The organism is Mycolicibacter sinensis (genome assembly GCF_001667945.1).
Taxonomy (GTDB): domain Bacteria; phylum Actinomycetota; class Actinomycetes; order Mycobacteriales; family Mycobacteriaceae; genus Mycobacterium; species Mycobacterium sinense_B.
The window spans coordinates 1-40,714 of sequence record NZ_LZJK01000060.1; the positions used below are offsets into that span (position 1 = coordinate 1).

At 69.9% G+C, this 40,714-nt stretch carries 36 protein-coding genes and 1 pseudogene; 6 read left to right on the forward strand and 31 right to left on the reverse strand.

Translation table 11 applies throughout. The features are described from left to right. The 4 genes from A5694_RS08005 to A5694_RS24005 form a co-directional block, all read right to left on the reverse strand. A partial coding sequence (locus A5694_RS08005; RefSeq protein ID WP_064921307.1) for a dihydroorotase occupies positions 1–1,270 on the reverse strand: 1,270 nt, incomplete at its 3' end. After that, entirely contained in the window at positions 1,267–2,238 is a 972-nt protein-coding gene (locus tag A5694_RS08010; RefSeq protein WP_064921308.1) for an aspartate carbamoyltransferase catalytic subunit, read from the reverse strand. The genes A5694_RS08005 and A5694_RS08010, both read right to left, overlap by 4 nt. Then, on the reverse strand, positions 2,235–2,807 hold the full coding sequence (gene pyrR, locus A5694_RS08015) for a bifunctional pyr operon transcriptional regulator/uracil phosphoribosyltransferase PyrR (RefSeq protein WP_064921309.1): 573 nt from the start codon (positions 2,805–2,807) through the stop codon (positions 2,235–2,237). The genes A5694_RS08010 and pyrR overlap by 4 nt, the downstream gene beginning before the upstream one ends. Before the next feature lie 245 nt (positions 2,808–3,052). Continuing rightward, entirely contained in the window at positions 3,053–5,197 is a 2,145-nt protein-coding gene (locus A5694_RS24005; RefSeq protein ID WP_064921310.1) for a PGRS repeat-containing protein, read from the reverse strand. A gap of 136 nt (positions 5,198–5,333) precedes the next feature. On the opposite strand from A5694_RS24005, the gene A5694_RS08025 reads away from it, so the two are divergent. Continuing rightward, the gene (locus A5694_RS08025) at positions 5,334–6,536 is read left to right on the forward strand and encodes a serine hydrolase domain-containing protein (RefSeq protein ID WP_064921311.1); all 1,203 of its coding nucleotides are present in this window, start codon (positions 5,334–5,336) and stop codon (positions 6,534–6,536) included. 10 nt (positions 6,537–6,546) lie between these two features. Here the strand turns inward: A5694_RS08025 and A5694_RS08030 are convergent, their stop codons facing one another. The 12 genes from A5694_RS08030 to A5694_RS08085 form a co-directional block, all read right to left on the reverse strand. Continuing rightward, on the reverse strand, positions 6,547–7,704 hold the full coding sequence (locus A5694_RS08030) for an acyl-CoA dehydrogenase family protein (protein ID WP_064921312.1): 1,158 nt from the start codon (positions 7,702–7,704) through the stop codon (positions 6,547–6,549). A gap of 34 nt (positions 7,705–7,738) precedes the next feature. Beyond that, positions 7,739–8,299, reverse strand: coding sequence for a TetR/AcrR family transcriptional regulator (locus tag A5694_RS08035; protein WP_064921313.1), 561 nt, complete (start codon positions 8,297–8,299; stop codon positions 7,739–7,741). A gap of 58 nt (positions 8,300–8,357) precedes the next feature. Continuing rightward, the gene (locus A5694_RS08040) at positions 8,358–11,060 is read right to left on the reverse strand and encodes a fumarate reductase/succinate dehydrogenase flavoprotein subunit (protein WP_064921314.1); all 2,703 of its coding nucleotides are present in this window, start codon (positions 11,058–11,060) and stop codon (positions 8,358–8,360) included. Next, a complete protein-coding gene (locus A5694_RS08045) occupies positions 11,057–11,788 on the reverse strand; it encodes an ABC transporter ATP-binding protein (RefSeq protein WP_064921315.1) in 732 nt (243 codons plus the stop codon). Before A5694_RS08045 ends, A5694_RS08040 begins: the two co-directional genes overlap by 4 nt. Beyond that, on the reverse strand, positions 11,785–12,633 hold the full coding sequence (locus A5694_RS08050; RefSeq protein WP_064921316.1) for an ABC transporter permease: 849 nt from the start codon (positions 12,631–12,633) through the stop codon (positions 11,785–11,787). The genes A5694_RS08045 and A5694_RS08050 overlap by 4 nt, the downstream gene beginning before the upstream one ends. Further along, positions 12,630–13,982: an ABC transporter substrate-binding protein gene (locus tag A5694_RS08055; RefSeq protein ID WP_064921317.1), complete on the reverse strand. Its 1,353-nt coding sequence runs from the start codon at positions 13,980–13,982 to the stop codon at positions 12,630–12,632. The genes A5694_RS08050 and A5694_RS08055 overlap by 4 nt, the downstream gene beginning before the upstream one ends. Positions 13,983–14,006: 24 nt before the next feature. Then, entirely contained in the window at positions 14,007–14,234 is a 228-nt protein-coding gene (locus tag A5694_RS08060) for a 4Fe-4S dicluster domain-containing protein (RefSeq protein ID WP_064921318.1), read from the reverse strand. Next, a complete protein-coding gene (locus A5694_RS08065) occupies positions 14,231–14,971 on the reverse strand; it encodes a GntR family transcriptional regulator (protein ID WP_064921319.1) in 741 nt (246 codons plus the stop codon). Before A5694_RS08065 ends, A5694_RS08060 begins: the two co-directional genes overlap by 4 nt. 171 nt (positions 14,972–15,142) lie before the next feature. Then, positions 15,143–17,881: an aminotransferase class I/II-fold pyridoxal phosphate-dependent enzyme gene (locus A5694_RS08070; protein WP_064921320.1), complete on the reverse strand. Its 2,739-nt coding sequence runs from the start codon at positions 17,879–17,881 to the stop codon at positions 15,143–15,145. 185 nt (positions 17,882–18,066) lie between these two features. Continuing rightward, positions 18,067–18,594 carry a transcription antitermination factor NusB gene (nusB, locus tag A5694_RS08075; protein WP_064921321.1) on the reverse strand — a complete coding sequence of 176 codons (528 nt, stop codon included), beginning with the start codon at positions 18,592–18,594 and terminating at the stop codon, positions 18,067–18,069. A 2-nt stretch (positions 18,595–18,596) separates the two neighbouring features. After that, positions 18,597–19,160, reverse strand: coding sequence for an elongation factor P (efp, locus tag A5694_RS08080; protein ID WP_064921322.1), 564 nt, complete (start codon positions 19,158–19,160; stop codon positions 18,597–18,599). Between the two features lie 14 nt (positions 19,161–19,174). Then, positions 19,175–20,266, reverse strand: a complete 1,092-nt coding sequence (locus A5694_RS08085) for a M24 family metallopeptidase (RefSeq protein WP_064921323.1) — start codon at positions 20,264–20,266, stop codon at positions 19,175–19,177. A 33-nt stretch (positions 20,267–20,299) separates the two neighbouring features. Between A5694_RS08085 and A5694_RS08090 the strand changes: the two genes are divergently transcribed. Next, positions 20,300–20,995, forward strand: coding sequence for a B-4DMT family transporter (locus A5694_RS08090; protein WP_064921324.1), 696 nt, complete (start codon positions 20,300–20,302; stop codon positions 20,993–20,995). Here A5694_RS08090 and aroQ read toward each other — a convergent pair. The 11 genes from aroQ to A5694_RS08145 form a co-directional block, all read right to left on the reverse strand. After that, complete coding sequence (aroQ, locus tag A5694_RS08095) at positions 20,971–21,405, reverse strand: type II 3-dehydroquinate dehydratase (protein ID WP_064921325.1); 435 nt, start codon at positions 21,403–21,405, stop codon at positions 20,971–20,973. The genes A5694_RS08090 and aroQ overlap by 25 nt on opposite strands. Beyond that, positions 21,402–22,499, reverse strand: coding sequence for a 3-dehydroquinate synthase (gene aroB / locus A5694_RS08100; protein ID WP_064921338.1), 1,098 nt, complete (start codon positions 22,497–22,499; stop codon positions 21,402–21,404). Before aroB ends, aroQ begins: the two co-directional genes overlap by 4 nt. A gap of 5 nt (positions 22,500–22,504) precedes the next feature. Further along, positions 22,505–23,122, reverse strand: coding sequence for a shikimate kinase (locus tag A5694_RS08105; protein WP_064921326.1), 618 nt, complete (start codon positions 23,120–23,122; stop codon positions 22,505–22,507). Positions 23,123–23,125: 3 nt separating this feature from the next. Further along, the gene (gene aroC, locus A5694_RS08110) at positions 23,126–24,343 is read right to left on the reverse strand and encodes a chorismate synthase (RefSeq protein WP_064921339.1); all 1,218 of its coding nucleotides are present in this window, start codon (positions 24,341–24,343) and stop codon (positions 23,126–23,128) included. Positions 24,344–24,455: 112 nt separating this feature from the next. Beyond that, positions 24,456–24,860, reverse strand: a complete 405-nt coding sequence (locus tag A5694_RS08115; RefSeq protein ID WP_234786343.1) for a hypothetical protein — start codon at positions 24,858–24,860, stop codon at positions 24,456–24,458. A gap of 170 nt (positions 24,861–25,030) precedes the next feature. Next, positions 25,031–25,459: a prepilin peptidase gene (locus tag A5694_RS08120; protein ID WP_064921328.1), complete on the reverse strand. Its 429-nt coding sequence runs from the start codon at positions 25,457–25,459 to the stop codon at positions 25,031–25,033. A gap of 10 nt (positions 25,460–25,469) precedes the next feature. Further along, positions 25,470–26,306: a shikimate dehydrogenase gene (locus tag A5694_RS08125; RefSeq protein ID WP_064921329.1), complete on the reverse strand. Its 837-nt coding sequence runs from the start codon at positions 26,304–26,306 to the stop codon at positions 25,470–25,472. After that, positions 26,284–27,537, reverse strand: a complete 1,254-nt coding sequence (locus A5694_RS08130; RefSeq protein ID WP_064921330.1) for an endolytic transglycosylase MltG — start codon at positions 27,535–27,537, stop codon at positions 26,284–26,286. Before A5694_RS08130 ends, A5694_RS08125 begins: the two co-directional genes overlap by 23 nt. Next, entirely contained in the window at positions 27,530–28,057 is a 528-nt protein-coding gene (ruvX, locus tag A5694_RS08135) for a Holliday junction resolvase RuvX (RefSeq protein ID WP_064921331.1), read from the reverse strand. The genes A5694_RS08130 and ruvX overlap by 8 nt, the downstream gene beginning before the upstream one ends. Then, positions 28,054–30,750, reverse strand: coding sequence for an alanine--tRNA ligase (gene alaS, locus A5694_RS08140; RefSeq protein WP_064921332.1), 2,697 nt, complete (start codon positions 30,748–30,750; stop codon positions 28,054–28,056). The genes ruvX and alaS overlap by 4 nt, the downstream gene beginning before the upstream one ends. A 90-nt stretch (positions 30,751–30,840) precedes the next feature. Then, positions 30,841–31,233 carry a secondary thiamine-phosphate synthase enzyme YjbQ gene (locus A5694_RS08145; protein WP_109535636.1) on the reverse strand — a complete coding sequence of 131 codons (393 nt, stop codon included), beginning with the start codon at positions 31,231–31,233 and terminating at the stop codon, positions 30,841–30,843. Here A5694_RS08145 and A5694_RS08150 point away from each other — a divergent pair. Beyond that, positions 31,159–32,133, forward strand: a complete 975-nt coding sequence (locus A5694_RS08150; protein ID WP_064921334.1) for a hypothetical protein — start codon at positions 31,159–31,161, stop codon at positions 32,131–32,133. The two genes, A5694_RS08145 and A5694_RS08150, sit on opposite strands and share 75 nt — an antisense overlap. A gap of 87 nt (positions 32,134–32,220) precedes the next feature. Here A5694_RS08150 and A5694_RS08155 read toward each other — a convergent pair whose 3' ends face one another. Further along, a complete protein-coding gene (locus tag A5694_RS08155) occupies positions 32,221–33,612 on the reverse strand; it encodes a replication-associated recombination protein A (RefSeq protein WP_428844265.1) in 1,392 nt (463 codons plus the stop codon). A 39-nt stretch (positions 33,613–33,651) separates the two neighbouring features. After that, positions 33,652–34,512, reverse strand: a complete 861-nt coding sequence (locus tag A5694_RS08160; RefSeq protein ID WP_064921335.1) for a helix-turn-helix transcriptional regulator — start codon at positions 34,510–34,512, stop codon at positions 33,652–33,654. 490 nt (positions 34,513–35,002) lie between these two features. Here A5694_RS08160 and gjpA point away from each other — a divergent pair, with 490 nt between their 5' ends. Together gjpA and A5694_RS24010 are read left to right on the forward strand one after the other, a co-directional pair. Beyond that, positions 35,003–36,097 carry an outer membrane porin GjpA gene (gene gjpA, locus A5694_RS08165; protein WP_064921336.1) on the forward strand — a complete coding sequence of 365 codons (1,095 nt, stop codon included), beginning with the start codon at positions 35,003–35,005 and terminating at the stop codon, positions 36,095–36,097. Between the two features lie 53 nt (positions 36,098–36,150). Beyond that, complete coding sequence (locus tag A5694_RS24010) at positions 36,151–38,655, forward strand: PGRS repeat-containing protein (RefSeq protein ID WP_165604290.1); 2,505 nt, start codon at positions 36,151–36,153, stop codon at positions 38,653–38,655. Between the two features lie 172 nt (positions 38,656–38,827). Here the strand turns inward: A5694_RS24010 and A5694_RS08175 are convergent, their stop codons facing one another. Together A5694_RS08175 and A5694_RS23165 are read right to left on the reverse strand one after the other, a co-directional pair. Continuing rightward, a complete protein-coding gene (locus tag A5694_RS08175; RefSeq protein WP_064921341.1) occupies positions 38,828–39,937 on the reverse strand; it encodes an NDMA-dependent alcohol dehydrogenase in 1,110 nt (369 codons plus the stop codon). A gap of 224 nt (positions 39,938–40,161) precedes the next feature. After that, positions 40,162–40,563: pseudogene (locus A5694_RS23165) on the reverse strand (DUF3097 family protein); the annotation flags it as partial. On the opposite strand from A5694_RS23165, the gene A5694_RS24510 reads away from it, so the two are divergent. Continuing rightward, on the forward strand, positions 40,495–40,714 hold a 220-nt coding region (locus A5694_RS24510; RefSeq protein WP_234786344.1), incomplete at its 3' end, for a DUF3097 family protein. The pseudogene A5694_RS23165 and the gene A5694_RS24510 sit on opposite strands and share 69 nt — an antisense overlap.

Below are 40,714 nucleotides of genomic sequence, written 5' to 3' on the forward strand. Positions count from 1 at the left end.
GGGCGGTGATCCGGCCGCGCAGCAGCGTCGCGGTGACGGTCGCCGGAAGGGTCATCTCCTCATACGGGGTGTTGGCCGACCGGCTGGCCAACTGTTCGCCGGTCACCACCCAGCTCGCCTCCGGGTCCACCACGGCCAGATTGGCCGGTTCGCCCACTTGCAGCGGACGGCCCTGATCGGGCAGCCCGACGATCTCCGCGGGCCGCTCGCTCATCACCCGGGCCACGTCCCGCCAGGTCAACAGGCCGGGCTGCACCATGGTGGCCACCACCACCGACAGGGCGGTCTGCAGACCGAGCATCCCGGGCCGGGCGGAGGCGAACTCACAGGTCTTCTCGTGCTCGGCGTGCGGGGCGTGGTCGGTGGCCACGCAGTCGATGATTCCCTCGGCCAGGGCCCGGCGCAGCGCGGCCGCATCGGCGGCCTCACGCAGCGGCGGGTTGACCCGGTTGCGGCCGTCGTAGTCGGCCAGCCGGGTGTCGTCGAGCATCAGGTGATGCGGCGTGACCTCGGCGGTGACGGAGATGCCTTGTGCCTTCGCCCATTTGAGGAGCTCGACGGTTCCGGCGGTGGACGCGTGGCAGATGTGCAGGCGGGCACCGGCATCGCGGGCCAGCAGGACATCGCGGGCCACGATCGACTCCTCGGCGGCCCGGGGCCAGCCGGCCAGCCCAAGCCGGGCGGCGTTGGGCCCCTCGTGGGCGACCGAGCCGACGGTCAGCCGGGGTTCCTCGGCGTGCTGGGCGATCAGCACCCCCAGGCCGGTGGCGTACTCCAGGGCGCGGCGCATCACCAACGGGTCGGCCACGCAGACCCCGTCGTCGGAGAACATCCGGACCCCGGCAGTGCCGGCGGCCATCATGCCCATCTCGGTCAGCTGGGTTCCGCCGAGTCCGACGGTGACGGCGCCGACCGGGTGCACGTCGACCAGGCCGACCTGCTGGCCGCGCGCCCAGACGTGGTCGGTGACCACCGGGGAGTCGGCGACGGGTTCGGTGTTGGCCATCGCGAACACCGCGGTGTAGCCACCGAGAGCCGCTGCCGCCGAACCGGTTTCGATGTCCTCGGCGTACTCGCGACCCGGTTCCCGCAGATGGGTGTGCAGGTCCACGAAGCCCGGCAGCAGCACTTGACCGGGTGCGTCGACAATGTCGCATCCGGCCGGGGCAGCCAGTCCGGTAGCGATCTCGGCGATCTGGCCGTCGTGCACCAGCACGTCGACCTGATCGCCCTCGCCGTAGCACCGCACCCCGCGGATCAGCACGCTCATGACGCTGCGTCCTCTCCGGCCGACCCGGCGGACTCACTGCCCACCAGTAGATGGAACAGCACCGCCATCCGCACATGTACGCCGTTGGAAACCTGTTGCAGCACTGCGGATTGTGACGAGTCCGCGACCGACGAGGCGATCTCCATGCCGCGCAGCATCGGGCCGGGGTGCAGCACCACCGCGTCGTCGCCCAGCATCGCCCGGCGCTTCTCGCTCAGCCCGTAACGCACCGAGTATTCGCGCGCCGACGGGAAGAAGCCCCCGGTCATCCGCTCGGCCTGCACCCGCAGCATCAGCACCGCGTCGGCCGCGGGCAGCTCGGCGTCGAAGTCATAGCTCACCGTCACCGGCCAGTCGGCCACCCCGACCGGCAGCAGGGTCGGCGGGGCCACCAGCACCACCTCGGCGCCGAGCGTGGCCAGCAGCTGCACATTGGAACGGGCCACCCGGCTGTGCACGATGTCGCCGACGATCACCACCCGGCGGCCCTCAATGCCGCCGAGCCGCTGACGCAGGGTCAGCGCGTCCAGCAGAGCCTGGGTGGGGTGTTCGTGGGTGCCGTCACCGGCGTTGATCACCGCCGGGCCGCCGTCGTCGGCGTTGCGCGTCCACTCGGCCAGCAGGTGCGCCGCACCCGAGGCCGGGTGGCGGATGATCAGCGCGTCGGCGCCGGCGGCCCGCAAGGTGAACGCGGTGTCGCGCAGCGACTCCCCTTTGTTCACCGAGGATCCCGACGCCGACACGTTGATCACGTCGGCGCTCATCCACTTGCCGGCCACCTCGAAGGAGACCCGGGTGCGGGTGGAGTTCTCGTAGAACATGGTGATCACCGTGCGTCCGCGCAGGGTGGGCAGCTTCTTGACCTCGCGCCCGACCAGGGCCTGGGCGAACCGGTCGGCGTCATCGAGGATGGCGGTGGCCTGGTCAAGGCTCAGATCGCCGGCCGCGAGCAGATGCCTGGCGGTCATCGGGTGATCACCACCGCGTCGCGGCCGTCGTGTTCGGCCAGCAGCACGTGCACGCTCTCACCGCGCGCGGTCGGCACGTTCTTGCCGACGTAGTCGGCGCGCACCGGCAGTTCCCGGTGGCCGCGGTCGACCAGCACCGCCAGCTGCACGATCCGGGGCCGGCCCTGATCGCGCAGCGCATCCAGCGCGGCCCGCACCGACCGGCCGGCGTAGAGCACATCGTCGACCAGGATCACCAGCGCGTCGTCGATGCCGCCGGCCGGGATGGAGGTCGATTCCAGCGGCCGCGGCGGCTGGCGCATCAAGTCGTCGCGGTACAAGGTGATGTCGAGGGCACCGTGGCCGACCTCAACCCCGCAGAATTCGCTGATCTTGGCGGCCAGGCGATCGGCCAGGGTGACACCGCGGGTCGGAATGCCCAGCAGCACCACCCGCGGGGCACCCGGGGTGTCCGGGTCGTCTAAAGCGGTCTTCTCGATGATCTGGTGCGCGATACGAGAGATCGTGCGACCCACGTCCGACGAGGACATCAATTCCCGGTCGGTGCTGGAATTACCGGCAGCGCCCATGCGAAACCGCAGGACCTCCTTCTCCGCCTCGCGGGACGGATCGTTAAAGGATGTCGAACTGCCGGGTAGCCTAGCATCCGCTCGGCTCCCACCGGTCTGCCGCCGCCCCCGGAACGCCGTACCGCTCCGTCAGCTTCCGATTGGGACGAATCCGCTGCCTGGCCGTCGCCGGCGTTGACGTCATCGCGGATCGCGCTGAACTTCGTCAGGTACGTAAGTCCTCTCGGAGGCGCGAACTTGGTGCCTCAGTCGGGCGGGTTGGGAACGGATGCGCCATCAGCGCCCGGTGTTCCCGGCGTTCCGTCGGCCCCGCCGTTGCCTCCCGTGCCGCCGGGGTTCTGAGTTGTGCTTCCGCCATTACCGCCGTTACCGCCGGCACCGTTGCCGTTGGGGCCGACCTGGCCTCCGTTGCCGCCGTTACCGCCGACGCCGCCGGGCGCACCCGCCGGGCTGGAGCCACCATTGCCACCGTTGCCTCCGACGCCTCCGATACCACCGTCGGCGCTTCCGCCGGTCCCGCCGGTTCCGCCGGTCCCGCCCAGGTCAGTGGTCTCAGATAGACCAGCGGATCCAACGCCGCCGTTGCCGCCGTTTCCGCCGTCACCACCCTGGCCGCCGGTACCGGCACCCCCGCCGCCGCCACCTCCCCCGCCGGCATGCATCGAGCCGCCGGTGTTGTTGCCTTCTCCGCCCCGGCCGCCGGTGCCCCCGACGCCGCCGTCGCTGGCGCCGCCATTTCCACCGGCACCACCGTTGCCGCCATGTCCACTGGAGCCCAGGCCGGCGCCGCCGCCGATACCGCCCGCGCCGCCGTGGCTGGCAACCCCGCCATCAGCGCCATCACCACCGTTGCCACCGTTACCGCCAACTCCACCATTGCGGCCACCGGTCAGCGGGCTGGTCATGCCGCCAGCCCCGCCATTGCCACCGGCCCCAGCGCTACTTCCGGCACCGCTGGCCGCACCACCATCGCCACCGTTGCCCCCCGCACCGCCGTCACGGGCGCTGCCAACGGCGCTGCCGGGGCCGCCGCTACCACCGTCACCACCCTTGCCGGCGGTGCTGTCGACGCCGCTGGCCGAGCCGCCGCTACCGCCGTTGCCGCCAACACCGCCGTCGCGGCCGCTGCCGAGGGCACTGCCGGGGCCGCCACTACCGCCGTCACCACCGTTACCGGCCGCGCTGCCGACACCCTCGGCCGAGCCGCCATTGCCGCCCGCGCCACCGACCCCACCATCGCGGCCGCCACCCATGGCGCTTCCGGCACCGCCTTGACCGCCGTCACCACCGTTGCCGGCGGTGCTGTTGTCGCCGATGGCTGCACCGCCGTTGCCACCGTTGCCGCCCGGGCCTCCGTCGATGTCTCCCAGTCCGACGGCGAAGACGCCGCCCCTACCGCCATTGCCGCCGTTACCAGCGATGCTGTCGGCGCCGGTGGCGGCACCGCCGTTGCCGCCATTGCCGCCGGCGCCGGCGTCTCTACTCAGCCAATAGCCTGACTGGTTGCTCATGCCGCCGTCACCGCCGGCACCACCGGTGCTGCCGACACCGTCAGCGCTGCCGCCGTCACCGCCGTTGCCGCCCGCGCCACCGGCGCTACCGATGGCAAAGATGCCCGGGGCGCGACCGCTGACACCACCGCTACCGCCGGCACCACCGCTTCCGCCGTCGCCAACCGAGTTTCCGCCGTTGCCGCCGTTGCCACCATCGCCGTTGGTGCTGAACAACATTCCGCTACGGCCACCGGCGCCGCCATTGCCGCCGTCGCCCGCGTGCAGGCCATCCAGCCCAGCCCCGCCGTCGCCGCCGGTACCACCGTTGCCGATCCAGCCACCCGCGCCACCGGCACCGCCATCGGCCCCGGCGCCACCGCCACCGCCGGCACCACCGTTGCCCAGCCAGCCGCCGGCACCGCCGGCGCCGCCGGCCACACCGGCTTCGTCGCTGCTCCAACCGGTGCCGCCGTCACCGAAGATCCAGCCGCCATTACCGCCGTCAACATGGGTCTCGGTCCCGTCGACGCCGTTGCAGATCAGGCCGCAGGCGCCGCCGAAAGCGAAGAGCGGGTTGATGAAGTCGTTGAACTGCACACCGGACGGGCTCTCGATCCACTCCTGCATCGCGGTGTGCAGCGGCAGATAGACGTCGTTCTGGAACCAGTCGGCGAAATCGGTGCCGACAGCCGCGCCGGGCAGGTCATCACCGTTGAACAACGACGCGAGGTCGACTGTCGACGCCGACTCCAGCCCGCTCCAGTAGCCGGGGTCGAACACCACTCCCCATACAGCGGGATCCAACAGGTCGGTCAGGAAGTCATCGAAGTCAGCCTGGGCTACCGGCGCCAATCCGAATGCCGCCAACGCCCCGACGGACGCTCCGGCAGCAGCCACTCGCCGCGCCGACGCAGATCCATTTTCCTTAAGCCAACCTGAGATTTTCACCCTGTGTTCCTATCACGGAAGCGGGAGCACCGCATTTCGAGTGTGAGCCCAGGCCAACCACCGCCGCGCCGCTAATCTGGGCCGGGTGAATCTCGATCCGAATCAGGCGTCCCTCCGGGAGGCCTGCGACGCCGGCCTGCTGGCCGGCGTGGTGACCGTCGTCTGGCAGCGCGGCCAGGTGCTCCAGGTGAACGAGATCGGCTATCGCGACGTCGGGGCCGGCCTTCCGATGACCCGCGACACCGTGTTCCGGATCGCCTCGATGACCAAACCGATCACGGTCGCCGCGGCCATGTCCCTGGTCGATGAGGGCCGGCTGCGGCTGAGTGACCCGATCGCCACCTGGCTGCCGGAGTTCGCCGCGCCGAGCGTGCTGGTCGACCCGGCCGGACCGCTGGACAAGACCACGCCGGCCCGGCGGGCGCTCACCATCGAGGACCTGATGACGCACCGCTGCGGGATCGGCTACGGGTTCTCGGTGCCCGGCCCGATCGCGCGGGAGTATCAGCGGCTGCCGTTCGGGCGCGGCCCGGAGGCCTGGCTGAGCGCGCTGGCCGCGCTGCCGCTGGTCGATCAGCCCGGCGACCGGGTGACCTACGGGCACGGCATCGACGTGCTGGGCGTGGTGCTGTCCCGGATCGAGGGCAAGCCGCTGCCGCAGGTGCTCGACGAGCGGATCCTGGGGCCGCTGGGGATGGCCGACACCGGGTTCTGCGTCTCCCCCGAGCTCCGCGGGCGCAGCGCCACCATGTACCGGCTCGACGGCGACATGTTGCGCGACGACGCGATGGGACCGATGCCGATCACCATGCCGGCGTTCCCGAACGCGGGCGGCGGGCTGATGTCGACCGCGGATGATTACCTGGCGTTCGCGCGAATGTTGCTGGCCGACGGCGTGTTCGACGGCACCCGGGTGCTCTCGGCGGAATCGGCGGCCGCGATGCGCACCGACCGGCTCACCGACACCCAGAAGCGCCACCCGTTTCTGGGGGCCCCGTTCTGGGTCGGCCGCGGCTTCGGGCTCAACCTGTCGGTGGTCACCGATCCGGCGCGTTCTCAACCGCTGTTCGGGCCGGGGGGTGCCGGCGCGTTCAGCTGGCCGGGCGCCTACGGCACCTGGTGGCAGGCCGATCCGGCCGCCGACCTGATCCTGATCTATCTGGTGCAGAACGCCCCGACGCTGTCCACCGAGATGGCCGCTGCTGTCGCCGGCAATACCGCGATCGCGAAACTGCGGGTGGCGCAACCGAAGTTCGTGCGGCGCACCTATCGGGCCCTGGGGTTGTAGCGCATCCTCATCAGATCATCGCGATCGGCGAGACCTTAACGCCGGCCTCCAGCGCGCCGGCCAGCTCGCGCGCGGTGTCGTAGTCGAAGACGACGTGACCGCAGATGATGTCGACATCGCGTTTGATGCGTTGCAGCGGATTGTCCACGAAATGCACGCTGGCGCCGGAGGCTTCGAGCAGATCAGCGATCACGGCGCGGGATTCGTGCACGATGTGGGCGGCCGCGGCGCGGGCCTGCGCCCGGACCGACCGGCTGATCCGTTCGCGGCCATCGACCGCGTCCTGAAGCCGGGCCACCGTGGCGTCGCGCAGCCCGCGCAACGCTCCCAACCGCACCCGCGCATCCCCGAGGCGGATCTGCGCAGCGGGCTGATTCTTCTGCGCCGCACCGGAATACGCCAATACTCGCTCCTCGAGTCGCTGGGCGTAGAGGTCGGCGACCCGTTCGGCCGAGCCCAGCGCGGGCATCGCGGCCACCAGTGCCAACGCCGGGACCATCGGCCACCGGTAGGCGGAGCCGTCATGCAAGGCGGCCCCCGGCGCGGTGCCCGAGTAGATGTCGGCGACTTTGACCAGCCGGTGCTGGGGTACCCAGACATCCTCGATGACGACGTCGTTGGAACCGGTCGCCCGCATTCCGGCGGTGTGCCACACATCTTCGATGCGGATATCGGACGCCGGTAGCAGCACCAGCGCCGGGTAGGGCCCGTCGTCTGGTCCGCAGATCGCTCCGACCAGGATCCAGTCGGCATCGGCCACCCCGGTGGCCCAGGACCATCGCCCGGACAGCCGGATGCCGTCGCCGTCGGGGGTGCCGCGTCCGGTCGGCGCCAACGGCGCGGGACACAGCACCGGACCGGAGGCGAACACCTCGTCCTGTGCCTGCTCACCGAAGAGTGCGAGCATCCAGTTGTGCAGGGTGTAGAACCCCAGCGTCCAGGCACTGGAGGCGCACCCGTGCGCCATGCGGCGGATCGGTTCGAGGATCTCGGGAAACTCTGCCTGCTGTCCGCCGTAGCGTGCCGGCAGCAGCAGCCCGGGCAGCCCGGAGCGCCGGTAGTCGTCGATGGTGGCAGCCGGCAGCCGGCGCAGTTCCTCGGCTTCGGCGGCACGTTCGGCCAAACGATCGATGAAGTCCCCCGTCAGTACCGCCGCCGCCCGCACCATGCCCGGGACCGTACCATACCTTTTGGTATGGCGATTAGTGGCGCAGCATCACGTCCAGGAACTGTTCACGGCGGCCGACGGCGCGTGGACTGGGCCGCGAGCCGGACAGGTGCAGAAAGCCGATGCCGGCGGCGAACGTGGCATTAGCGCGCATATCAGCCTCATCGGGGTCGAAGCCGTCATCGAGAAAGACCTGACGGACCGCCTTGAGCACGCGCCGATCCGAGGTGCGCACCGCCTCGGCGACGTTCTCCTCCGAGCGCGCCCATTCGCGCATCGCCCGTTCCAGCATCCAGTGCCGCGGACCGACCAGCGAGGTCATCATGCGCGAAAGTCGTTCGCGCGGAGGCAACTCCTCCAGCGCGTCGAAGTCACCGCGGTCCTCGTCGCGGACCGCGGCCCAGGTGTCGACCAGCGCCTGGCGATAGGCCTTCATGTCGGCAAAGTGCCAGTAGAAGCTGCCCTTGGTGACGCGCAGGCGCCGGCAGAGCCGGTCGATGGTCAGGGCCTTGAGCCCGTCCTCGGCCAGAATGCGGAACCCGGCTTGCACCCAGTCCTGCACGGACAGTCGCGGATTGGTGGTGGCTTCGGCCATGCCGACACACGGTACTGACCCGGGCCGGCGCTGCCTAGGGCTTGCCCGGTTGTCGCCGTTATACGCCGGTGTGCAGGCCCGCTTGCTGCAGTGCGCGACGCGCGTAGGCGCGCACGTCGGCGTCGCTGTCCTTGACCGCGAGGCTCAACGCGTCGCGTGCGGCGACCTCCGAGGCGGCCCAGCGCGTCAAGCCCAGCACCGCGGCTTTGCGCACGTCGAGGTGCGCATCTTCGAGAGCCACGGTCAGGCGCGGCACCGCCACCGCTGCGCGCGCACCGGCCAGCGCGCGGGCCGCGCCGACCCGCACCTGCCACGCCGACTCGCCCCGTGCCGTCTCGACGGCGGCGATATCGGCGTCGCCGCAACCGACTTCGCCGAGGGCGGCCAGTGCTGCGGCGCGCACCAGCGGGTCCGGGTCACCGATCAGGGCCCGAACGGTCTGCGCCCCGGCCCGCAACGTCGCACACGCATTGGCGACCGCGATGCGCACCTCACGGTTGGCGTCCTGGGCGGCCGTGGCCACCGCCGTCGCGTCGTCGGCCGAGACCAGCGCACGCACCGCCTCGATGCGCACCCGGTGGTCGGGATCGGCCAGCGCGGCGCGATACCGCGCCGGGTCACCGACCCGGCGGCTGCACAGCAGATACACCACGCAGGCGCGCACCACCGGGTCTGCGGAGTCCCGGTGCACGCCCGCCGCTGCCGGGTCGGCCAGCACCTCGACCAGTTCACGCGCACCGTCGGCGGCGGTGCGGCGCACCGCGGCGTCCTCGTCGGCGAGCGCGTCGAACAACGCGGATTCGTATCCGCCCGGGGTGTGTTCGGTCAGGGCGGCGACCGCGGTACGGCGCACCGCCGGATCCGGGTCAGCCAGGAATTCGGCCAGGTCGGCCAAGGCGGGTTCTTCCAGGGCGACGACCACCGCGATCCGGGGCGACGGCGGCTGGGCAGAAGCCGGTGCCGGGACACGTGATCGTGCCGTCGCCGGAGCCTGGCCGCCCAGCAGCGGCGGCTGCGGCACCGCCTGCACCGACTGGTCGGCCGGGGGCAGCCGATCGAACTCGGGCACCGCAACGAAATACGGAGCCACCGGGCGTTTGAGGAACTCCATCGCCCCGTCGGCCCGCTTGCGCACGTTGAGGTGGTACCCCCACTGCCCGTCGTCGCGGCCGGGCAGATCGGCGCGCTCGTGGTAGAGGCCCCAGCGCGACTCGGTGCGCGTCAAAGATGTGCGAGCCGCCAGCTCCGCGCAGTCCCGGATGAACGACACCTCGACGGCGCGCATCAACTCGTGCGGGGTGCGGGCACCCATCTCGGCGATCTCGCCGCGCATCCGCTCGAAGGTGTGCACCGCCAGCGACAGCTTCGCGGCGGTCTTGGGCGGCGCCACATAGTCGTTGACGAACCGGCGCAGCTTGTACTCCACTTGCGGTTGCGGGGGGCCGTCGGGGTGGCGCAGCGGGCGATAGATCAGCTCGTGGGCATCGGCAAGCTGATCGGCCGGAAGATCCTGCGGCGCCGAGATATCGGCCAGGGTGGACGCCGCGTGCGCGCCGGCCAGGTCGCCGAACACGAACGCGCCGATCATGTAGTTGTGCGGCACGCAGGCCAGATCGCCCGCCGCGTACAGGCCCGGCACGGTGGTGCGGGCGTGTTCGTCGACCCACACCCCCGAGGCGGAATGCCCTGAGCACAGGCCGATCTCCGAGATGTGCATCTCCACGTCATGGGTGCGGTAGTTGTGGCCGCGGTTGGCGTGAAAAGTCCCGCGGGTGGGCCGCTCGGTGGTGTGCAGGATGTTCTCCAGCGCCGAGAGCGTCTCATCGGGCAGGTGCGACACCTTCAGGTAGATCGGGCCCCGCGCGGAATCGATCTCCGATTTGACCTCGGCCATCATCTGGCCGGACCAGTAGTCGGAGTCGACGAACCGTTCTCCCAGCGCGTTGACCTGATACCCCCCGAACGGGTTGGCCACATAGGCGCATGCCGGGCCGTTGTAGTCCTTGATCAGCGGGTTGACCTGGAAGCATTCGATGCCGGACAGTTCGGCGCCGGCGTGATAAGCCATCGAGTAGCCGTCGCCGGCGTTGGTGGGGTTCTCATACGTGCCATACAGATAGCCGGAGGCCGGGAGGCCCAGCCGCCCGCACGGCCCGGTGGCCAGCACTACCGCCTTGGCGCCGACGGCGACGAATTCGCCGGTGCGGGTATGCAAGGCGGCCGCCCCGACCGCGCGGCCGTTCCGGGTGAGCACCCGTACCGGCATCAACCGGTTCTCGATGCGGATCTTCTCGCGCATCGAGCGCTGCCGCAGCACCCGGTAGAGCGCTTTTTTGACGTCCTTGCCCTCGGGCATCGGCAGCACGTAGGACCCGGAGCGGTGTACGCGGCGCACCGCGTACTCGCCGTGCTCGTCCTTCTCGAACTTCACCCCGTAGCGCTCCAGGCGCTGCACCATCGCGAAGCCGCGGGTGGCGGTCTGATACACGGTGCGCTGGTTGACGATGCCGTCGTTGGCCCGGGTGATCTCGGCGACGTAGTCTTCGGGTTCGGCCTTGCCCGGGATGACGGCGTTGTTGACCCCGTCCATGCCCATCGCCAGCGCGCCGGAGTGCCGCACGTGCGCTTTCTCCAGCAGCAGCACCTGTGCGCCGTGCTCGGCGGCGGTGAGTGCGGCCATGGTGCCGGCGGTTCCGCCGCCGATCACCAGCACATCGCAGTCCAGCCGCAGCGGCTGGGTGACATCAGGTATCTCGATCATGAATGGTCCAATGCGGCTAGAAGCTCAGTGCGCAGCTCGGGTTCGGGTCGGCCGCTGCGCGGTTGGGGGACGTCGAGCAGGGCCCGCAGCGGCTGCCCGGTGCGGCCCAGCACCGCCACCCGGTCGCCCAGCGCCAGCGCCTCGTCGACGTCGTGGGTGACGAACACGACCGTGGTGGGATGCGCTTGCCAGGTGTCGATCAGCAATGCCTGCATGGCGGCGCGGGTCGCGCTGTCCAGCGCGCCGAACGGCTCGTCCATCATCACCGCACGGGGTGCGCCGGCCAGCCCGCGGGCCAACTGGACCCGTTGGCGCATCCCGCCGGAGAGGCTTTTCGGCAGGTAGTCGGCGAACCCCTCCAGACCCAACTCGGCGATCCACCGCTCGGCCTCGGCCCGGCGCCCGGTGCGGGGCACACCGCGCAGCCGCAGCGCCAGCTCGATGTTGGAGCGCACCGAGCGCCACGGCAGTAACGCGTTGTCCTGGAACACCATCCCGCGGTCTCCGGAGGTGGTGGTGACCGCGATCTGGTCGGCCAGGATTCGGCCGTGCTCGGGGGCCAGCAATCCGGCCAGGGCACGCAGCAGGGTGGACTTGCCGCACCCGGACGGTCCGGTCAATACCAGGATCTCGCCGGGTCGCACCGCCAAGCTCAACTCATCGATGACCGGGGTGCCGGTGTAGGACAGCCGGACCCGGTCCAGGGTCAGGCTCATGCCGGCGGTCATCGGCCGTTCTCCGCGCCGCGGGGCAGCCAGCGGGTCAGCCGGCGCCCGACCAGCTCGACGGTCGCCGACGTGGCGAATCCGAGCACGCCGATAGTGATGATGCCGACGAACACATCCGGGTACGCCAGCACGGTGTAGGCCTGCCAGGTGCGGTATCCGATGCCGAGCCGGCCGGAGATCATCTCCGCGGAGATCACGCAGATCCAAGACACCCCCATGCCGACCGACAGGCCGCCGAACAGGCTGGGCAGAATTCCGGGAAACACCACCTGGCTCAACACATCCCAGCGTCCACCGCCCAGGGTGCGCACCGAGTCCTCCCACAAGGTCGGCAGTGCGCGCACCGCATGCCGGGTGCTGACCAGAATCGGGAAGTAGGCCGCCAGGAAGGTGATGAATACGATGCCCTGTTCGCCGGCCGGGAACAGCAGGATCGCCACCGGGACGACGGCGATCGCCGGGATGGGCCGGACCAGTTCGGTGAGCGGGCCCACCACGTCCGCAGCGACCCGGGAGCGCCCCAACAGGATGCCGGTGGCCAACCCGGCCGCCGCGGCCAACCCGAATCCGGTGAGGATCCTGATCAGCGACTGCGCCAGATCCAGCCAGTACGCCTCGGTTCCCAGCCGGCGCACCAGGGTCGTGAAGACCTCGTCGACGGTGGGCAGGGTGTCGAACCGCAGCCACCACCGCACGTCGGCGACGGTCAACAGCTGCCACAGGCCGATCGCGACGGCCACCGACGCCAGCCGCAGCAGCCACGCCCACCGTGCCGACCGCGGCCGGCGCGGCGCCCGGTCGACGGGCACCGACGCCGCCGGGGCACCGGTGATAACCGCGGTCATGCCGCACCCGCCAGCGCCTGCTGATAGTCCAGCGCGACGGCGCCGGGATGCGTGGCAAGGTAGCGTTGCGCACCCGCGGTGGTGTCGAACGGTAGATGGCGTGCACCGTCGCGGACCCAGGCGGACTTGTCGGCGAACCAGCGGGTGCCTAGTTCGGCGTCCTGGATATAGGCCGCCCGGACGTGATCGCCGCGGGCGTTCGCGGCCTGTACGGCTTTGAGCAGGGCGGTCGCATCGGCGACGGACACGGTGGTGTCCGATCCGTCTAGCCAGAGTTCGCCCCCGGTCGTCGCGGGTTTGTCGATGGCGGCGACCGCCTGCTCGTAGTCGCGTTTCCGCTCGGCGAACGCCGCGCGCAGCGGCCCGTCGACGACGAAGCCGTCCACGTCGAGGTCGGCGAAGTCGCCGATCGACTTCAGGTAGGGCACATCGTTCTTCAACGCCTCGACCAGCGCCGGCTTGAGGGTGGTGTCGAACGACGTGCCGCCCGGCCCGTTGTAGAGGTAGACGACCTCTTGCGGTAGCCCACTGCCTTCGGCGACGATCCGGGCCGCCTCCAGCGGTTTGCGTTTGAGGAAGTCGGTGGCGTCCAGCTGCGCCTGCAGGAACGCGCCGAGCACTTCCGGGTGGTTCTGCGCGTATGTGCGACGCACGACCACCCCGTGCCAGGTCGGGTAGTTGAGCTCGGCCCCGTCGTAGAGCAGTTTCGCCCGGCCCTGGTAGACCAGCAGCCCGGGCCAGGCCACGAACTGTGACAGGCCTTGCACCTGACCGGATTCCAGCGAGGAGGCGCCGACTTGTGGTTGCTGGTTGAGCACCTCCACGCCGGCGCCGGTGCCCGCCAGTGCGCGCAGCAGGGTGCCGTGGCCGGCCGATCCCACGCTGGCCGAGACTTTGGCGCCGGCCAGATCGGCCAGCGAGTCGGCTCGCGAATCCGGGGCCACCACCACCATGTTCAGTGCGCCGGCGGGGTGATAGCCGGTCACCGAGACGATCTCGGTGCGGGCCTGCGCATTGGTCTGCGTCCGGACCCCGTTGACCAGCATCGGGTAGTCGCCCATCGAGCCGATGTCGATCTTCTCGGCGAGCATCTGCGCCGTGATCGGTGCCCCGGTGTCGTAATCCTGCCAGTCGACGCGGTATCGGGTGCCGGTCCGGCTGGTGATGTCGGCGAGCCGGCGCTCCAGGTAGCCGCGAGCCCGCAGCAAGGTGCCGGCGGTCGCGGTGTTGATGGTCTTGGACTGATAGCCCACCACCACGTCGACGGAATCACCCGACGGCGCGGAGTCCAATGAGCAGCCCGCCGCGATAACGGCCGTGCAGACCAGCACGATCACGGATCTCTTCATGAAACACCTTGGTGGTCAATGTATTCAACGGATGAGGTAGGGCATATTGACGGTGACCGCACCGGTCGGGCAGCGGGCGGCGCACGGTCCGCAGTACCAGCACTCGTCGACGTGCATGAACGCCTTGCCGTTGTCGGGGTTGATCGCCAGTGAGTCCAGCGGGCAGATGTCGACGCACAGGGTGCAGCCGGAGATGCACAGTGATTCGTCGATCGTCACCGGGACGTCGGACCGGCTGTTGACCAGCGTCATGGAATGCTCCTTGTCAGTTTGCCGCGCATGGTGACCCGGTCACCGCGCATCCGGATGTACTCGAGGTCGACGGGTGTACCGTCGGAAAGGCTGGTGAGGCGCTCCAGCATCAGCAGCGCCGCGCCGGCGGGGATCTGCAGGATCGCTGCCGAGTGCGGGTCCGCCGGTATCGCCTCCAACGCCAGGCTCGCGTCGCCGAGACGCTGCCCGCTGATCTTCTCGAGCAGCGGGAAGACATCGTTGGTCTCCAGCGGGTGCGCCAGCACGGCGGCGCCGATGTCCGGCGGCAGATAGGTCTGATCCAGGCTCAGCGGCACGTCGCCCAGGTACCGCAGCCGCTCGACGAACACCACCTGCGCACCGGGTTCGAGCGTCAGCCGCCGGGCCACCAAGGGTGGGGCGGATACCGTGGTGGCCACTCGCACTTCGTTGCGCACCTCTTGACCGTCGAAGGTCTCCTGCAGACCAAGCAAGGTGTCCAGGTCGTGGTCGTATTTGTGCTGTGCCACATGAGTGCCGGTTCTCGGTCCCCGGTGGATCAGTCCCTCGGCCTTCAGGGCGGCCAGTGCCTCACGAATGATGTTGCGGGACACCGCGAATTCGGCGGCCAGCTCCGCTTCGCCGGGCAGGCCGTCGTCGTAGGCACCGCCATGGATCTGGTGGCGCAGCACGTCGGCGACCTGCCGCGCCCGGTCCGCGCGGCGGATCGGCTGCGGGGCGACACGGGCTTCGGGCATGCAGACACGCTAAGGGCACGGCGACACCCGATGGCAGTGCAGCCAATTGAGCTGTTCAGCGGGGTGATTCATTGCGCCACCAGGCAACACCCGGCTGCCAGCGGAAATCCGGATCGGCGCGGGTATTGCGCCGCAGCGGTGCCGTCGGGCCGGGTAACAATCGCGGTGAGGCTAATCGGCTACGGCCGGTGCCCGCGCATAACGGGCCAGAGCCTCCGGAGTGAACACCGCCAGACCCAGCTCGGGGTTGTAGCCGTGGATCTCCTTGACGTCGAGTTCGGCCAGGAAGTACAGGATGTCCTTGGAGATCACCTGCCCGGGGACCAGCACCGGGAAGCCGGGCGGATACGGCACCACGAACGTGGTCGACACCAGGGTCTTGCCGTCGGCGACCCGGCGGCCGGCGTCGCCGAGCAGCACATGTTCGCGGTCGGCCTCCTCGTAGCCGCCGTAGAACGCCGAGCGCATATCCCCGAATGAGCTTGCGCCGTCGGGCCGAAACGCCTGATCGAACTCGCTGAAGTCGGGCAGCGGCGGCAGGTCCTCGGTGATCTCGACGATTCTGCGCTGCTGCAGCGCGCGGTCGTCGGTGCTGGCCGCGTTCCAGGCGCGGTCCAATTCGGTCGAGACCCGGCGCAGCGCGTCAAGCAGGTAGTGCACGGACGACCAGGTCACGCCGATGGTGAAGATCAGCAGCACGGAGTTGATCGAGGTCTTGTTGATCTGAATTCCGAAGCGCTGCATGAGAATCTTCTCGCGGAAGTCGTAGCCGCTCATGCCGGTCTTGCCGACGAACAAGGTGACCCGGGTCGGATCGAGCACGAACTCGTCGGAGCGCCACGCCTCGTTCCACTCCGCCAGCGCACCCTGGCGGACCTGCCGGTAGGAGCTGACCGTCGAGGCCCGGAACCGGTCGGGCACCAGGTCGTCCTCGTCGAGGATGCGGAACCACTTCTTGATCAGCCGGTCCTTGCGGACCCGGTGGCGAAACACCAGCGCCATGTCGTAGACCCGCCGGACCATCTGAAAGCCTTCGATGTCGACCTGCCGGCGCGCCAGATCCAGCGATGCCAGCAGCTGCTGATTCGGCGAGGTGGAGGTGTGGGTCAGAAACGCCTCGGTGAACGATTCACGGGCCAACGCGTTGAAGTCCTGATCCCGCACGTGGATCATCGACGCCTGCCGCAGCGCCGACAACGATTTGTGGGTGGAATGGGTCGCATAGACCCGCACCCGCGCGCCGGGTTCGGGCAGCAGCCGGTGCTCGCTCCACTGGTCCCGGTCGATACCCGCCATCCCGGCGCGCCATTCCCGGTACTCCGCGGCGTAGCGGGGCGAGGCCAGCATGGTCTCGAGGCGTTCGGCGGCCACCATCGCGGTGCGCTGCCGGGCCCACGGCACCGCGGTGGCGAACGCGTACCACGCCTCATCCCACAGGAAGCAGATGTCCGGCTTGATCGCCAGGACCTCCTCCATCACCCGCTGCGGGTTGTAGACGACGCCGTCGAAAGTGCAGTTGGTCAGCAACAGCATCCGGACCCGGTGCAGCTGCCCGGCGGCCTCCAGGTCCAGCAGTGCGCGTTTGATGGTGCGTAGCGACACCGCGCCGTAGATCGCGAACGGCGCCAGCGGGTAGGCGTCCAGGTACAGCGGATAGGCGCCGGCCAGCACCAGCCCGTAGTGGTGCGACTTGTGACAGTTCCGGTCGATCAACACGATGTCACCCGGGCGGGTCAACGCCTGGACGACGATCTTGTTGGCCGTCGAGGTCCCGTTGGTGACGAAGTAGGTGTGGTCGGCGTTCCAGGTCAGCGCGGCCTTGTTCATCGCCACCCGGATGGTGCCGTGCGGGTCCAACAGCGAATCCAGCCCGCCCGACGTCGAAGAGGTCTCGGCCATGAAGATGTTGCGGCCGTAGAACTCCCCCATGTCCTGCAGCGAACGGGAGTTGAAGATGCTCGCGCCGCGCGCCACCGGCAGCGCATGGAACTGCCCGACCGGCTCGGCGGCATAGGCCCGCAGCGCATCGAAAAACGGTGTGGCGTAACGCTTGCGGATCCCGGCGAGCACCGTGCTGTTCAGGTCGGTGGCATCGTTGAGCCGGTAGAAAGTACGGTCGTAGACATCCGGCTCGTCCTCGGTGTCGGCGGCGATCGACTCGTCGGTGATCAGATACAGGTCGATGTGCGGCCGCAGCAGGCGCATCCACTCCCCGCATTCGATGGCGTCGCGACCGCAGTCGACGATCCCGGCGTCGTCGTTGGCTCCCAACAACGTATTCATCAACGGCACCCGGTCGCGCGAGCGCAGCGGCAGGTCGTGGCGGACGATCGCGGCCTGGATCTCGCCGTTGAGCGCGACCGCGGTGACGGCGTCCTCGACGCTGGAGACCACCAGCAGTTCGATCTGCACCTCGTCGTCGGGATTGCGCAGCGCCCGCAGGTTTTCCGCGAGGCTCTCCGGGACGTCCGGCGGCGAGTCGTCGGCCAGCAGCACGGTGTAGAACTGCTGCTGGCGGGCTTGAGCCACCAGCTCTTGGTCCGACAACGGCGACCCGAGGTCGAACAGCGCCGCCCGGTCGCCGTAGTCCGACAGCAGCCGCACCACCAGCGACACCTTTTCGCTCAGCGACACCGTCGCCATCGCCTGCAGGTAGCCGCGGAAGGCGGCCAGGTTCGCCGCGCCGGGAAACAGCCAGTACCGCTCATAGGCGCCGAGCCGGTCCAGCAGGCGCTTGACCCGCGCCGCGTGGTGGGTGGTGTCCAGGCCGGACCGATTGGCCTCGGCCAGCTGCCGGCAGGCGTCGTCGAGCAGATTCCAGGTGTCGACCCGCGAGTACGACGGGTTGGCCACCGCCGCTAGCGCCGAGACCCGCAACCTGCGGCGCTGCCCGTCGCTGTCTGCGCTCATAGGGCCAGTGTGGCCCGAGTCGCTGCGGGGCGGGGCGCTTTCGCCGGAGCTCCGGTAGGCGGCCGCCGCGGGTCTGAGGCCCTCCGCTTCCGGGAGCCAAACGCCGGATCGCGACGGCTGCCGGCGCCGGCAGCCTTGATCGCGGGGGCCGAACGGTAGTTGCCCACCGCGGCCACTGACGCCGGTTACTCCTCCGGGCCGGACCCGGTCGGCGCTTCAGGCTCGGGGGCCCGCGTGGCCGCCTCACGAACCGCCTGCGATGCCGCCCGCAGCTGCGGGGTCACCAACATCACCTGGCCCAGCACGCCGTTGACGAAGCCCGGCGAGTCATCGGTGGACAGCTCCTTGGCCAGCTTCACCGCCTCGTCGACGGCGACCGGCTCGGGTACGTCCTCGGCGTGCAGCAGCTCCCAGATCGCCACCCGCAGGATCGCCCGGTCGACGGCCGGCAGCCGCTCCAGCTTCCAGCCCTGCAGGTGCGAGGTGATCAGGTCGTCGATATGGGCGCTGTGGGCGGCAACCCCGTTGGCCACCGTGACGGTGTAGGGGTGCAGCGGTGCCACGTCGGGCTGCTGGCTGGCCAGCTCAGCGCGCAGCGCCGCGCCCTCGGCCGGGGTCAGGCCCCGGGCCTCGGACTCGAACAGCAGATCGACGGCGCGCTTGCGGGCCTGGTGCCGGCCTTTAACGGGTCTCGGCGGCTTCCCGGCGGGCATGATCAGGAGTTGACCCGTCCCAGATAGCTGCCGTCGCGGGTGTCGACCTTCAACCTGTCTCCGGTGTTGATGAACAGCGGCACGTTGATCTGGGCACCGGTCTCCACGGTGGCCGGCTTGGTGCCCGCACTGGACCGGTCTCCCTGCAGGCCGGGCTCGGTGTGGGTGACCTCGAGTTCGACGCTGACCGGCAGCTCCAGATACAGCGGCACGCCGTTGTGGAACGCGATCTGCACCGGCATGCTCTCCAGCAGGTAGTTCGCCGAGTCACCGACCAGCGTCTCGGGCAGCGGGTGCTGCTCGTAGTCTTCGCTGTCCATGAACACGAAGTCGTTGCCGTCGCGGTACAAGAAGGTGGCGTCACGGCGGTCGACGGTGGCGGTCTCGACCTTCACGCCGGCGTTGTAGGTCTTGTCGACTACCTTGCCCGACACCACGTTCTTGAGCTTGGTGCGCACGAAGGCCGGGCCCTTGCCCGGCTTGACGTGCTGGAATTCGACGATCTGCCAGAGCTGGCCGTCGATCACCAGCACCAGTCCGTTCTTGAAGTCAGCAGTCGAAGCCACGTTTTCTACGTCTCCTAGAGAATGGTCAGTTCCTTGGGGAACCGAGTCAGCAGTTCCGGGGCTTGCCCGGCAGTATCAGCGACCACGAGCGTGTCCTCGATGCGGACGCCGCCACGATCAGCCAGATAGACGCCGGGTTCCACGGTCACCACAGCACCGGCAAGCAGTGTACCGTCGGCCGCCGCGTTGATTCCCGGCGCTTCATGAATCCGCAGCCCCACCCCGTGGCCGAGGCCGTGGCTGAAGGTCTCGGCGTAGCCGGCGTCGGCGATCACCGCGCGCGCGGCGGCGTCGACATCGCGCAGCCGGGCACCCGGGTGCAGCGCCTCCCGGCCGGCCCGCTGCGCCGCCGCCACCACCTGGTAGATCTCGGCCTGCCAGTCCGCCGCCGGGCCCAGCACGAAGGTGCGAGTCATATCGGAGTGGTAGCCGGCCACCAGCGCGCCGAAGTCGATCTTGACGAAGTCACCGGCGGCCAGCACAGCGTCGGTCGGCCGGTGATGTGGCACCGCCGAGTTGGCGCCGGTGGCCACGATGGTCTCGAAGGAGGCCGCGTCGGCGCCGTGATCGAGCATCAGGGCCTCCAGTTCCCGGCCGACCTCCCGCTCCGTGCGGCCCGGCCGCAGCCCGCCGCGGTCCACCAGGTCGCGCAGGGCGGCGTCGGCGGCCTCGCAGGCCAACCGCAGCAGGGCGACCTCACCGGCGTCCTTGACCTCGCGCAGCGCCTCCACCATGCCCGAGGCGCGAACCAGTTCGGTGCCGTCGGCCGCTTTGGACAGCGCGTCGAACCCGTCCACGGTGACCACGTGCCCCTCGAACCCCACCCGGCGCGCCCCGGCCGCCGCGGCGTGGGCGACCAAGTGGCTGGGTCCGGCACGCTCGATCACCGCCTGCAGGTCGGGGGCCTGCTGGGCGACCTGGGTGCGGTAGCGGCCGTCGGTGGCCAGCAGCGGGGTCCGTTCGTCGGCATAGATCAGCAGGGCACCGGCCGACCCGGTGAACCCGGACAGGTAACGCACGTTGACCAGGTCTGTGACCAGCATCGCGTCCAGCCCGGCCGCACCGAGTGCGGCGCTCAGACGCAGTCGACGGGAGGAATGTGTCACGCGGTGTGACGGTACTCGCTACGCTGTGCCCCCATGAGCAAGTGGTTTCTTCGCGGACTGGTCTTCGCAGCCCTGATGGTCGTCATCCGCCTGATCCAGGGTGTGTTGATCAACGCCTTCGAAGCGCAGGCGGGCCTGATCAGCCTGATCCTGATGATCTTGTTCGTGATCGCGGTGATGGTGTGGGGCCGCTCCGACGGCCGCGCCGACGCCCGAGCCAACCCCGACCCGGACCGGCGCGAGGACCTCGCCATGACCTGGCTGGGTGCCGGGCTGGTCGCTGGTGTCCTCAGCGGGGTCGTGTCGTGGATCATCGCCCTGGTCGACAAGGCGCTCTACGTCAGCACCTTGTTCAACGAGCTGACCAGTTTCGCGGCCTTCACCGCATTGCTGGTGTTCGTTCCGGCGGTGGCGGCGGTCACGCTGGGACGCCGTCGCGTGGACAAGGACTACGAGAAGATGCCGCACCGCCACCACGGCCTGGCCGCCCACGAGGACGCGCCTGCCACGGATGTGTTCGCCACCGTGGGCGCCGCGCCGGTGGCTGCCGAGGACGCCGCCGCGACCCAGACCGACGCGGGCGCGACGCTGGCCGGCCCGGCCGCGGGATTCACCACCGAGGAGTTCCCGGCCGTGGAGTACCCGGCCGACGAGACCACCGACACCAGCGAGATCCCCCCGATCCCCGACGAGGGCGGCCAGGCTCAGCCGGGCGACTCGGCCAGGTAGCGCAGCGCCAGCAGGTAGCCCCGCACCCCCAAGCCGACGATCACCCCGCTGGCGATCGGGCTCAGGTAGGAATGCCGCCGAAAGTCTTCGCGCGCATGCACATTGGAGATGTGCAGTTCGATCAGTGGCGCGCTCAACTCGGCGCAGGCGTCGCGCAGCGCTACCGAGGTGTGGGTCAGGCCGCCGGCGTTGAGGATCACCGGTTCGGCGGCGTCGGCGGCGGCATGAATCCACTGCAGCAGTTGCGCTTCGCTGTCGCTTTGGCGCACCACGACGTCGACGCCGAGTGCGCTCGCCTCGGCCTCGATCAGCGCCTGCAGGTCCGCATACGTGGTGTCGCCGTAGACATCCGGCTCGCGCAGGCCCAGCCGCCCCAGGTTGGGCCCATTGATGACGTTGATCCGGTTCACCGTCGCTCCAATCGGAAGCGCTTGCCCACCTCGTCGTAGGCGGCGGCCAGCAGTAGCGGGTCGGGCCCTTCCAGGCGGCCCGGCTTGGCCAGGCCGTCGAGCACCACGAACCGCAGTACCCCGGCGCGGTTCTTCTTGTCCCCCATCATGTATTCCAGCAGCGCCGGCAGCGCGCCCTCGTAGTAGTTGACCGGCAGGCCCAGCGACAGCAGGATCGACCGGTGCCGGTCGGCGGTCTCGTCGTCGAGGCGTCCGGTGACGCGGGCCAGCTCGGCGGCGAACACCAGCCCGACCGAGACCGCGTCGCCGTGCCGCCACTGGTAGTGCTCCAGCGCCTCGATCGCATGCGCGAGAGTGTGGCCGTAGTTGAGGATTTCGCGCAGCCCCGACTCCTTCTCGTCGGCGGCGACGACATCGGCCTTGACCGCGATGGAACGCCGGATCAGCTCGCCCAGTACCTCACCGGTCGGATCCATCGCGGCTTTCGGATCGGCTTCGATCAGGTCCAGGATCACCGGATCGGCGATGAAGCCGGCCTTGACGATCTCGGGCATGCCGGCGACGATCTCGCGCTGCGGCAACGTCTCCAGGGTGGCCAGGTCGACGATGACAGCGGTCGGCTGATGGAACGCGCCGACGAGGTTCTTGCCTGCCTCGGTGTTGATGCCGGTCTTGCCGCCGATCGCGGCGTCGACCATCGCCAGCAGGGTGGTCGGCACGTGCACGATCGAGATACCGCGCAGCCAGGTGGCCGCCGCGAAACCGGCCACGTCGGTCGCGGCGCCCCCGCCGAGGCTGACCAAAGCGTCGCGGCGGTCGAGGCCGATGCGGCCCAGCACCTCCCAGATGAAGCCCAGCACCTGCAGCGACTTACCGTCCTCGGCATCGGGGATCTCGATGCGGTGCGCCTCGATTCCCTTGTCCGCCAAGTAGGTTCGGATTCCCTCCGCGGTCGCCTCCAACGTCGGCTGGTGCAGGATCGCGACCTTGTTGCGACCGGCGAGCAGCTCGGCGAGATCGCCGAGCAAGCCTTTGCCGATCACCACCGGATACGGCGGGTCGGTGGCCACCGTCACGGTGATCGGCTCGGGAATCTCGGTCACTTGCGTCCTCCGGTCTGTCGTGCGGCCAGGGTGGCGGGAGTGGGCGGTGAATCGGCAGACACCGGTGCCGCCGGCGGCCGGGGCCCGGCGGCCCGGTCGCTGCGTTCGGCGGCGTCCAGCCGGGACACGATATAGCGCACCACCGCTCCAGGGTTGCGCCGGTTGGTGTTGACCCGGATCGTCGCCAGCCGCCGATACAGCGGCACCCGCTGGGCCATCAGTTCGCGGAACTTCTCCGCGCGGCCCGGCCCGGCCAGCAGCGGCCGTACCGTGCTGCCGCCGGTGCGCCGTACCCCTTCGGCGGCACTGATCTCCAGGAACACCACGGTATGCCCGGCCAGCGCGTCGCGGACCCCGGCGCTGGTGACAGCTCCCCCACCCAAGGACAGCACGCCGTCGTGATCGGCCAGTGCCGCGCGCACCACGTCCTCCTCGATGCGGCGGAACTCAGCCTCGCCGTCGGTGGCGAAGATGTCGGCGATGCTGCGTCCGGTGCGCGCCTCGATGGCGGCGTCGGTGTCGAGCATCTCGACGCCGAGCGCCTTGGCCAGGCGCCGGCCGATGGTGGACTTGCCCGCCCCGGGCAACCCCACCAGAACCGCTCTGGGCGCCACCGGCTATCCCGATGCCCGCGCCTGGTCGCCCACCGGCCCGCGCTCGGCCACCGCACGCCGGTATGCCTCGATGTTGCGCCGGGTTTCGGTCAGCGAGTCCCCACCGAACTTGGCCAGCGCCGCTCGCGCCAGCACCAGCGCCACCATGGCCTCGGCCACCACCCCGGCGGCCGGCACCGCGCACACGTCGGAGCGCTGATGGATCGCAACCGCTTCGTCGCCGGTGGCCATGTCGACGGTGGCCAGCGCCCGCGGGACGGTGGAGATCGGCTTCATCGCCGCACGCACTCGCAGGGGCTGCCCGTTGGTCATGCCGCCCTCCAGCCCGCCGGCGCGGTTGGTGGAGCGCACCACACCGTCGGGGCCCGGGTACATCTCGTCATGGGCCGCGCTGCCGCGTCGGCGGGCGGTGGTGAAACCGTCGCCGATCTCGACCCCCTTGATCGCCTGGATGCCCATGATCGCCGCGGCGAGCTGACTGTCGAGACGGTCGTCGCCGCTGATGAACGACCCCAGCCCGATCGGCAGGCCCGAGACCACCACTTCCACCACGCCGCCCAAGGTGTCGCCGTCGGCCTTGGCGGCCTCGATCTGGGCGATCATGGATTCCTGCGCTTTGGCGTCGTAGGCCCGGACCGGGCTGGCGTCGATAGCGGCCAGGTCGTCCGGCTGCGGCACCGGCCCGTCGTAGGCTTCGGAGGCGCCGATCGAGATCACGTGCGAGATCACCTGCACACCCAACGCCTGCTCCAGGAACGCCCGGGCAATGGTGCCCGCGGTGACCCGCGCGGCCGTCTCGCGCGCGCTGGCCCGCTCGAGCACCGGGCGGGCGTCGTCGAAACCGTATTTGAGCATGCCGGCGTAGTCGGCGTGGCCGGGCCGTGGCCGGGTCAACGGCGCATTGCGGGCCCCGCCTTCGGCGTCGAGTACGTCGGGATCCACCGGATCGGTGGCCATCACCGTCTCCCATTTGGGCCACTCGGTGTTGCCGATCTCGACCGCGATCGGGCCGCCCAGGGTGACACCGTGGCGCACCCCGGACAAGACGGTGACGGCGTCGGCTTCGAATTTCATCCGAGCGCCGCGACCGTAGCCGAGGCGACGGCGGGCGAGTTGGGCCGCGATGTCAGCCGAGGTGACGGTCACTCCGGCGACCATGCCCTCGACCACGGCGACCAGCGCGCGACCGTGTGATTCCCCGGCGGTTATCCAACGCAACACGTGTCCCATCTTCCCATGCCGGTGTTGGGCGCCCCGGGTTGGAGGACCCTACGGTTGCGCATGCAGACGGCTCAGTACGGCGAGAAACGCCGGGAGCAACCCCGCGAGGGACTCAGGAGCCGTTCTTGAGGATCAGATAGGTGACGGCGTCGGGGCCGTTGCTGGGCGAGGTCACCGCGTTGAGCTGGCTGCCCGCGTTGCCGACGATGCCGTCGAGGATGCGGTCGAAGTCCTCGGCGGAGGTCTGCGGGTCGATCAGCACCAGCGGGGATTCGCCGGGCGCAACCGCGGTACTGGGGTCCAGCAGGTAGCCGCCGAGCGAGTCGGCATTTCCGGCCGAGGTCTGCGCGAACAGGTCCAGCCACTGCACGGTGGCGTCGGTTCCCTCGGCGTTGGACAGCGCAACGGCGGGAACCTGCACGTCAGGAAGGGACGGCGAGGCGATGTTGGTGGCCAGCACGGCACCACCGACGACGACCGCGGCAGCGGCCACACCCCCAATTACGGCTCGCTTCACGGTCACCCCCTTTGAAACCCACGACCCGGTCAGCACAAGTCAATACTGCGATATTAACTAATAGCGGGCTGAGGAGCAAACGTTTCCTGTCAAGGCTAACCACGGCGTTAATTTGTTTCGCTTATCTCGACGTCGGCGGTGACCTCCATAATTGGCCGAACGAGGCGTCCTCAGAACATTCCCAGACCTGCCGCCAGCGCGCTGGCCAGGCACATCGATGGGCCGTGCGGGATGGAGGGCCCCCGGCGCCCCAGCGCGGCGAGCAGGCCGCACACCCCGGTCAGCAGCGGAGCGCACAGCGCCGCCAGCAACCACACGTCGGCGCCGAAAGAACCGGTCAATGCGCCGAGCCCGGCGGCGAGTTTGACGTCGCCGGCGCCCAGCCCGGCTGGTGCGATCAGGTGCACGGCCAGATAGACCGCGGTCAACGCCGCCGCCCCGGCCAGCGCCGCAGTCCCCCGCCCGGCCGCGGCCGCGACAGCCGGCGCCAGCACCGCCGCGGGCAGGGTCAGCCAGTTCGGCAGCCGGCGCTGCCGGATGTCATAGCCGCTCAGCAGGATCAGCCACGCCACCACCAAAACCGCCCCCACCGCTTCCACGGCGTCATGCTCAGGCCGGGTCGGCGATCGCGCAAGTCATCGCCGCGCGGGGCGCAGGCCGGCCGGTGAACAGCTCGACTTGGGTGAACGCTTGGTGTAGCAGCATCTGCAGGCCGCTGATCACCGTGCCGCCCGCCGCGGTGACCGCCGCCGCCAGCGGCGTCGGCCACGGGTCATAGATCGCATCGAGCAGCACCGGCACCCTCGCCAGCGCCGGCGCGTAGCCGGCCGCGACGTCGGCCGGGAGGGTGCTGACGGTCACCGAGGCGGATCCGGCCGCCTCGCCCAGCGCGGCACCATCGAGGGCGCAGTAGCGGGCCGGCACCCCGACGTCGGTGGCCAGGGCGACCACCCGGGCGGCGGTGTCGGGATTGCGCGCGGCCACCGTGATGTGGCTGGCCCCCAATTCGGCCAACGCCACCACCGCGGCCGGGGCGGTGCCGCCCGACCCGAGCACGATCGCCTCCCCCGCCACCGGACCGGCCGATGTCAGCGCCCCGCTCACCCCGTCGACGTCGGTGTTGTCGGCCAGCCAGCCGGTCGCGGTGCGCACCAGGGTGTTGGCGGACCCGATCCGCTCGGCGCGCGGGGTGCGCTGATCGGCGAAGGCCAGCGCGGCGAACTTGCCCGGCATGGTGACCGATACGCCGACCCATTCCGGCCCGAATCCGGCTACCAGCGCCGGCAGCTGCTCGGCGTTGCACTCGATGCGGTCATAGGTCCAGTGCGGCAGACCGAGGGCCCGGTAGGCCGCCAGGTGCAGTTGCGGTGAGCGGGAGTGCGCGATCGGCGACCCCAGAACGGCCGCCTTGCGCGGCCCCGGCTCAGCGGGAGCTGTCGAGGACACCGTTGTCCAGCGCCATCTCGATGTTGTTCAGGTGCTGTTGATAGTTGTGGGTGAACAAGGTGGTGCCGTCCTGGTCGATCGTCACGAAGTACAACCAGTCGCCCGGCTCCGGGTGCTCGGCGGCCCGCAGCGCCTCGGTGCCCGGGGAACAGATCGGGGTGGCCGGCAGCCCGGCGGAGGCGTAGGTGTTCCACGGCGTCACCTTGGCCCGGTCGGCGTCGGTGGTGGCCACCTCCTGGCGGTCCAGCGGATAGTTGACCGTCGAGTCGAACTCCAGGCGCTGGGGTTCGTTGAGCCGGTTATCGATGACCCGGGCGACCTTGGCGAAGTCGTGCGGCAGCGCTTCGCGCTGCACCAGTGACGCCACGGTCAACAGTTCGTAGGGGGACATGCCCAGCTGCTCGGCGGTGGCGGGCAGACCGGATTTAGCCAGCTCGGCGGTGCTCTGGCCGATCACCTTCGACAGCACCACCGGTGCCGGCGCAGTGGGGTCGACGTTCCAGGTGCCCGCCGTGATCAGCCCCTCGATGCGGCGGTGGTCGTGGCCCATCTTGGTGACCGGCCCCAGCGCCCACTCCGGCACCGACAGGGCCTGCGGGGTCTCCGCCGCCGCGGCGCGCCGCAGATCCTGCACGTTGAGGCAGTGGCGATCGCCGTTGAGTTCCAGGCAGCTGGCCTCGGCGATCAGGGTGAACACGCCCGGGGTGACCGCGTTGGTCTTCATGTCGGTGGTGTCGTCGAGTTGGCGGCCTTCCGGGATCACCAGCTTGCCCACCCGGTTGGCCGGGTCGGTCAGTTGTTGCACCGCGGTGGCGGACGGGATCTGGGCCCGCAATCGGTAGAAGCCGGGCTGGATGGCGGCGATGGCACTGTTGTGCTGGGCGACGTCGAGGAACTTTGCGACGTTGGCGATCACCCCGGCGCCGTACATGGTCTCGGCGATGGCGGTGGTGAAGTCGCCCTCGTGGACCTCGATCAGCACCTGCTGGCCACCCTCACCGGTGTAGTCGAGGAGCGGGCCGCGCGAGTGCCACAGCTTGGAGCCGAGGAACACCCCGGTGATCACGGTCAGGGTGACCAGCACGATGCCCAGGCCGCCGACGACGCGCCGGTGCCGGTGGCGCCGGCGTTGCCGCCGATCCTCGCGGGCCCGCTGGGTCCGGCTCATCCGGCGGCGCGGCGGTCCGACCGCCGCGGGTTTGGCCTTCGTGGCACGGTTGTCGTCAGCCACCGTTGTCCTCCGTTGGCGCCGCCGCGGGGCACGAGGCACGGCGCTGGTCGAGCCAGCTCTGCAAGATCGTCACCGCGGCAGCCTGGTCGATCACCGAGCGCTGACGTTTGGACCGCACCCCGGCCGCCTGCAGGGACCGCGCGGCGCTGACGGTGCTCAGGCGTTCGTCAGCCAGCCGCACCGGGGCGCGCCGATTCCGCTTGGCCAGCATCCGGGCCAGGTCGTCGGCGACCGCGATGGCGTCCTGCGCGGCCGATCCCGTGCGGTCGGCCAGGGTGCGGGGCAGCCCGACCACCACTTCGACCACGTCGAATTCCTCGGCCAGATCGGCCAGCCGGCGCAGGTGCGACCCGGAGGCGTGCCGGCGGACGGTCTGAACCGGCGTTGCCAGCAGGCCGTCGGGGTCGCTGCACGACACCCCGATGCGCACGCTGCCCACATCCACCCCGAGCCGTCGTCCGCGGCCGGGATCGTCCGGCCCGCCGGGCCGGTCCGGGGTGCGATGCTGCGGGAAGGTCACGCCGGCGCGCTCCGGGCGACCGCCGCACGGACCGCCGCCAGGGCGGCGTCGATGCCGGCCGCGTCCTTACCGGAGCCCTGCGCCAGGTCGGCCTTGCCGCCGCCGCGGCCGGCCACCGCCGCCGCCAGGTCTTTGACCAGATCGTCGGCGCGCAACCCGAGGTCCCCGGCGGCGCTGTTGGTGGCGACGACGTAGGGCACGCTGCCGTCCGAACCCGAAGGCGGGTCGGCGATCAGCGCCACCACCGCCGGGCCCTCACCGAGTTTGCCGCGGATGTCGCCGGCCAGCGAGCGCAGATCGCCCCCGCCGATCCCGCCGGACATCCGCTGCGCCACCAGGCGCACGTTACCGACTTGTTCGGCGCTGGCGGCGGCATTTGCCGCAGCCGCGCGCGCATTGGCCAGCCGGACGCGGTCGAGTTCCTTCTCCGCAGCCTTGAGGCGCTCGACGAGGTTTGCTACCCGGGCCGGCACCTCTTCCGACGGCACCTTGAGCGAGGACGCCAGGCCGGCCATCAGTGCCCGTTCCTTGGCCAGGTGGCGGAACGAGTCCAGCCCGACGTAGGCCTCCACCCGGCGCACCCCGGAGCCGACCGACGATTCACCGAGCAGGGTCACCGGGCCGATCTGCGCCGAGTTGTGGACGTGGGTACCGCCGCACAGCTCCAGCGAGAACGGCCCGCCGATCTCAACCACCCGCACCCGCTCCGGGTACTTCTCGCCGAACATCGCCATGGCGCCCATGGCCTTGGCCTTCTCGAGCTCTTCGGTGAAGGTGTGCACCTCGAAGTCGGCCTGCACCGCCTCGTTGGTGACCTCTTCGACCTGGCGGCGCTGTTCGTCGCTGAGCGGGCCCTGCCAGTTGAAGTCGAAGCGCAGATAGCCCGGCCGGTTCAGCGAGCCGGCCTGAACAGCATTGGGCCCCAACACCTGCCGCAGCGCGGCGTGCACCATGTGGGTGCCGGAGTGGCCCTGGGTGGCACCCTTGCGCCAGCCCGGGTCCACCGCGGCGGTGACGGTGTCGCCCTCGACGAACTCGCCCGACTCCACATTGACCCGGTGCACCCACAGGGTTTGGGCGATCTTCTGTACGTCGGTGACCGCGGCCTTGGCTGGCCCGGCGCTGATGGTGCCGGCATCGGCGATCTGCCCGCCCGCTTCGGCGTAGAGCGGCGTGCGGTCCAACACCAACTCGACGCGGTCTGCGGCAACGTCTTCATGCGACACCACCGGCACTCGCTTACCGTCCACGAAGATCCCGAGAATCCTTGCCTCCGAGGACAATTCATCGAACCCGGTGAATTCGGTGGGGCCGGCGTCGATCAGCTCCCGGTAGGCGCTCAGATCGGCGTGGGCGTGTTTGCGGGCGGCGGCGTCGGCCTTGGCGCGTTGGCGTTGCTCGGCCATCAGGGCGCGGAACCCGGCTTCGTCGACGGCCAGACCGGCTTCGGAGGCCATCTCCAGGGTGAGTTCGATCGGGAAGCCGTAGGTGTCGTGCAGGGTGAAGGCGTCCTTACCGGACAGCACGGTGACCCCGGCGGACTTGGTGGCCGCCGCGGCTTCGTCGAACAGCTTGGAACCCGAGGCCAGGGTGCGGTTGAACGCGGTCTCCTCGGCCACCGCTATCCGGGCGATCCGGTCGAAGTCGGTGACCAGTTCGGGATAGGACGGGCCCATCGCGTCGCGCACGGTGGCCATCAGCTCGGCGACGATGGGACCCTCGATGCCCAGCAGCTTGGCCGAGCGGATCACCCTGCGTAGCAGCCGGCGCAGCACGTAGCCGCGGCCGTCGTTGCCGGGGCTCACCCCGTCGCCGATCAGGATCGCCGCGGTGCGCGAGTGGTCGGCGATGATCCGGTAGCGCACGTCGTCGGCGTGGTTGCCGGTGTCATAGGGGCGCGCGGCGACGGTGGACACTTTGTCAATGACCGGCCGCAGCAGGTCGGTTTCGTAGACGTTGTGCACGCCCTGCAGCAGGAACGCGACCCGTTCGATGCCCATCCCGGTGTCGATGTTCTTGCGCGGCAGCGGCCCGAGGATCTCGAAGTCCTCCTTGCCAGCGCCTTCGCCGCGCTCGTTCTGCATGAACACCAGGTTCCAGATCTCGATGTAGCGGTCCTCATTGGCGACCGGGCCACCGTCGACACCGAATTCCGGGCCGCGGTCGTAGTAGATCTCCGAGGACGGGCCGCAGGGTCCGGGGATGCCCATCGACCAGTAGTTGTCGGCCATGCCGCGGCGCTGGATCCGCTCGAGCGGCAATCCCGCGATCTCCTGCCACAGCGCGATGGCCTCGTCGTCGTCGAGGTAGACGGTGGCCCACAGCCGGTCCGGGTCCAGCCCGTAGCCGCCGTCGTCGACGCTGTTGGTCAACAGGGTCCAGGCCAGCTCGATCGCGCCGCGTTTGAAGTAGTCGCCGAACGAGAAGTTGCCGGCCATCTGGAAGAAGGTGTTGTGCCGGGTGGTGATGCCGACTTCGTCGATGTCCGGGGTGCGGATGCACTTCTGGATGCTGGTGGCGGTGGTATACGGCGGGGTGCGCTGGCCTAAGAAGTACGGCACGAACTGCACCATGCCGGCGTTGATGAACAACAGATTCGGGTCGTCGAGGATCACCGAAGCACTGGGCACCTCGGTGTGGCCCGCCTTCACGAAGTGATCGAGGAAACGTTTCCTGATCTCGTGTGTCTGCACTCTAAAGTCGCTTTCCCGCCGTTATCTAGACCGCACTACAGTACCGGGCTGCCGATCGCCTCCTTGACGCCAAGAGCCTGCGGTCGGCAATCAGGCGCTGTCGACGAAACTCAGCCGCACCGACCGCCGGGGGTTGTCCCGGTTGAGGTCGACCAGCACCACGGACTGCCAGGTGCCCAGCAGCGGTTCGCCGCCGGCCACCGGCACCGTGATGGACGGCGCCACAATCGCCGGCAGCACGTGATCGGCACCATGGCCCGGGGAGCCGTGCGCGTGCCGGTAGCGGTCGTCGCGCGGCAGCAGCCGCTCCAAGGTGTCGACCAGGTCGGCGTCCGAGCCGGCGCCGGTCTCGATGATCGCCACCCCGGCTGTCGCATGGGGTACGAACACGTTGCACAGCCCGTCTTGGTGGGCGGCGCAGAACGCCCGCACCTGCGCGGTGAGGTCGACGGTGCGACGCCGCGCGGTGTCGACGTCGAGAATTTCGGTGTCCATCACCGTCCAGCCTACGGGCGCGTCACCCCGGCGAGCAGACACAGAACCGCACGTTTAGGCCGGTTCGCGCACGAGGCGATCGACACCGCCAACCAGATCTTCGGCCAGGTCGGCGGTCCCGGACATGTCGCCGGGCTGTTCTCCGGACCCGATACCGACGCCCAGGACACCGCGGCGCCGTTCGCCGCGATGCAGGGCATGGACCCGCAGATCCTCAACGGTCTCGTCGAGGTCGATGGCGGGATCTTCGCCAACCAGCCGGTGCTGAGCCTCGGCGGCATCTACTACGACGTGGCCGTGGTGCTGTGGATGTTGGGAGGGGTCAACGCTTTTCGGATCCCCGGCGCCGATGAGTACAACGGGGTGGTCGTCAACGACAATTACACCGCGGCCGTCAACGCGATGAACGCCGCGGCCCTTGACAATCCGGTGGTCGGCGACGACGGCAACATCACCGACGTCGCCTACAGCAGCGAAGCCTCGATGATGATCTGGACCATGCTCAACGTCAAAAATCCCGACCCGATGGTGCTGGTCAACACGCTGATCGCCTCGCTGGACAACGGCGGCACGCCCGCGCTGGTCCCCAACGCCGGACTGATCCAGGTCGAGGGCAACCCCACCGACGGCTGGACCTTGGTCAGCTGGGCCGGGCAGGACGTCCCAGAGAATCCCGGAGCGCTGGGCGATCTGTTCCTGATCTGGCGCGATCTGGTGCTGCCGCCACAAGTGGCGCTCGACCATATTCTGGACGCCCTGGCATCCGGTGATTCGGCCGCGCTCACCGACGCCTTCCAGGACGGACTGGCCAGCATCTCCGCGGCGCTGGACAGTGTTCCTGACACGGTGACCAACCTGTTCGCCGAGCTCGCCGCCGGCACCTGGTGACCAGCAACCGCCGCCCCGAATCGGAATTTCACGACACTTCGCCGGCGAGTCGCGTCGGGAAATTCCGATTCGGGGCTGCCGGCTCAATCAGCGGCGGCGGATGATGGCCCGCAGCTTCTGCAGTCGCCCGCCGATCTCCCGTTCGTTGCCGCGTCCGGTGGGCTGATAGTAGTCGGCGCCGACCAATTCATCAGGCGGATATTGTTGTGGCACAACGCCGTCCGGGTGGTCGTGGGCGTACCGGTAGCCGACCGCGTTGCCCAGCGCCTGCGCGCCGGAGTAATGGCCGTCGCGCAGATGCGCCGGCACCGCCCCGGCCTTGCCGGCCCGGATGTCTCTCATCGCGGCGCCGAGTGCGGTGGTCACGGCGTTGGACTTCGGGGCGGTCGCCAGGTGCACGGTGGCGTGCGCGAGGGTCAGCTGCGCCTCGGGCATGCCGATCAGCTGCACGGTCTGGGCGGCGGCCACCGCGGTCGGCAGTGCAGTCGGGTCGGCCATCCCGATGTCCTCGCTGGCCAGGATCATCAACCGGCGGGCGATGAACCGCGGGTCTTCCCCGGCGACCAGCATCCGGGCCAGGTAGTGCAGCGCGGCGTCGACGTCGGAGCCACGCACGCTCTTGATGAACGCACTGATGACGTCGTAGTGCTGGTCGCCGTCGCGGTCGTAGCGCACCGCGGCCTGATCCAGCGACGCCTCCACGGTTTCGACAGTCACCCGCTCCCCTGCCTCGGCCGCCACCTCCAGCGCGGTCAGGGCACGGCGGGCGTCGCCGGCGGCCAGCCGGACCAGGAGATCGACCGCATCGGGTGCCACCTCGATGCGTCCCCCCAGGCCGCGGTCGTCGTCGATGGCGCGGTGCACCACCGTGGCGATGTCCTCGGGCCCCAGGGGACGCAGCTGCAGGATCAGCGAGCGGCTGAGCAGTGGGGCGACCACCGAGAATGACGGGTTCTCGGTGGTGGCCGCCACCAGCAGCACCACCCGGTTCTCCACCGCGGCCAGCAGCGCGTCCTGCTGGGTCTTGGAGAACCGGTGCACCTCGTCGATGAACAGCACGGTCTGCTCGCCGTAGGCGGCGGCGCGCCGGGCGGTGTCGATCACCGCGCGCACCTCTTTGACCCCGGCGGAAAGCGCCGACAGCGCCTCGAAGCGCCGTCCGGTGGCGCCGGAGATCAGTGAGGCCAGCGTGGTCTTTCCGGTGCCCGGCGGGCCGTAGAGGATGACCGAGGCCGCCCCGGAGCCGTCGACCAGCCGACGCAGCGGGGATCCCGGGCCGAGCAGGTGGTCTTGGCCGACGACTTCGTCGAGGGAGGCCGGGCGCATCCGGACTGCCAGCGGCGCGGACGTGCCCGCGCTCGGTCCGGACCCCTGCGGTCCGGGGGTCGGGTCTCCAGTCTCATTCGGCGGTCCCAGCTTCGCCTCTCCGTCGTCGAGCCTCGCTGAACCGCCGGTCAGGTCGAACAGTCCGTCGGACACGCCTTCAGGCATACCACGCGAGTTCGGCGCCGGAGTAGGTCACGGATCGAGGGGGTACTGTTCGCGCCAGCTGCGCGGTGACACGCCGTGGACCTTGCGGAAGAGCCGGGCGAAATACCCCTGGTCCGGTAGACCGACGCGGCGGGCGACCTCACCGACCGGCAGTTCGGGATCGTCGAGCAGCCGACGCGCCTCGGCCATCCGGCGCTCGGTGATCCAGTCCTGCACGGTGCGGCCGGTGCGGCGGCGCATGACCGTAGTCAGGTGCCCGCCTGATACAGCCAGTTCACGTGCCACATCGCGCAACGACAGCGGTTCGGCGTGGCGCCGGTCGATCACGGCCAGGGTCTTGGCGACCAGCGGATCACCGGCCCGGCGCACGCCGTCTTCCACCTCGTCGGCCAGCCGAGCACAGTCGATGAGCAGCACCGTCAGGTGCGCCAATGCTGCCTCTCGGTACCCGCGCCGGCGCGCGGCCAACTCGGCTTCGATTGCCTCGATCGCAGCATCCCAGACCGCTCGCCGGTCAGCCGGCAATTCCAGCGGCAGCCGCCCGCCGTGGCGTTCGTGCAGGAATACGAAGAGCTGCGGGTGTTTTCGCCAGGTCGACCAGGGCGCCCGGCGATGCTCGCCGAGGGCGGACGGGTCGAAGAACAGCCCGACGCCGTCGTCGTCACGGCGAATGTGGGTGGGGTCGACGATTTCGCCGGCGGCGATCAGGTGAACGAGTCCCGCCTCGCGGGCGTACCACAGCGCCGGGAAGTTGTGGACGTGCTCGCGATCGGACAGTTCGTGGTGCCCGAACCGGACCACCGAGACCGGCGGCGTTCGCGGGTCGGCCGGGTACTCGTGGACCGGCACCCCGCGACGCCTGCCGATCAACCGGGTCAACTCAGCCATTCCTCAGATCGTCCCAGTATTGGCAAGGATCGTCCGACTTTTTGGGAACCTCATGCTCGACCATCTATTCAGGGCCGCTGGCGTCGCGGCCGACACGCCGCCAAGCGCGGCGCGGACCCCACCGCCGACGGTCGGCGCACCGCGGTGGAGTATGTGCATTCCCTGAGTTTCCATGGACGCGGCCGAGTTATACCGCTTCATTCTTATGCTGCTTACATTCATGTTTCCCAGCCCTCTCGGCTCCGGCGCGCCCTAGGGTACGTAACACTCGTGCTGCAGAGCAGAATCAGATTCATAGTTAGCACTTGATCTTTCATCCCGGAAAGACGCCTGCACTGCGATCGAGAGCACCTGGGCTCACCCCGGTCACCGACCGCCTTCGAACAGGATAGAACGAGTTCTAATTTCTTGTATACAAATCAGGGGACTCTCAGTTAGCATCGTGATCGTTCGACTCCGTGCTGTGCATCACTAACCCGAAGGAGACCCCTTGCACGCCACAGTTCGCCCCTACGCCACCGCCGGCGTGGCACTGATCGGGGCCAGCCTCATCGCGGTCACGCCGCTGGCCGCGCCGTTGACGGCGCTGCCCGATGTTCAGTCGCCCGCGGTGGCGTTGACCGGGGCGTTCCAAGACGTCCTCAATGCCGCGTCGGCGAATGTGACGACGATGCTCAACAACTGGTACCTCGCGCCTGGCGTGGGTATGCAGCAGTTCTGGGCGAACCAGATGGATTACTGGGACCAGCTGCTCAACGACCCGGCGGGCTCCGCCAACGCCGTCAACGAGGAGATCCAGAAGCACCTCAACGCGGTGATCTCCGGGTTCGGACTCCAAGACACCACCGATGAAACCCATGCCACGGTCCTCAATCACACGATGGACGCTAACCACGCGTTGATGTTCGGACAGGTTTCTAACTACATTCCCGCTGACGTCGACGCCAGCCAGATCATGCCGATCATCGAATGGCTGGGATCCCCGCAGAGCGCGATCTTGATGGGAATGATCGGCCCGGGCATCAGCCCGTGGATCGCCCTGCTCAACAGCATCACCGACCATGACAGCCTCGGCGACACGTGGGCGAACGTGACCGGCGCCTTCTTCAACGGCGCCACCTTGAACCTGGATGCCCTGCTACCGACCATCAACGGGCTCGGGGTCTTCCCAGCCGGCATGAGCATGGACCACCTCGACATCGCCTTCGGCGGGCTGTTCTCCACCGGCGCCGCGCAGGTCGGCCCCTACGAGGTGCTCGGCCCCGGCGGCGAGGTCGCCGCCTCGGTGCCCGCAGTCGGCGGGTCGATCTTCCAAAGTGTCGGTATCGAATTCAGCGGGGTGCCCGTGCTGGGCTCCCTCGATCTCAACAGCGCAGCCATCGGCCCGATCGCGGCCTGGCAGGCCTGGGGCCAAACCGTCGGCGCATTGCTCGGCTCCGGATGGGACGGCAAGGGCCCGGTCGTGGTCACCCCGCCACTTGCCGGGGCGGAGCTGCCCCTGCTGCCTACCGACACCCTCGATGACGGCGGCGCCGGTGCCGCCACCGATGCGTTCGGCTGGCTGGGAGACCTACTCGGCCTCTGAAACCCATAAACCGTTATCCCCCGACAAGACTGCTTGAAAGAGGTACCTCCACGATGAGTCGTCATCACACGCACCCGCGCCGGCACGCCCGCGCGGTCGGCGCCGCCAGCGCCGTCGGCGCGTTCCTTGCCTTCGGAATGGCCCCTGTAACCACCGCACCACCGGCCCAGGCCGACGAATTCGATTGGATCGCCGATCTTTTCGACCCGTCGTCCTGGTTCGCCGTCGAACCCGCCGACGCCGGCACCTTCGACATGACCTCGATGCTCGACCAGTGGTTGTATGAACCGCTGCACACCTCGATGGAAGCCTGGATCAGCAGTGACTTCGGGGCCATGGTGAACGGCTGGATCAACACCTCCGCCGGTCAATTCCTCATCGGCGACGGCGCCGATGGCACCGCGGAGCACCCCGACGGCGGCAACGGCGGACTGTGGTTCGGCGACGGCGGCGACGGTTGGGACAGCACCGAGGCCGGGGTGGCCGGCGGCAACGGCGGCAACGCCCCCGGCTGGCTCGGCGACGGCGGCAACGGCGGCGACGGCGGCGCCGGTGCCAATGGCGGCAATGGTGGCGCCGGCGGCACCTGGATGGGCAACGGCGGCGCCGGCGGTGCCGGCGGAGCGTCGCTGGATCCCACCATCATCGGCGGTGACGGCGGTATCGGTGGCACCGCCTCGGCCTGGTTCTTCGGCAACGGCGGCAACGGCGGGATCGGCGGGGCCGGGGCCGACGGCGCAGCCGGCACCTACGCCAACGGCGGTACCGGCAACGGCGGCAACGGCGGCCACGGCGGCAACGGCGGGGCCGGCGGCCGCAGCGGCTTCATGTTCGGCAACGGCGGCAACGGCGGCGACGGCGGTGAGGCCGGCGCCAGCGGGGACGGCGCCACCGGCACTATCGATCACGTCGATGGCGGCGACGGCGGATTGGGTGGCTGGGGCGGAGCCGGCGGCGCAGCCGGTGCGCGCGGCTCCACCATCTACTCTTCCCCGGTATACGGGCAGGCCGGGCACCTCGGCGCCGGCGCTGACGGGGGCAATGGCGGCAACGGCGGCAACGCGTACCAGGACGCGAACGGCAACTACCTCGGCGACGGCGGCAACGGCGGCGACGGCGGTTATTCCAACGGTCTCTTTGCCCGGACCGGCGCCGGTGCCGATGGCGGCAGCGGTGGCAACGGCGGCGACGGACTCAACGGCGGCAACGGCGGCAACGGCCAAAGCGCCACCGCCAGCAACGGTGGTTCCGAGCCCGGCGGCAAGGGCGGCGACGGTGGTAACGGTGGCTTCGCCAGCGCCGGCAAGGGCGGCAACGGCGGCAACGGCGGCAGCAGCCGCGGTGGTGGGGCCGGTCTCGGCGGTAACGGCGGCGACGGCGCCACCGACGACGCCACCGTGAAAACCATCGGCGGCAACGGCGGCCGCGGCGGAAGCACACTCGGTGCCGACGGCGCCGGCGGCCGCGGCGGCAACGGTGGCACCGGCACCTACGCCGGCGGCAACGGCGGCGCCGGCGGCGGCGGTGGCCGCGGCGGCTACGCCGGGGGCGACGGCGGTGACGGCGGGACCAGCACCGGCTGGCAACACGACGGTGTCACCTATAGTCACGGCGGCAACGGCGGTGACGGCGGCAGGGGCGCTACTCCCGGTACCGACACCGCAGCCGGTGACGGCGGCGCCGGGGGTGCCGGCGGTAACGGCGCCACCGGCAACAACGTGGTCAGCATCGGCGGCAACGGCGGCAACGGCGGCGCGGGCGGAAGCGCTTCCGGTGGTGTCGCAGCCGGTAACGGCGGTAGCGGGGGCGCCGGCGGCAGCGGCACGGCATCCGGCGGTAACGGCGGCAGCGGCGGTAGTGGCGGTAACGCCACTGTCCCGCTGACCGGGGGCACCGGCGGCACTGCAGGTAACGGCGGTGCCGGGGGCGCCGGCGGAGACAGCGGCGGCGTCACGATGCCCACTGACAACCCCTACGGTGCAGGGCCCAGCCATGCCGGCAATGGTGGCAACGGGGGCAACGGCGGCACCGGCACGTCAGATGCCGGCGGCACCGGCGGCGATGGCGGTGCCGGCGGTGCTGGCGGTAATGCGCAAGGCACCGTCAACGGCGGCAACGGCGGCACCGGCGGAACCGGCGGCACCGGCTTCAAGGGCTCAGTCGCCACCAACCCCGCACATGCGGCCGGCGGCAATGGCGGCGACGGTGGCGTCGGCGGCAATGGTGGCCAGGGCGGCGCCGGCGGTACCGCAGTCTCCGGCAACGGCGGCGCGGGCGGCAACGGCGGTGCGGGCGGAACCGGTGGCGCCGGCGCCAGCGGCGGCAACGGTGGTACTGACAGTGCCGGCACCCAACTCGCTGGCGGCAACGGCGGCAACGGCGGGGCAGGCGGCAATGGCGGCCAGCACGGCACCGGCGGAGCCAGCTCCAGCGGGACGGCCGGCGCAAACGGGACCGGCGGCGCGGCCGGCAACGGCGGCGCCGGGGGCGCCGGCGGCACCGGCTCCCCCGCCGGGCAAGCCGGCACCGACGGTACCGACGGCCAGCCCGGCCAATAGTTCACGCACACCCGTCGGCCCCCTTCAACGGCGAAGGGGGCCGACTGGTGTCCGTTACCCAATCTGTCATTCGGGGTCGCAGCGTCCGACGGCATGGTCGTCGTGACACGAAACATCGGACGCTTCACGGCATTCGGAGTCCTGGGAGCGGTAGCGCACCTCTGGTCCGAACTTAGCGGTGCACGATCACCCCGCGGATGTTCTTGCCGTCGCGCAGATCCTGGTAGCCCTCGTTGACTTGTTCCAGGGTGTAGCGGCGGGTGATCAGCTCGTCGAGTTTGAGCTGGCCGGCGTCGTAGAGCCGCAGCAGCCGCACGATGTCGTACTGCGGGTTGGCCCCACCGAACAGGGTGCCCTTGATGGTCTTGCCGAACAACGCCAGCTGCGAACCAGAGATATGCACGTCGAGGTCCTCCAGCTTCGCCAGCGCGGCGATCACCACGGTGCCGCCCTTGCCGATGGTGTTGAACGCCGCGGTGGTGACGGCCTCGTCCAGGTCGCCGACGGTGATCAGCGCCTGATCGGCCATCTGCCCCCAGGTCAACTCGGCGACCTTGACCATCGCCTCCTCGGCGGTGGCGAAGGCATGGGTGGCGCCAAGCTTGAGCGCGGTGTCCCGCTTGAATTCCACCGGGTCGACGGCCACCACATACTTGGCGCCGGCGTGCGCGGCGCCCTGCACCGCGTTTATGCCGACGCCGCCGACGCCGTAGACCACCACGGTGTCCCCGGCGCGCACCCCGCCGTCGTAGTTGGCGCTCGCCCACCCGGTGGGCACCCCGCAGCCGACCAGCACCGCGGTCTCCAGCGGCAGCCAGTCATCGACCTTGACCACCGAGTGCTGCGAGACCGTCGCCCGCTCCGCGAAGGTACCCAGCATGCAGAACCCGCCGTAATCGGTTCCGCCCGAATGGAATCGGAAAGTGCCGTCGGGCATACAGCCCTCCAGGATGGTGGCGCCCATGTCGCACAGGTTCTGCCGGCCGGTCGAACAGTACCGGCACGCCCCGCAGCTGGGGATGAAGCAGCACACCACGTGATCGCCGGGCTTGACCTTGGTGACCCCGACCCCGACGTCCTCGATGATCCCCGAGCCCTCGTGCCCGCCGACGATGGGGAAGCGCGCCGGCCAGTCGCCGTCGGCCAGGTGCAGATCCGAATGGCACAGCCCGGCGGCGGTGAACTTGATCAGCACCTCGCCCGGGCCGGGCCCGTCGAGGTCCAACTCCATGATCTCGAAGGGCTGGTTGGGCGCATGCGCCACCGCGGCAATTGTTTTCATGCCCGCCATCCAACCCGCTCGGGTGACGGTGGTGTGCCGATTCAGCCGGATTGGCCGGGATACCCGGCTGCGTCAGCCTGCGCTGATGCCGGGCGGCGAATACGCCGGTTCGTCACGGGTTGGCGAATCGGCGAGTGCGTCTCGGCGACGACGCGACCGTCTCGCCGCCGTCCCCAGCGATGTTCTCGGGTCGGTGCGGTAGCGCAATACCTCGCGACCAGATCTCAGGCCGGTGCGGTCACAAAGTCGATCAGCTCCTCGACCCGGCCGATCAGCTCCGGCTCCAAATCGGTCCAGTCGCGCACCCGGCCGCGGATGCGCTGCCAGGCCGCGGCGATGTCGGCCTGGTCGGCGTGCGGCCAGCCCAACGCGGCGCAGATGCCGTGCTTCCACTCCACCTTGCGTGGGATCGTCGGCCACTGTTCGAGCCCAAGCCGCCCGGGTTTGACGGCCTGCCAGATGTCGACGTAGGGGTGTCCGACGATCAGGGTGTGCGCGCCGCCGGGGCCGCGGCGCACCGCCTCGGCGATGCGGGTCTCCTTGGAGCCCGCGACCAGGTGGTCGACCAGCACGCCGAGCCGCCGGCCCGGTCCGGGCTGGAATTCGGCCACGATGCCGAGCTGGTCGAGCAGGTCTGGGGCGACGACCTGCGCATCGAGGGCGTAGTGGTCGAATACCTCGGCGGCATCGACGATCTGACCGGCATCGTGGCCGAATTCCAGCCCGGACCGGGCCGGCGGCTCGGCGTGCTGGTCGACCACCTGGTCGCGGGCTCCA

Coding starts and splice junctions, on each gene's coding strand:
- A5694_RS08060 (WP_064921318.1), bottom strand. CDS start 14,234: ATGACGCTGGTCAACAGCCGGTCCGACGTCCCGGTGACGATCGACGAA.
- nusB (WP_064921321.1), bottom strand. CDS start 18,594: ATGCCCGCCGGGAAGCCGCCGAGACCCGTTAAAGGCCGGCACCAGGCC.
- A5694_RS08160 (WP_064921335.1), bottom strand. CDS start 34,512: ATGGCTGAGTTGACCCGGTTGATCGGCAGGCGTCGCGGGGTGCCGGTC.
- A5694_RS08065 (WP_064921319.1), bottom strand. CDS start 14,971: ATGCCCGAAGCCCGTGTCGCCCCGCAGCCGATCCGCCGCGCGGACCGG.
- A5694_RS08040 (WP_064921314.1), bottom strand. CDS start 11,060: ATGATCGAGATACCTGATGTCACCCAGCCGCTGCGGCTGGACTGCGAT.
- A5694_RS08010 (WP_064921308.1), bottom strand. CDS start 2,238: ATGACCGCCAGGCATCTGCTCGCGGCCGGCGATCTGAGCCTTGACCAG.
- A5694_RS08055 (WP_064921317.1), bottom strand. CDS start 13,982: ATGAAGAGATCCGTGATCGTGCTGGTCTGCACGGCCGTTATCGCGGCG.
- A5694_RS08035 (WP_064921313.1), bottom strand. CDS start 8,299: ATGGCCGAAGCCACCACCAATCCGCGACTGTCCGTGCAGGACTGGGTG.
- A5694_RS08090 (WP_064921324.1), top strand. CDS start 20,300: ATGAGCAAGTGGTTTCTTCGCGGACTGGTCTTCGCAGCCCTGATGGTC.
- pyrR (WP_064921309.1), bottom strand. CDS start 2,807: ATGGGCGCTGCCGGTAATTCCAGCACCGACCGGGAATTGATGTCCTCG.
- A5694_RS08050 (WP_064921316.1), bottom strand. CDS start 12,633: ATGACCGCGGTTATCACCGGTGCCCCGGCGGCGTCGGTGCCCGTCGAC.
- A5694_RS08070 (WP_064921320.1), bottom strand. CDS start 17,881: ATGAGCGCAGACAGCGACGGGCAGCGCCGCAGGTTGCGGGTCTCGGCG.
- A5694_RS08045 (WP_064921315.1), bottom strand. CDS start 11,788: ATGACCGCCGGCATGAGCCTGACCCTGGACCGGGTCCGGCTGTCCTAC.
- A5694_RS08030 (WP_064921312.1), bottom strand. CDS start 7,704: ATGGTGCGGGCGGCGGCGGTACTGACGGGGGACTTCATCGATCGTTTG.
- A5694_RS08175 (WP_064921341.1), bottom strand. CDS start 39,937: ATGAAAACAATTGCCGCGGTGGCGCATGCGCCCAACCAGCCCTTCGAG.
- A5694_RS24010 (WP_165604290.1), top strand. CDS start 36,151: ATGAGTCGTCATCACACGCACCCGCGCCGGCACGCCCGCGCGGTCGGC.